This window comes from Paracidovorax avenae ATCC 19860 (assembly GCF_000176855.2).
In the GTDB taxonomy this organism is placed as follows: Bacteria; Pseudomonadota; Gammaproteobacteria; order Burkholderiales; family Burkholderiaceae_C; genus Paracidovorax; species Paracidovorax avenae.
This window is the reverse complement of the sequence record NC_015138.1, coordinates 281000-338300: the sequence shown is the minus strand read 5'-3', so window position 1 is coordinate 338300 and position 57301 is coordinate 281000. Positions and strand designations below refer to the sequence as shown.

Annotated in this window: 46 protein-coding genes, 2 CRISPR repeat arrays and 1 riboswitch (2 of these 49 cut by a window edge); of the genes, 26 read left to right on the top strand and 20 right to left on the bottom strand. The window is 66.7% G+C overall.

Translation table 11 applies throughout. The features are described from left to right. Window positions 1-811, bottom strand: partial view of a glycolate oxidase subunit GlcE gene (gene glcE, locus ACAV_RS01445; protein WP_041828914.1) — the 5' portion only. The gene continues 314 nt to the left of window position 1, outside the view; the window shows 811 of its 1125 coding nt (coding positions 1-811); its start codon is at window positions 809-811; its stop codon lies beyond the left edge, outside the window. Between the two features lie 259 nt (window positions 812-1070). Between glcE and ACAV_RS01440 the strand changes: the two genes are divergently transcribed. The 8 genes from ACAV_RS01440 (at window position 1071) to ACAV_RS01420 (ending at window position 8582) form a co-directional block, all read left to right on the top strand. Next, window positions 1071-3827 (top strand): type VI secretion system Vgr family protein, encoded by a 2757-nt coding sequence (locus tag ACAV_RS01440; protein ID WP_013592806.1) that lies wholly within the window; start codon window positions 1071-1073, stop codon window positions 3825-3827. 45 nt (window positions 3828-3872) lie between these two features. Next, on the top strand, window positions 3873-4214 hold the full coding sequence (locus ACAV_RS01435; protein ID WP_013592805.1) for a PAAR domain-containing protein: 342 nt from the start codon (window positions 3873-3875) through the stop codon (window positions 4212-4214). 68 nt (window positions 4215-4282) lie between these two features. Next, on the top strand, window positions 4283-5260 hold the full coding sequence (locus ACAV_RS23945; protein WP_013592804.1) for a pesticin C-terminus-like muramidase: 978 nt from the start codon (window positions 4283-4285) through the stop codon (window positions 5258-5260). Window positions 5261-5403: 143 nt separating this feature from the next. Beyond that, entirely contained in the window at window positions 5404-5997 is a 594-nt protein-coding gene (locus tag ACAV_RS24420) for a hypothetical protein (RefSeq protein ID WP_157768707.1), read from the top strand. Between the two features lie 238 nt (window positions 5998-6235). Beyond that, complete coding sequence (locus ACAV_RS24415; protein WP_157768706.1) at window positions 6236-6829, top strand: hypothetical protein; 594 nt, start codon at window positions 6236-6238, stop codon at window positions 6827-6829. Window positions 6830-6859: 30 nt separating this feature from the next. Next, window positions 6860-7588 carry a hypothetical protein gene (locus ACAV_RS01430; protein WP_013592801.1) on the top strand — a complete coding sequence of 243 codons (729 nt, stop codon included), beginning with the start codon at window positions 6860-6862 and terminating at the stop codon, window positions 7586-7588. A gap of 17 nt (window positions 7589-7605) precedes the next feature. Further along, entirely contained in the window at window positions 7606-8208 is a 603-nt protein-coding gene (locus ACAV_RS01425; protein ID WP_013592800.1) for a DUF4123 domain-containing protein, read from the top strand. Next, window positions 8205-8582: a hypothetical protein gene (locus ACAV_RS01420; RefSeq protein WP_013592799.1), complete on the top strand. Its 378-nt coding sequence runs from the start codon at window positions 8205-8207 to the stop codon at window positions 8580-8582. The genes ACAV_RS01425 and ACAV_RS01420 overlap by 4 nt, the downstream gene beginning before the upstream one ends. 23 nt (window positions 8583-8605) lie before the next feature. Here the strand turns inward: ACAV_RS01420 and ACAV_RS01415 are convergent, their stop codons facing one another. The 4 genes from ACAV_RS01415 to ACAV_RS01400 all read right to left on the bottom strand — a co-directional run bounded on the left by ACAV_RS01415 (window position 8606) and on the right by ACAV_RS01400 (window position 12698). Further along, window positions 8606-9589: an SMP-30/gluconolactonase/LRE family protein gene (locus ACAV_RS01415; protein WP_013592798.1), complete on the bottom strand. Its 984-nt coding sequence runs from the start codon at window positions 9587-9589 to the stop codon at window positions 8606-8608. Window positions 9590-10092: 503 nt separating this feature from the next. After that, the gene (locus ACAV_RS01410) at window positions 10093-11529 is read right to left on the bottom strand and encodes an ammonium transporter (protein WP_013592797.1); all 1437 of its coding nucleotides are present in this window, start codon (window positions 11527-11529) and stop codon (window positions 10093-10095) included. A 52-nt stretch (window positions 11530-11581) separates the two neighbouring features. Beyond that, the gene (gene glnK, locus ACAV_RS01405; RefSeq protein ID WP_011793419.1) at window positions 11582-11920 is read right to left on the bottom strand and encodes a P-II family nitrogen regulator; all 339 of its coding nucleotides are present in this window, start codon (window positions 11918-11920) and stop codon (window positions 11582-11584) included. A 52-nt stretch (window positions 11921-11972) separates the two neighbouring features. Next, window positions 11973-12698 (bottom strand): TorF family putative porin, encoded by a 726-nt coding sequence (locus ACAV_RS01400; RefSeq protein WP_013592796.1) that lies wholly within the window; start codon window positions 12696-12698, stop codon window positions 11973-11975. 245 nt (window positions 12699-12943) lie between these two features. Here ACAV_RS01400 and ACAV_RS01395 point away from each other — a divergent pair, with 245 nt between their 5' ends. Further along, complete coding sequence (locus ACAV_RS01395; RefSeq protein WP_013592795.1) at window positions 12944-14497, top strand: YifB family Mg chelatase-like AAA ATPase; 1554 nt, start codon at window positions 12944-12946, stop codon at window positions 14495-14497. Between the two features lie 29 nt (window positions 14498-14526). Here ACAV_RS01395 and ACAV_RS01390 read toward each other — a convergent pair whose 3' ends face one another. Both ACAV_RS01390 and ACAV_RS01385 read right to left on the bottom strand, forming a co-directional pair. Next, the gene (locus tag ACAV_RS01390; RefSeq protein WP_013592794.1) at window positions 14527-15915 is read right to left on the bottom strand and encodes a sigma-54-dependent transcriptional regulator; all 1389 of its coding nucleotides are present in this window, start codon (window positions 15913-15915) and stop codon (window positions 14527-14529) included. Window positions 15916-15945: 30 nt separating this feature from the next. Beyond that, entirely contained in the window at window positions 15946-17769 is a 1824-nt protein-coding gene (locus ACAV_RS01385; RefSeq protein WP_013592793.1) for a sensor histidine kinase, read from the bottom strand. 302 nt (window positions 17770-18071) lie between these two features. On the opposite strand from ACAV_RS01385, the gene ACAV_RS01380 reads away from it, so the two are divergent. From ACAV_RS01380 to ACAV_RS01370, 3 genes are all read left to right on the top strand, one after another. After that, the gene (locus ACAV_RS01380) at window positions 18072-19058 is read left to right on the top strand and encodes a tripartite tricarboxylate transporter substrate binding protein BugE (RefSeq protein ID WP_013592792.1); all 987 of its coding nucleotides are present in this window, start codon (window positions 18072-18074) and stop codon (window positions 19056-19058) included. 264 nt (window positions 19059-19322) lie between these two features. Then, entirely contained in the window at window positions 19323-21095 is a 1773-nt protein-coding gene (locus tag ACAV_RS01375) for a methyl-accepting chemotaxis protein (protein WP_013592791.1), read from the top strand. A gap of 103 nt (window positions 21096-21198) precedes the next feature. After that, window positions 21199-21777: a GNAT family N-acetyltransferase gene (locus ACAV_RS01370; RefSeq protein ID WP_013592790.1), complete on the top strand. Its 579-nt coding sequence runs from the start codon at window positions 21199-21201 to the stop codon at window positions 21775-21777. Window positions 21778-21792: 15 nt separating this feature from the next. On the opposite strand, the gene ACAV_RS01365 is transcribed toward ACAV_RS01370, so the two are convergent. Then, the gene (locus tag ACAV_RS01365; RefSeq protein ID WP_013592789.1) at window positions 21793-22572 is read right to left on the bottom strand and encodes an SDR family NAD(P)-dependent oxidoreductase; all 780 of its coding nucleotides are present in this window, start codon (window positions 22570-22572) and stop codon (window positions 21793-21795) included. Window positions 22573-22692: 120 nt separating this feature from the next. Here ACAV_RS01365 and ACAV_RS01360 point away from each other — a divergent pair, with 120 nt between their 5' ends. Both ACAV_RS01360 and ACAV_RS01355 read left to right on the top strand, forming a co-directional pair. Next, a complete protein-coding gene (locus tag ACAV_RS01360) occupies window positions 22693-23634 on the top strand; it encodes a LysR family transcriptional regulator (RefSeq protein ID WP_013592788.1) in 942 nt (313 codons plus the stop codon). Window positions 23635-23898: 264 nt separating this feature from the next. Beyond that, window positions 23899-24672 carry a ferredoxin--NADP reductase gene (locus ACAV_RS01355; RefSeq protein WP_011793411.1) on the top strand — a complete coding sequence of 258 codons (774 nt, stop codon included), beginning with the start codon at window positions 23899-23901 and terminating at the stop codon, window positions 24670-24672. A 95-nt stretch (window positions 24673-24767) separates the two neighbouring features. On the opposite strand, the gene ACAV_RS01350 is transcribed toward ACAV_RS01355, so the two are convergent. Continuing rightward, window positions 24768-25574, bottom strand: a complete 807-nt coding sequence (locus tag ACAV_RS01350; RefSeq protein ID WP_013592787.1) for an outer membrane lipoprotein — start codon at window positions 25572-25574, stop codon at window positions 24768-24770. Between the two features lie 172 nt (window positions 25575-25746). Between ACAV_RS01350 and ACAV_RS01345 the strand changes: the two genes are divergently transcribed. Next, the gene (locus ACAV_RS01345; protein WP_013592786.1) at window positions 25747-26703 is read left to right on the top strand and encodes a DUF72 domain-containing protein; all 957 of its coding nucleotides are present in this window, start codon (window positions 25747-25749) and stop codon (window positions 26701-26703) included. On the opposite strand, the gene ACAV_RS01340 is transcribed toward ACAV_RS01345, so the two are convergent. Beyond that, window positions 26700-27683 (bottom strand): YihY/virulence factor BrkB family protein, encoded by a 984-nt coding sequence (locus ACAV_RS01340; protein ID WP_013592785.1) that lies wholly within the window; start codon window positions 27681-27683, stop codon window positions 26700-26702. The genes ACAV_RS01345 and ACAV_RS01340 overlap by 4 nt on opposite strands. A gap of 224 nt (window positions 27684-27907) precedes the next feature. Here ACAV_RS01340 and ACAV_RS01335 point away from each other — a divergent pair, with 224 nt between their 5' ends. Next, window positions 27908-29395, top strand: coding sequence for a GGDEF domain-containing protein (locus ACAV_RS01335; protein WP_013592784.1), 1488 nt, complete (start codon window positions 27908-27910; stop codon window positions 29393-29395). 18 nt (window positions 29396-29413) lie between these two features. Here ACAV_RS01335 and ACAV_RS01330 read toward each other — a convergent pair whose 3' ends face one another. Further along, the gene (locus ACAV_RS01330) at window positions 29414-31687 is read right to left on the bottom strand and encodes a phosphocholine-specific phospholipase C (protein ID WP_013592783.1); all 2274 of its coding nucleotides are present in this window, start codon (window positions 31685-31687) and stop codon (window positions 29414-29416) included. A 110-nt stretch (window positions 31688-31797) separates the two neighbouring features. Continuing rightward, window positions 31798-31974: a hypothetical protein gene (locus ACAV_RS24865; RefSeq protein ID WP_013592782.1), complete on the bottom strand. Its 177-nt coding sequence runs from the start codon at window positions 31972-31974 to the stop codon at window positions 31798-31800. 170 nt (window positions 31975-32144) lie between these two features. After that, a CRISPR array of direct repeats spans window positions 32145-32906; the repeat unit is 36 nt; unit sequence GTTCCGGCCAGTGCGCATATCCCAGTGATCTAGACT. Window positions 32907-32977: 71 nt separating this feature from the next. On the opposite strand from ACAV_RS24865, the gene ACAV_RS23940 reads away from it, so the two are divergent. Both ACAV_RS23940 and ACAV_RS01315 read left to right on the top strand, forming a co-directional pair. Then, window positions 32978-33786 (top strand): IS5 family transposase gene (locus ACAV_RS23940; protein ID WP_167539399.1). Its coding sequence is split into 2 segments (ribosomal slippage): window positions 32978-33308 and window positions 33308-33786, totalling 810 coding nucleotides; the frame shifts between segments, so codons are not numbered across the junction. A gap of 178 nt (window positions 33787-33964) precedes the next feature. Beyond that, a complete protein-coding gene (locus tag ACAV_RS01315; RefSeq protein ID WP_013592780.1) occupies window positions 33965-34777 on the top strand; it encodes an IS5 family transposase in 813 nt (270 codons plus the stop codon). A 42-nt stretch (window positions 34778-34819) separates the two neighbouring features. Next, window positions 34820-37958: direct repeats of the CRISPR family, unit length 36 nt; unit sequence GTTCCGGCCAGTGCGCATATCCCAGTGATCTAGACT. Window positions 37959-38029: 71 nt separating this feature from the next. Here ACAV_RS01315 and cas2 read toward each other — a convergent pair. The 5 genes from cas2 to ACAV_RS01290 form a co-directional block, all read right to left on the bottom strand. Continuing rightward, on the bottom strand, window positions 38030-38356 hold the full coding sequence (cas2, locus tag ACAV_RS01310) for a CRISPR-associated endonuclease Cas2 (protein ID WP_013592779.1): 327 nt from the start codon (window positions 38354-38356) through the stop codon (window positions 38030-38032). Window positions 38357-38388: 32 nt separating this feature from the next. Beyond that, window positions 38389-39318: a type II CRISPR-associated endonuclease Cas1 gene (gene cas1, locus ACAV_RS01305; RefSeq protein ID WP_013592778.1), complete on the bottom strand. Its 930-nt coding sequence runs from the start codon at window positions 39316-39318 to the stop codon at window positions 38389-38391. A gap of 6 nt (window positions 39319-39324) precedes the next feature. Beyond that, a complete protein-coding gene (gene cas9 / locus ACAV_RS01300; RefSeq protein WP_013592777.1) occupies window positions 39325-42462 on the bottom strand; it encodes a type II CRISPR RNA-guided endonuclease Cas9 in 3138 nt (1045 codons plus the stop codon). A gap of 178 nt (window positions 42463-42640) precedes the next feature. Then, window positions 42641-45364, bottom strand: coding sequence for a methionine synthase (gene metH / locus ACAV_RS01295; protein WP_013592776.1), 2724 nt, complete (start codon window positions 45362-45364; stop codon window positions 42641-42643). Between the two features lie 29 nt (window positions 45365-45393). Next, window positions 45394-45508: riboswitch (S-adenosyl-L-homocysteine riboswitch) on the bottom strand. A 45-nt stretch (window positions 45509-45553) separates the two neighbouring features. After that, window positions 45554-46321 (bottom strand): hypothetical protein, encoded by a 768-nt coding sequence (locus ACAV_RS01290; RefSeq protein WP_013592775.1) that lies wholly within the window; start codon window positions 46319-46321, stop codon window positions 45554-45556. A 247-nt stretch (window positions 46322-46568) separates the two neighbouring features. Between ACAV_RS01290 and ACAV_RS01285 the strand changes: the two genes are divergently transcribed. The 7 genes from ACAV_RS01285 to ACAV_RS01255 all read left to right on the top strand — a co-directional run bounded on the left by ACAV_RS01285 (window position 46569) and on the right by ACAV_RS01255 (window position 52279). Further along, window positions 46569-47336, top strand: a complete 768-nt coding sequence (locus ACAV_RS01285; protein ID WP_013592774.1) for a FadR/GntR family transcriptional regulator — start codon at window positions 46569-46571, stop codon at window positions 47334-47336. Beyond that, window positions 47333-48157, top strand: coding sequence for a transporter substrate-binding domain-containing protein (locus tag ACAV_RS01280; RefSeq protein WP_013592773.1), 825 nt, complete (start codon window positions 47333-47335; stop codon window positions 48155-48157). Before ACAV_RS01285 ends, ACAV_RS01280 begins: the two co-directional genes overlap by 4 nt. 55 nt (window positions 48158-48212) lie before the next feature. Beyond that, a complete protein-coding gene (locus tag ACAV_RS01275; RefSeq protein WP_013592772.1) occupies window positions 48213-48938 on the top strand; it encodes an amino acid ABC transporter permease in 726 nt (241 codons plus the stop codon). Next, the gene (locus ACAV_RS01270; protein WP_013592771.1) at window positions 48935-49588 is read left to right on the top strand and encodes an amino acid ABC transporter permease; all 654 of its coding nucleotides are present in this window, start codon (window positions 48935-48937) and stop codon (window positions 49586-49588) included. The genes ACAV_RS01275 and ACAV_RS01270 overlap by 4 nt, the downstream gene beginning before the upstream one ends. After that, entirely contained in the window at window positions 49575-50312 is a 738-nt protein-coding gene (locus ACAV_RS01265) for an amino acid ABC transporter ATP-binding protein (RefSeq protein WP_013592770.1), read from the top strand. The genes ACAV_RS01270 and ACAV_RS01265 overlap by 14 nt, the downstream gene beginning before the upstream one ends. After that, the gene (locus ACAV_RS01260; protein ID WP_013592769.1) at window positions 50309-50824 is read left to right on the top strand and encodes an ureidoglycolate lyase; all 516 of its coding nucleotides are present in this window, start codon (window positions 50309-50311) and stop codon (window positions 50822-50824) included. The genes ACAV_RS01265 and ACAV_RS01260 overlap by 4 nt, the downstream gene beginning before the upstream one ends. A 96-nt stretch (window positions 50825-50920) precedes the next feature. After that, on the top strand, window positions 50921-52279 hold the full coding sequence (locus ACAV_RS01255) for an OmpP1/FadL family transporter (RefSeq protein ID WP_013592768.1): 1359 nt from the start codon (window positions 50921-50923) through the stop codon (window positions 52277-52279). Between the two features lie 20 nt (window positions 52280-52299). Here ACAV_RS01255 and ACAV_RS01250 read toward each other — a convergent pair whose 3' ends face one another. Then, the gene (locus ACAV_RS01250; RefSeq protein WP_013592767.1) at window positions 52300-53688 is read right to left on the bottom strand and encodes an aminotransferase class V-fold PLP-dependent enzyme; all 1389 of its coding nucleotides are present in this window, start codon (window positions 53686-53688) and stop codon (window positions 52300-52302) included. Further along, complete coding sequence (locus ACAV_RS01245; RefSeq protein WP_013592766.1) at window positions 53688-54605, bottom strand: amino acid ABC transporter substrate-binding protein; 918 nt, start codon at window positions 54603-54605, stop codon at window positions 53688-53690. The genes ACAV_RS01250 and ACAV_RS01245 overlap by 1 nt, the downstream gene beginning before the upstream one ends. 160 nt (window positions 54606-54765) lie before the next feature. On the opposite strand from ACAV_RS01245, the gene ACAV_RS01240 reads away from it, so the two are divergent. After that, a complete protein-coding gene (locus tag ACAV_RS01240) occupies window positions 54766-55695 on the top strand; it encodes a LysR family transcriptional regulator (RefSeq protein ID WP_013592765.1) in 930 nt (309 codons plus the stop codon). Window positions 55696-55992: 297 nt separating this feature from the next. Here the strand turns inward: ACAV_RS01240 and ACAV_RS23935 are convergent, their stop codons facing one another. Beyond that, window positions 55993-57301, bottom strand: partial view of a pentapeptide repeat-containing protein gene (locus tag ACAV_RS23935; protein WP_013592764.1) — the 3' end only. It continues 1511 nt past the right edge of the window; the window shows 1309 of its 2820 coding nt (coding positions 1512-2820); its start codon lies off the right edge, out of view; the stop codon is at window positions 55993-55995.

The window sequence follows — 57301 nt, the reverse complement described above, 5'->3', positions numbered from 1 at the left end:
AGAGCGCGGCGCCCGCGGGCCGGCCGGCGAACCACGGCAGCGCCTGTTCGCGGCAGGCGCCCCACTGCGCGGCCGCCTCCTGCGGCGATTGCAGCTGCCCGCCCAGGGCGCGGCAGGCGGACTCCACGGCCGCCACGGCACCCCGCAGCCGCAAGTGCAGCACGCCGCCCGCGGCGCCGGACAGGCCGGCCTCCCAGCGGCTGGCATTCAACGGCAGCGGCTGGCCACCCCATTCCTGCAGCCGCCGCAGCGCCTCGACCTGAGGCAGCTCGAAGCACAGCGTGGCCTCCGCGGGCGGCACGGGCAGCACCTTGAGGCTCACTTCGGTCACGACGCCCAGCGTGCCCCAGGCCCCGGCCATCAGCCGCGACACGTCGTAGCCCGCCACGTTCTTCATGACCTGCCCGCCAAAGCGCAGGCATTCGGCGCGGCCGTTGACGATCTCCGCTCCGAGCACGAAATCGCGCACGGCCCCGGTGCTCGCGCGGGCCGGGCCCGACAGCCCTGCCGCGACCATGCCCCCCACGGTGGCGCCCTCGCCGAAATGCGGCGGCTCGAACGGCAGGCACTGCCCCCGGCTGGCCAGCAGTGCCTCCAGCTCGGCGAGGGGGGTGCCGGCGCGCACCGTCACCACCAGCTCGCTCGGCTCATAGTCCACCACGCCCGTGCAGGCACGCGTGTCGAGCAGTTCGCCGTCCAGCGGCATGCCGCCATGGAAATCCTTGGTGCCGCCCCCCCGGATGCGCAAGGGACGGCCTGCGCGCGCACTGTCGCGCACGCGTTCGATGATCTGGCGAAGGGCGGAATCCATGGCTGCATCGTAGCGGCAGCCCCGGGCCGGGGCGCCTGGCGCCGGCGTGAATTTTTTGAATGCGGCGCGTGAAGCCTGGAGAGGCACGAAAAGGCCCATGCCGGCACCCTCGCATAACGGCTTATTTGCACCGCCATAACGTCCGACATTCGGACACAAAACAAATTTCGGGAAGCCCTTCCCTGCCCTGGAAGCGCTTCCTATCATCGCGCCCGTTTTGAACTCTACCGTTCGGCCGCAAGGGCTGAACCCGATCACAATGACACGCCGCGTCACCATCCGGACGCCCCTGGGAGAGCAACTGCAGTTCCGGCAGCTGCGGGGCAGCGAGGAGCTGAGCCAGCTTTTCTCCTTCGACATCGACCTGCGCTCGGAGAGCCGGAACATCGATCCCAAGGCACTGCTCGGCAAAACGGCGACGGTGGAGATCGAAACGCAGGGCGGCGGGCGCCGATACCTCGATGGACTGGTCACCCGCTTCGGCATGCAAGGGCAGGACCACCGCTTCTATTCGTACCACCTGCGCCTGCAGCCCTGGCTGTGGGTGGCCACGCGGCGGCAGGATTTCAGAATCTTCCAGTTCAAGACCGTTCCGCAGATCGTCCAGGAGGTGCTGGGCCGGTACGGCTACCCGATGCAGTTCAAGCTCACGCGGGCTTATCGCAGCTGGGACTACTGCGTGCAATACGGCGAGAGCGACTTCGACTTCGTCTCGCGGCTGCTCGAGCATGAGGGCGCTTACTACTACTTCCAGCACGCGAGCGGCCAGCACACCCTGGTGATCGCCGACGACATCGTAGGTTGCCACGAACCCTTGCCGGGCGCGGCAACCATTCCGTTCCACCCGCCGGAGAAGTCGGCCACGGCCGACCGAGAGAATATCCATGCCTGGGTGCTCAGCGAGGAAATCAAGTCGGGCCGGTACTACAACGACGACTACGACTTCAAGAAGCCGAGGTCGGACCTCTCCAACATGCGCCAGCAGCCGCCGGGCCACGCGCACGATGCTTACGAGATCTACGAATGGCCGGGTGGCTACGTGCAGCACGGCGACGGCGAGCAGTACGCCCGCGTGCGCCTGCAGGAAGGGCTGACGGGCCACAGCACCGTCAAGGGCGAGTCCCGCCACCGCAGCATCGCACCTGGCTATACCTTCACGCTGGAAAACTACCCGCGCGGTGACCAGAACCGCCAGTACCTCATCACCGGCGTCACCTACCACCTGCACGAGAACCCGGGCACGTCCTCGGTCAACAGCGCCAAGCCGGGAGAAGCGCTCAAGAGCAACGAAGAGCAGGGCTCCTTCCAGAAATTCAGCCTCACGGCCCAGCCCACGAGCCTGCCCTATACCCCGGCAAGAAAAACACCCAAGCCACGCACGACAGGCCCGCAGACCGCCGTGGTCGTGGGGCCGGCAGGAGAGGAAATCTGGACCGACGAATACGGCCGCATCAAGGTGCAGTTCCACTGGGACCGGCTGGGTGCGATGGACGAGCATTCCAGCTGCTGGGTGCGCGTGGCGACCAGTTGGGCCGGCTCAGGCTTCGGGGCAGTATCCATCCCCCGCATAGGGCACGAAGTGGTGATCGATTTCGTGAACGGCGATCCGGACTATCCGATCGTCATAGGCAGCGTCTACAACGCGGCGAACATGCCACCCTGGGCACTACCGGGCAATGCCACGCAGTCCGGTATCAAGACACGATCGAGCAAGGGCGGCGCGACCGGCGACGGCATGAAGAACGGCGCCGGCGATGCCAACGCGATCCGCTTCGAGGACAGGAAGGGCGCGGAGCAGCTATGGCTGCATGCGCAGAAGGACCAGCTCATCGAGGTCGAGAACGATGAAGCGCACTGGGTCGGCAATGACCGGGCCAAGACGATCGACCGGGACGAGACGAACACCATCCACCGGGACCGCACCGAGACGGTGGACCGCAACGAGAAGATCACGGTGCACGGCTGGCGCACCGAGGAAGTGGATGGCGACGAGACCATCACCATTCACTCCAACCGCACCGAAACGGTGGACCGGGACGAATCCATCACCATCCACCGCAACCGCCGCGAACGGGTCGATCTGGACGAAACGGTATCGATCGGCGTGGACCGCATGGAGGACGTCGGCCGCAACGAGCAGGTCTCCATTGGCGCCAACCGGGCCAAGACCATCGGCAACAACGAGAAAGACCGGATCGGCAGGAACTGGTCCCTGCGCGTGGGCAAGACCAAGACCGAAACCATCGGCCGGATGTCGCTGCAGAACGTGGGCATGGCGCGCATGGACAACGTCGGCCTGGGCTACAGCCTCAACGTGGGCGTGGCGATGAACACGCTGGTCGGCCTGCAGCAGAGCACCCAGGTGGGCAGGACCAAGCGCCTCGACGTGGGTGACACCTACACCCAGGACATCGGCAAGGCCTGGAACCTGCAGGTCGGCCGCACCCAGACAGTGAACGTGGGCGAGCGCCAGGAAACCCGCGCCGGCAAGGTGCTCTTCGCCCAGGCCGGCGAGCACCTGGAACTGGCCTGCGGCGCGGCGAAGATCGTGCTGCGCAGCGACGGCGGCATCTACCTGCAGGGAACGCACATCGAAATGCAGGCCAGCGCCGCGATCAACGCGGACGCCGGGCTCATCGACCTCAACTGCGGCAGCAGCCAGCCCGCGCCCGAAACGCCTCCGCCCGCCAGCGATGCACCCGGCGACGCCGCGCAACAGGCCGCCGACACCGCGGAGAGCCAGGCGGAGTCCGCCGCGAGCGCCGCCATGGGCGGCGGCGCCGCGGGCCTGCAAAGCGCCCTCGGCGCACTCCAGCAGGCCAAGGGACTGCTCGACACCGCCAAGGCCCTGAAGAACGGCGACCTGGGCGCGATCGCCGGGTTGGCCGGGCTGGCCGGAGGCATCGCCGGCCTGGGCGGGGCGGGTGGCAGTGGCGGCAGGGTGGCCAGCGCCCCTGCCGGTTCCGCCGGCCCTGCGGCCATGGGCAAAACGCCGGGCTGGAGCGCCAAGCCCTGACCGACCCCGCACCCAGATACCGACAGAAAAAGCGATCGACCCGCCATGGCCCAACCCGCTGCCCGCATGCACGACGACGTCGCCCACCAGCGCGGCGCCGGCCCCATCCTGGAAGGCGCCCCCACCGTCCGCATCGGGGGGCAACCCGCCGCCCGCATGGGCGACCGGGTGCGCCACAACAGAGGCATCGAACCCATCACCGAAGGCGAGCCCTCCGTGCGGCTGGCCGGGCGCCCCGCCGCCCGCGTCGGCGATGAAGTCGCCTGCCACGGCGTGATCGCCCAGGGCTGCCCCACGGTGCGCATCGGCCGCGACAAGGACGAAGCCTGCATGCAGGCCGCCGCCGACGAGGGCGCAGCCTTCGTCGTGCCGGCGCATGGACCGTGACGTGAAGCCGTCGCGCGGCCCGAGCCCGCCCGGCCCCATTCCATCGACACCGAAAGACTCTGAAACCCATGGCACTCAAGGAAGAAGACCTTCCCGACTACGACAAGGACGCCCTCTCGCGCGAACGTGCGCTGCGCAAGACGGCCGAGGAATGCCGCCAGGAACAGGAGAAGGCCAAGGCGGAATTGCCCGGGTTAAAAAAGGAACGACAGAAATTGGACCGCAAGGCGGAGGGGTATGCGGAAGAGGCGCGGAGGCTGGATCAGGAGATCAAGGAGAAGGAGGGGAAGCTGAAACGGAAATGTCTCACGGGGAATATTCCCTGTCTGCCAGCAGATGAAACAAGAAAAGGGGCACTCAATCTGGAGATTGCAAAAATCATAAACGCATCTCTAGGAACAAAAATAGACCTGGCGCCAATCGCCAAATGGGAAGGCGTCTATCTTAAATCCTATGTACCGTGGTGGCCGGTCAACGAACCTGATGGCGGACCTTCGATGACGAAAAGAGAGGGGAACACTAGACTGCAAGGAAAAATGAAAAACGGAGACCCAAACAACGCCGGCGTGACAATTGCCAAAGGGATAGATTTCGGAGGTCAAGATTATAATGTATATAAAAAAGAATTGGAGAAATTCAACAAAAGAAATAACATTATTGCAGAGGAAGATTTTGACAAATTATCCGAGAAAATAAAACCATATTTTGGCAAGATAGGTGGAGAAGCATGCGCGCTTGCCCGAAAAAACTCTTTGGAAATCACACAGAAAGAAGCTGATTTATTGAATCTACGTGCTGGCGAAGAAGCCACCAGAAGAGCAATAGAACTCTTTGAGAAAAAGAATCCAGAAGGCTCCCCAAGATTTATAGATTTGACAACTGAACAACAGACTGCCTTACTCTCCAATGTCTACCAAACTTGGGGCATCCATCCAAAAATGAAGCAGGCAATTTTGGAAGGCGATCGGGAAAAAATACCTAGCAGCAGGCGAGAACGTGACTACTTATATGCATCCATGCCTGCAAAAAATTCCGGCGACCAATAGATTAGATATATTTCATGAAACAAACCTCCTACCCAAAAAGATTATTCATGATTTCCCTCTTGTCGCTTATCGGCTTACAAAACGCATTTCCCAGTGCGTCCGACATCGCCCAACCCTCGCGCAAGCGATTTAAGAGGCCAGTCATGGAAATCTCTGGCTGGTGGAAAGTTGTCAGGCACGAGGCTGGCATGAACCGGCCTCTCCCCCCTGACTGGCCCGGCATATACAAACACAACAAAGCCTATCTCCCGGTTGGCAAAATAATTCACATACAGCCCACTGGAATATCCACCATGATCCTCAAGGGGCCAGACGGCATGCCTAACGGCCCATCGGGTGAAGGCTTTATATATACGATATTTCCACCGTTCGGCGATGACTACTGTGCCATAAGAGATGACGGCGAAGGGTGGAAACAGTTTTGCGACATATACAGAGAAAGGGGAGTGCCAGTCCAACAAAGAATGATAATTCTTGATATAGATTTCAACGATCGATTGGCAAGAAAATGGCCCAAAGTGGAACCTTATTTATTTGATGTCGTGCCTGAAGCCATCATGCCGACCGCACTGGATTCCATATCAATTTCTCGGGATAAAAAAGAACTCTACCTGATGCTGCTCCGCCCAGAAAACAGACCGAAAAATGGAGAAAAGGAATACGAAGGCTTCGAATATGCAACAATATTGAGGAGGATTCCCGCACCATCCGGCTTAACCTTACCAAGGTCCGACTGATTATTTCAATATCACAGCGAGGGGAAACCAATGCACTTCATTTCCAACGACAACCTTGCGACTTGCCATTATTTCGAGATAACCATTGATCAACAAGCATACGTATCCATCCATCAAAATACCGTTCTGGATAAAAATATTCACCATTCTTCTTATATCTCTAATTAGCCCGCAGGCCGCATTTCCCAGCGCACCCAACATTGCCCAACCCTCGCGCAAGCGATTTAAGAGACCAATTATGGAAATCTCTGGCTGGTGGCAAGTGGTCAGGCACGAGGCTGACATGAATCGGCCTCTCCCCCTTGATTGGCCCGGCATATACAAACACAACAAAGCTTATCTCCCGATTGGAAAAATAATTCACATACAGCCCACTGGAATATCTACCGTGATCTTCAAGGGACCAGACGGCATGCCCAACGGCCCATCGGGCGAGGGTTTTATCTATACGATATTCCCACCGTTCGGCGATGACTACTGTGCCATAAGGGAAAACGGCGAAGGGTGGAAAAGTTTTTGCGATCTATACAGGGAAAGGGGAATGCCGGCCCAACAAAGAATGATAATTTTGAATATAGATTATAGTAATGAATTAGCAAAAAGATGGCCCAAAGTGGAGCCCTATTTATTTGATGTCTCGCCCGAAGCCATCATGCCGACCGCGCTGGATACCATATCTATTTCTCGCGACAAAAAAGAAATATATCTCATGCTATTCAGCCAGGAAAACAGGCCAGAAAAAGGAGAAACACGATATGAAAGCCTCGAATACGCCACGGTGCTCAGGAAAATTCCTGCACCATCCGGCCTGACCTTGCCAAAGTCCGACTAATTATTTCAATATCACTGCAAGGGGAAACGAATGAACTTCACCTCCAACCACAACCTTGCGACTTGCTATGTGAAAGCCATTTCACTCATTGGATTCCTTGCAATGCAAACCGCTAACGCCGAGCCCAGCCGGCCAAAAACAACCAAAGAACCAAGACAAGTCACTTCCTGCGGCATCACCTTCAACCTTCCCCGCCATCTGAAAATCACAGCACCCCAAAGAACCGTCAACACGGATGGGATCGAAGAATGTGAATTCCAAGTGGAATACGCCAAACACCCTGCCTTCGAGGGGTTCTGCAGAAAGGGAGACATCCGCTACCCAGACTCGGAGAAAAATGAATGCGAGTGGCGCCCCATGGACGGGCCAGCCAGTAAGATTCTGGTGGTCAAGACAAACTTCAACAAAGACAAGAAGACGGCCGGGGCCTTCACCTATAAAGAAAACAAGTGGGAAATCGCTGAAGGCGATTACTACTACTCAGATGAAGTGCAACTCGGAAACCATTATGGCCATATGTCTCTTGCTGCCGCCGCGAACTCCAGAGGTTTTTGGCAGAGATGGGGTGAATCCGTGGGGTATCAGCTCATCGAATACTGCTGCACCATTGGCACGGAACTGGTCTTGATCCAACTCTCCAGCGACATCGCCGTGTACATGGCGCCTCCGCCCCGCGACACGGAAAACGGCGATGAATGCGAAATCTTCTGCCGCAGCGTACGTCCGGCAGAGCCCCGGCAGCGCGCTGCTGCCCGCTGACCGAATCACACCCAGCCATGGCCTCTCCCAGTCTCCCGCGCTTCATCGCCCACCTGCGCAGCGACGCTGCCAACCTTTACGCCTTGATCGACTCCGCCCGCGACCACTCTCTGGTGCAGCAAATGCGGCAGGCGAACATCGAACACCACTGCCTGTTTTCCGGCGTGAAGGCGCTCACGCTGGCGCGCGTGGCGCCCTACCTGGTGCCGATGGCCGCGCTGGCGCCGCATCTGGAGCGGCTCGTGCCCTATGCCTGGGGCGGGGCCTGGAGCATGGTCGTGCGTGGCACGGCCGGCGTGGAGGCCACGCGCATCCAGCTCAAGAAAAGCAGCCTGGTGCGGCTGCCGGACGGTCAGTCGGCCTACTTCCGCTTCTATGACGCGCGGGTGTTCGACCGCTTCATGCGCATCGGCACCGAGGGGCAGCTGCGCTGGATCCTGGGCGACCGTCTGGACGGGCTGACCTGGGTGAGCGGCGGGGACGCGGCACGCACGCGCACCGTCCGCCATGGCCCTGCGCGCAAGGGGCTGTGGGGTCTGGTGCCGGCCACGGTTCCTCTGCGGGTGACGGAGCACCATTGGGCCGGAACGGCCGGCCCGCAGGAAGGAGTCCGCCCATGACGGTGATGGCATTCACCCCGGAGCAGATGGAGCAGGCCACCCTGGAAGAGACACAGCGCTGGATCGTGCAGGTGGCGCGGCGCTGGTTCCGGCTGGAGGCGCAGGAGTTTCCGGACGAGGAAGCGCTCACGCCCGAGCAGGTCACAGCCTGTCTCTACATGGTGCACCGGGCCGGGCGCCTGGCCGGGCTGGAGGACGGCGCAGCCCTGATCCTGATCGGGTTCGACGCGCTGCGTGCCATGCACTGCGGCATCGACGGCAACCTGGGCGAGATGATCGACTTCTGCGTACGCATGGCCCGGGGAGGCAACGTGGCCCTGGCGCATGCCAACATCGAACGCGCACTGGCCCTGGCCCGGCCGGCGCCTCCGTAAGGCCACGCTCGCCCGGGCGCCGGTCAATCCATCCCCACCGGCAGCGCCGCCTCCTCGTACCATGCCACCGGCTGGCCCGGCGCCGGCGCCGGCCGGCCGGCGCGCAGCAGGAAGCCCGTCCATGGCAGCCGGGTGACTTCCTCCTCGGGGCGCCCCTTGCGGGCCGAGGTGGCGAACAGCTCGCGGCCACCCACCCCGCCCAGGCAGGGCATGGTGGGGCACACGACGGGCACCGGCACCTCGGCCACGATCTCGCCGGAGGGGGCCAGCCGCAGCAGCCGGCCGCCTTCGTACATGGCCGTCCAGTAGTGGCCCTCGGCATCCACCACGGCCCCGTCGGGCCGGCCGGCGTAGCCGGGATCGCCGGGGCGCCACTGCGCCGGCTTGGGCGGGAACGAATGGAACACGCGCGGGCTGCCCTGGGGTTCGCCGTGCGCGTCGCACTCCCAGGCGCTGACCGTGTGGGCCGGGGTATCGGCCCAGTAGAGCCGGCGGCCATCCGGCGACCAGGCCAGGCCGTTGGCGGTCATCACCCCATCCAGCATGCGGCGCACCACGGGCGCGCTGGCGCTGCCGCGGCCGTCGATGCAGTAGAGCGCGCCCACTGCCTCCCGCGGCTGCCCGGCCGGCGGCTCGTGCAGCGTTCCCACCCAGAAACGGCCCAGGGCGTCGCATTTGCCGTCGTTGGCGCGTTGCGTCGCCGGGTCGTAGGGCAGCGTGGCCACCGGTACCAGGGCGCCACCCCATTCGCGCGCCCGGTAGATGCCGTCGCGCAGCGCGATCACCAGGCCGCTGGCCACCCCCGCGGTGCGCGCGGGGGCGATGCAACCCGGCTCGCTGGGCATGGCCCACCGGTCGATGCGGCCGGTGTCGGGCTCCCAGCGGGCCAGCGCGCAGCCGGCGATATCGACCCAGTAGAGGCGGGTTTCCAGCGGATGCCAGAACGGCGACTCGCCGAGCGCGTCGGGCTCCAGGCTGCCCGTGCGCCAGTCCATGTCCAGGTGCATGCGGTGTCCTCTTTCGTCAGGGAGCCCTTCGGCGGCGCGACCGCCGCAGCCGCCTTACCGGGCCCCGGCACCGATTATTCGGCCATGGCGCCGCACGGCCAAAAAAAAGCCCGCCTTGCGGGCGGGCCGAATGTCCAAAAGGAGCAACTCGATCGTTCGTTGTCGTCCGGCCCGGGTGACGCCACCAGTCGCCGCCCCGGTCCAGATACCTGGCACCGTACCCTTTTTCAGCATCCAAAGGAACGGCGCACAAACCCTGATTCCTCCTCCGCACGGCCTGACCGATCCGGTGGCCGCGGAGCAGGCCCCGCCAGCGGACGCCGTGGAACTGGCTTTGCCAGGCCACCGGCGTCGTCCCCCTGCCCGCCGCGCTCACGCGGCGAGAGCGGGGGCTGAGTGCCGCGGCTCCAAGCCTGCCTGCGCAGGCTTGGACGTGCACGAAGGGCAGTTGCCTCCGGCGGCAGCACGGAGCGGCGAAAGCCGCTCAGGGGGTGTACCGAATCTCAGCGGTTGTAGGCAGTTTCGCCATGCGAGGTGATGTCCAGGCCCTCGCGCTCGGCTTCCTCGCTGACGCGCAGCCCCACCAGCAGGTCGGCGATCTTGTAGGAGATGAAGGCCACCACGCCGGACCAGACCAGCGTGATCACCACGCTCTTGACCTGGATCCACACCTGCCCGCCCATCGAGAACGTGTCGGGCGTCAGGCCACCCGTGCCGCCCAGGCCCTGGGAAGCGAACACGCCCGTCAGGATGGCGCCCAGGATGCCCCCCACGCCGTGCACGCCGAACACGTCGAACGCGTCGTCGGCACCCAGCATCTTCTTGAGGCCACCCACGCCCCAGAGGCAGACCACGCCGGCGATCAGGCCGAGCACGATGGCGCCCATCGGGCCCACGAAACCGGCGGCCGGCGTGACGGCCACGAGGCCGGCCACGGCGCCCGAAGCGGCGCCCAGCATGGAAGCCTTGCCCTTGTGCAGGGATTCACCGGCCAGCCAGCTCAGGGTGGCGGCGCCCGTGGCGAGCACGGTGTTCACGAAGGCCAGGCCCGCAGCGCCGTTGGCGGCACCGGCGGAGCCGGCGTTGAAGCCGAACCAGCCCACCCACAGCAGAGATGCGCCCACCATGGTCAGCGTCAGGCTGTGGGGCGTGAGCGCCTCCTTGCCGAAGCCGATGCGCTTGCCCACCATGTAGGCGCCCACCAGGCCCGCGATACCGGCGTTGATGTGCACCACGGTGCCGCCGGCGAAGTCCAGCGCGCCGTCCTTGCCCAGCAGGCCGCCGCCCCACACCATGTGGGCCATCGGGATGTAGCTGAACGTGAACCACAGCACCGAGAAGATCAGCACGGCAGAGAATTTGATGCGCTCGGCGAACGAGCCCACGATCAGCGCGACGGTGATCGCGGCAAAGGTGGCCTGGAACGACACGAACACGTACTCGGGGATCGTTGGCAGCATGGCCGAGAGGGTGTCCGGCGCGATGCCCTTCAGGAAGATCTTGTCGAACGTGCCGAAGAACGTGCCTTCGCCGCCGAACGCCAGGCTGTAGCCGTAGATGGCCCAGAGCACGGAGATCAGCGAGAAGATCACGAACACCTGCACCAGGACCGACAGCATGTTCTTGGAGCGGGCGAGGCCGCCGTAGAACAGGGCCAGGCCCGGAATGGTCATGAGGATCACCAGCAGCGTGGAGGTCAGCATCCAGGCGGTGTCGCCGGAGTCGAGCTTCGGAGCAGGGGCCGCGGGAGCGGCTTCGGAGGCCGCGGCGGCAGCCGGCGCGGCAGCGGGTGCTGCAGCAGCGGCCGGCGCGGGGGCGGCATCGGGAGCCGATGCGGTGACGGCGGCCGGCTCGGAGGCGGCAGGGGCCTGTGCCAGCGCGGCGGAGCCGGCAGCCAGCAGGCCCATTCCCAGCAGGAAGGAAGCAAGCAGTTTTTTCATGGTTGTGTCTCTCGGAATGCGTTGATCCGTTGGCTGTGCGCTCGGGCCGCCGTCAGAGGGCTTCCTTGCCGGTCTCGCCGGTGCGGATGCGGACGACCTGCTCCAGGTGCCCCACGAAGATCTTCCCGTCACCGATCTTGCCGGTGCGGGCGGCGCCCTCGATCGCCTCGATGACCCGCTCCACGAGATCGTCCGCGACGGCGGCCTCGATCTTCACCTTGGGCAGGAAGTCCACCACGTACTCGGCACCGCGGTAGAGCTCGGTGTGGCCTTTCTGGCGCCCGAAGCCCTTGACCTCGGTCACCGTGATGCCCTGCACGCCGATGTCCGAGAGGGCCTCGCGCACCTCGTCGAGCTTGAAGGGTTTGATGATGGCTGTCACCATTTTCATGTTCGGATCTCCGTAGTGGGGGCCTCGAGACCCCCGTTGTGGGTATGGTCGGTCAAAGGGTTTTCGTGAGCGTGACGATGAGCCGGTTCTTGTTCACCGGCCCGAAGAAGTTCTTCTTGTTGGCGCCGGCCACCGCGGCCGACAGCGAGAGGCCGGAACCGAAATCGTAGGCACCGCCCACGCTGTAGTCCACATAGTTGGGCACGCCCAGGTCCTTGATGTCGCTGGCGAAGCGCGTGTAGCCCACCGCCGCCTTGAAGGTGGTGTTCGGAGCGACCTCCTGCGCGAAGGCGACGTTCAGGTAGCCGGTGTTGCGGCCGCGGTTGCCGGAGGTCTTGGCGCCGGCCCAGCCGAAATAGTCCTTGGAGACCGTGTGCGAGTACTTGGCCGTCACCGGGCCATAGGTGGCGGCACCATAGAGTTCGGTCGTGTTGCCGTTGGTGTTGCCGGGATACACATAGGTCAGGGCGCCCACGTCCAGGTCCATGCCCCCGGCCTTGAATTTATAGCCGCCATAAAAATCCATTTCGATGGAATTGCCGGGCAGCCAGTCCACGCTGGAGTTCCAGTTGCCCAGGTAGAAGCCGCTTTCACCGAACGTGTAGTCGAAGCCGCCCTGGATGGCGGGCTTGACGGCCTTCACCTTGCTCGTGTCCTGGTCCTGTCCACGGAACTTGTAGTTGGTGGTCAGGCTCACATTGCCGGTCAACTGGGCACTGGCCCAGACGGGGGCGACGGCCAGGAGGGCGATGCTCAGGGACTTCAGGACGCGGGTCATGGGGGCTCCTTCGGAAAAAGCCAGTGGTGGATTGCGTGTTCGACAGACGCAAAGCATGGACCGTGCCATGTCCCCCCGCCGTAGCGCTCCAGGCGCTCCGAATGGGTGCGCCCAGGCGTCCCCCTGCGTCGTGGATGGTTACAACCCTGACGGTTTTGCAGCATGGCGCACCCGAATGGTGCGTACCATGCGCCCCCGACGCGCCGGCACCCGGCAGCGCACCCAAGTGGGGAGGGGAAAAGTTCATGAGTCTTGCCTTGGTGCAGAGCCGCGCGCTGCTGGGCCTGCAGGCCGCGGCCGTTACGGTGGAAGTGCATCTGGCCAACGGCCTGCCCAGCTTCACGCTCGTGGGCCTCGCGGACGTGGAAGTGAAGGAGGCGCGCGAGCGCGTGCGCTCGGCACTGCAGAACGCGGGGCTGGAATTCCCCCACAACAAGAAGATCACCGTCAACCTGGCCCCGGCCGACCTGCCCAAGGACTCCGGCCGCTTCGACCTGCCGATCGCCCTGGGCATCCTGGCCGCCAGCGGCCAGATCGACGGCACGCTGCTGGCCGGCCATGAGTTCGCGGGCGAGCTGTCGCTGTCCGGCGAACTCCGCCCGGTGCGGGGCGCGCTCGCCACCAGCCTCGCCCTGCGGTCCGCCGGCGGCCGCGCCCGCATGGTGCTGCCGCCCGGCAGCGCCGAAGAGGCGGCCCTGGTGCCCGGCACCGAGGTATACCGGGCCCGGCACCTGCTGGACGTGGTGGCGCGGTTCCTTCCGCCCCAGGCCGCGGCCAGCGCCGGCCCCGGCACCGAAAGCGCCACCGAAGACGGCTGGTGCCGGGTGGAGGGCATGCCGCCGATGGCCGCGGCGCCCGCCGACGACCTTGCCGACGTGAAGGGCCAGGCCGCCGCCCGGCGCGCGCTGGAGATCGCCGCCGCAGGCGGCCATGGCCTGCTCATGGTGGGCCCGCCGGGTTCGGGCAAGTCGATGCTGGCACACCGGTTCGCGGGCCTGCTGCCGGCGATGTCGGTGGACGAGGCGCTGGAAAGCGCCGCGGTGGCCAGCCTGGCCGGGCGCTTCACGCCGACCGCATGGGGAGCCCGGCCGACGGCTGCGCCACACCACTCCTGCAGTGCAGTGGCCCTGGTGGGAGGCGGTTCACCACCGCGCCCCGGAGAGATATCGATCGCCCACCACGGAGTGCTCTTCCTGGACGAATTCCCCGAATACGCCCGCAGCGCCCTGGAAGCGCTGCGCGAGCCGCTGGAGACGGGCCGCATCACGATCGCACGGGCCGCACGCCGTGCGGATTTCCCGGCGCGCTTCCAGCTCGTCGCGGCGATGAACCCCTGCCCCTGCGGCTACCTGGGCTCCGGCCAGCGCGCCTGCCGCTGCACGCCCGACCAGATCGACCGCTACCAGGGCAAGCTGAGCGGCCCGCTGCTGGACCGCATCGACCTGCATGTGGAGGTGCCCGCCCTTCCCCCTGACCAGCTGCTGGCCGCCGCGCCCGGCGAACCATCGGCCAGCGTGCGCGAGCGCGTCGCCGCCGCGCGCGGGCGCGCCCTGGCCCGGCAGGGCAAGCCCAACCAGGCCCTGCAGGGGCGCGAGATCGATGTGCAGGCCAGCCTGCAGGACGATGCCGCCCGGTTCCTGCAATCGGCCGCCGCCCGGCTGGGGTGGTCGGCGCGCAGCACCCACCGCACGCTCAAGGTGGCCCGCACCATCGCCGACCTGGCGGGCGAGGCATCCGTCGGGCCCGCGCACGTGGCCGAGGCGGTGCAGTACCGGCGCGTGCTGCGCCAGGCAGCGTGACCGGCAGCCCCGGCCATGGCCGCTGCGGCCTACCGTTCGCCGTCGCGCGGCGCGACGCCCGCGCTGCCCGCATTACCGGTCGCCAGCCCGTGGCGCTGCAGCTTGTCGTACACCGTCTTGCGGGGCATCTGGAGCAGTTCGGCCGCGCGGGCCACGTTGCCCTGCGTCAGGGCCAGGGTGTCGCGCAGCAGCTTGCGCTCGAAGGCCTCCACCCGGGCCGCGAGGGACGGCGCGGATTCCCCCCCCGCATCGAGCGGCTGCACGGGCAGGCCCAGGCACAGGCGCTCGGCGGCGTTGCGCAGCTCGCGCACGTTGCCGGGCCAGTCGTGGGCCAGCCAGCCCGCGAGGTCGCGGTCGCTCCAGGCGGGCACCGGGCGGCCGTGGCGCAGTGCTGCCTGCGCGAGGAAGTGGGCCATGAGCAGCGGGATGTCCTGCGGCCGGTCGCGCAGCGGCGGAATGTCGATGGCGACCACGTGCAGGCGGTAGTACAGGTCGGCGCGGAACTGCCCACGCTCGGCGAGCTGCTTCAGGTCCGCCTTGGCGGCGGCCACGAAGCGCGCGGTGACGGGCACCGGCTGGTTGCTGCCCAGGCGTTCGATCTCGCGCTCCTGCAGCACGCGCAGCAGGCGCAACTGCAGCGAGGGCGGCATGGACTCGATCTCGTCGAGCAGCAGCGTGCCCCCGTTGGCGTATTCGATCTTGCCGATGCGCCTTCGCGTGGCACCCGTGAACGCGCCCGGCTCGTGGCCGAAGAGTTCGCTCTCGATGATGGTCTCCGGCAGGGCCCCGCAGTTGATGGCCACGAACGGACCGCTGCGGCCACTGGCCGCATGCAGGGCCCGGGCCACCACCTCCTTGCCGGCGCCGGTCTCTCCGTGGAGCAGCACGTCCACCTCCAGCGGGGCGAGCGCCGACACCAGCCGGCGCACCTCCGCCATGCCGGCGGACTGGCCCACCAGCCCGGCGAGCGCGTCGGCCCCGCCACGCGCGCGCAGCCGCTGCAGTTCGTCGGACAGCGCGCGCCGCTCCAGCGCCCGGCGCACCGTGAGCAGCAGGCGCTCGGAAGAGAACGGCTTTTCGATGAAATCGTAGGCGCCGTCGCGCATGGCCTCCACCGCCATCGCCACGTCGCCGTGGCCGGTGACCAGCACCACGGGCAGGTCGGCATCCCGCTGGCGCAGCAGGCGCAACAGCTCCATGCCGTCCAGGCCCGGCATGCGGATGTCGGTCACCACGACGGCGGGCGGGTCCTGGCCGAAGGCGTCGAGCGCGGCCTGCCCCTGGGGGAAGGCGCGCACCGGGATGTGGGCCAGTTCGAGGGCCTGGCCATAGGCGCGGCGCACCATGGCGTCGTCCTCGATCAGATAGACGGGGCGGGTGGCCCCGGCTGGTGCGGCCGGAAGGGGCGCGTCGGTCATCGGCGGAAAGGTCATTGGAACGGAAGGGATTCAGGCGTCGGGCCGGGCGAGCGGAAGGGTGACGGTGAACCCGGCGCCGCCACCCTCGGGAACGTCTTCCACGGTGAGGGTGCCGCCCATGCCTTCCACGATGATGCGCGAAACCGCGAGCCCCAGCCCGAGCCCCTCGCCCGCCTTGGTCGTGAAGAACGGCTCGAAGAGCCTGCCGCGGGCCTCGGGCGCGATGCCGCCCCCCGTATCGGACACGCGCAGGCGCACCCATCCGTCTTCGGCGGCCGGGGCGAAGCGCACTTCGCGCACCGGACGGTCCTGCACCGCGTCGAGGCCGTTGCGCAGCAGGTTCACCAGCACCTGCTCCAGCCGCGTGGGGTCCGCCCTCACGCACAGCCCGGTGTCGAACGGCTGCACGTCGATGCGCGCCTGCACCGCCGTGCAGCGCTGCGCCAGCAGCAGCAGCGCATGGTCCAGCGCATCGCGCACGCGGCAGGGCTGCAGCACGGGCGCTTCCTTGCGCACGAAACTCTTGAGCTGGCGAACGATCCGGCCCATGCGGGCGGCGAGCTGGCCGATGAGCTGCAGGTTCTCGGCCACGTCCTCGCGGCGGCCCTGGCGGTCGAGCGCGATGGCGTTGTCCGAGAGCGTCTGGAGCGCGGCCAGGGGCTGGTTCAGTTCATGGCTCATGCCGGCCGCCATCTGGCCGAGCACCGCCAGCTTGCCCGCCTGCACGGCCGCATCGCGCGTGCCGCGCAGGATCTGCTCCGCCTGCTGCAGGTCGCTCACCCGTTCCTGCAGCGCCGTGTTGGCAGCGGTCAGGTCGGCGGTACGCTGCGCGATCTGCGATGCGAGCATGTCGTGCGCGGCCTGCAGGCGGGCGGCGCTCGCACGGCGCTCTGCCTGCCCCTGCTGGTCCAGCCGCTGGTAGAAGAGCATGCCCAGCAGCAGCGCGGCGCACAGCCCGCCGGCCAGCCCCGCCACCAGGGCTTCCTGGCGCACCGGGTACTGGTCCGCCAGCAGCAGCATCTGCCAGCCCAGGGGCCCGACGCTGCGTGCGGCCACGCTGAAGTCGCGCTCCAGTCCGCCGCGCCGCAGGCGCACCGGTGCGCTGCCGTCAGGCCAGGCACCCAGGCCGTGGTCGATGGGCCTCAGGGCATGGCTGCCATACTGCTGGGCATCCTGCAGCCGGGCCAGCACCTGGGGCCCGAGGGGCGCGAGCGTGCGGTAGCGCCACTGCGCCTCGGTGCTCACGAATACGACGCCGTCGCGATCGGCCAGCAGGACGGTGTCGCCGCCTGCGGCCAGCGAGGCTTCGAAGGCATCGAGCGAAACCTTCACGGCCACGACGCCCCGGGCGGGCGCGGTGGCCGGCAGGGGCGCGGCGATGAAATAGCCGGGCTTGCCGGTGGTCGCGCCCACACCGTAGAAGCGCCCGGTCTGTCCCTGCATTGCCGCCTCGAAATACGGGCGGAACCGGTAGTTCTGCCCCACGAAGCTGCTCGGCAGGCGCCAGTTGCTGGACGCCACCGTGTGGCCGCCGGCATCCATCAGGTAGGCCGCTTCCACGTCGGCCAGGCCGGCCGCCTGCCCCAGGAAGGCATTGGCGGCCCCCGGGGAAGCCAGGTTGGAATGGTCCAGCGCGCGCCCCAGGCCACTGTCCAGGGCCAGCAGGGCAGGCAGCGCCTCGTTGCGGTGCAGCAGGGACTCCAGGCTCTGGGCCGCGAAATCGAGCCGCTGCGCCGCCGCCTGCCGCTGCCGCGAAAGCTGTGCATCGAGCGTGGCGCGGTACACCAGCGCGCCGACGCACACGCAGGCCAGCACCGCGAGGCCGGGGATCAGGAGGGAACGGTCGGGTTTCAAGCGGAGGACAGCGGTTGGGCCCGCATTGTGGTGGGTGGCAGCAGCCGGCTTCCCAGGGCTACCCCCGTTGACAAGGCGCCGTGTGCGGAAACCCGCACAACCCGGCGAGCCACGTGCGGAAAACCGCCACGCAGCCCCTGCGCAGGCGGCCTCCGGCGAGGCCGCCACCAACGCCCATTCCCAGCACGGGCGCGCCCTGGCGGCCCATCCGCACCGGCCGGCCACGGCATGGCACGCAAGCTGCAAAAGACATTCCGCAACCGGCAGACCCACAACATCCAACCTCCCAGGAGACATCCGAAATGAAGCATTCCCCATCCCCCCTGCGCCGCGCCCTGCTCGCCGCCACGGCCCTCGCCGCCTGCGCCGCGGCCCCCGCCATGGCCCAGGACTATCCGACCAAGCCCGTGCGCCTGATCGTTCCGTTCGCCCCCGGCGGCACGACCGACATCGTGGCGCGCGTGGTGTCGCAATCGCTGGGCACGACGCTGGGCCAGCCGGTGGTGGTGGACAACAAGGCCGGCGCGGGCGGCGTGGTCGGCGCGACGGAAATCGCCCGCGCCGCGCCGGACGGCTACACGCTCGGCGTGGCGACGGTGTCGTCGGTCGCCTCCGCCCCCGCCATCAATCCCGCCGTGAAATACAACCCGCTGACCGACTTCACGTCGATCGTCAACATGGCCGCCACGCCCAACGTGCTGGCCGTACACCCGAGCTTCCCGGCCAAGGATTTCAAGGCGTTCATGGCCGAGGTGAAGGCCCATCCGGGCAAGTACTCCTTCGCCACCTCGGGCACGGGCGGCATCGGCCACCTGCAGATGGAGCTGTTCAAGTCGCTGTCCGGCCTGGGCCTGGAGCACATCGGCTACAAGGGCGCGGGCCCGGCGCTCAACGACGCCGTGGCCGGCCAGGTGCCGATGATCTTCGACAACCTGCCCTCCGCGCTGCCGTTCATCAAGGAAAAGCGGCTCATCGCTATCGCGGTGGCGGCGCCCCAGCGCCTGCCCTCGATGCCCGACGTGCCCACCTTCAAGGAAGTCGGCTTCGAGCCCGTGAACCGGATGGCGTTCTACGGCATCCATGGGCCGAAGAACCTGCCGCGCGAAGTGGTGGACAAGATCTCGCAGGCCGTGAAGAAGACCCTGGAAGACCCGGCCGTGCGCCAGCGCATCGAGGACACGGGCTCGCTCGTGGTCGGCAACACGCCGGAGGAATTCACGGCGCAGACCAGGGCCGAGTACGAGCTCTACAAGGGCGTGGTGGCCAAGCAGCAGCTGAAGCTGAACTGAGGACCGCAACGGCCCGTCGGCCGGACGGCGGGCTTCACCGGCCCGCTCGGCCCCACGGGCCACTTTTTTTCTCCTGTCGCGTTCAAGGCCCGGCACGCACTGCCGATAAATGGCCACGCCTGCGCGCGCAGCGGCCGAGGGGCCGCACGCGCGCAGCCGCACTGCCCCCGCCCACGCTGCGCCTCCCATGGCGCGGCGGCCGTGAGCGGGCACGGCACCCCTGCGGCGCCGGCGGCCTTCCCGCATCGAACTCCAGGAACTCCCATGCGAAACCTCCCCATCGGCGCACGCCTCGGCGCCGGCTTTGCCATGGTGCTCGGCCTCATGGCCCTGATGACCGTCTTCGGCCTCTGGCGGCTGCAGACCGTCGCCCAAGCCACGCACGACATGACCCAGCAGCCGCTCGCCAACGAGCGCATGATCAGCGACTGGTACCGCTACGTGGACAGCGCCGCACGCCGTACCACGGCCATCGTCAAGAGCACCGACCCGTCGCTGGCGGGCTTCTTCGCCGACGACTCGGCCATGACCACGCGCGAGGCCGCCCGGCTCGTCGAGAAGATCGAGCCGCTGCTCGACAGCCCCGCCGAGAAGGCCGTGTGGGCGGACATCGGCCGGGCCCGCGCGGCCTACCTGGCCTCGCGCGACCAGGCCGTGAAGGCCAAGGCCGCGGGCCAGGCCGAGGAGGCCGAGCGCCTGCTCACCCAGGTCTACCTGCCGGCCACGAAGGAATACGTGGCGCTCATCCAGAAGCTGCTGGACCTGCAGCGCGCCGACATCGACGCCACGGCCGCGCGCATCCAGGACATCCATGCCCAGAGTCGCCTGCTGCTGACCATGCTGGGCCTGCTCGCGCTCGCGCTGGGCGCGGCCTGCGCAGTGTGGCTCACGCGCGGCATCGTGCGGCCGCTGTCGGAGGCGGTGCGCGTGGCGCGCGCCGTGGCGGCCAGCGACCTGACCAGCCGCGTCACCGTCACGTCGTCGGACGAAACGGGCCAGCTGCTGCAGGCTTTGAAGGACATGAACGAAAGCCTCGCGCAGGTGGTGGGCCGCGTGCGCTCGGGCACGGACAGCATCGCCACCGCATCGAGCGAGATCGACGCGGGCAATCAGGATCTGTCGTCGCGCACGGAAGAGCAGGCCAGCTCCCTGCAGCAGACCGCCGCCGCCATGGAGGAACTCACCAGCACCGTGCGGCAGAACGCCGACAACGCCCGCCAGGCCAGCCAGCTCGCCTCCTCCGCGGCCGGCACCGCCACCCGCGGCGGCCAGGTGGTGGCGGGCGTCGTGGGCACGATGGGCGCCATCCACGAGAGCAGCCGCAAGATCGCCGACATCATCGGCGTGATCGACGGCATCGCCTTCCAGACCAACATCCTGGCGCTCAATGCCGCCGTGGAAGCCGCGCGTGCGGGCGAGCAGGGCCGGGGCTTCGCCGTCGTGGCCGGCGAGGTGCGTGCCCTGGCGGGCCGCAGCGCCGCCGCCGCGAAGGACATCAAGGCGCTGATCGGCGACTCGGTCTCCCGCGTGGACGAAGGCTCCAGCCAGGTGGCCGAGGCCGGCCGCACCATGGACGAGATCGTGCAGAACGTGCAGCGCGTGAACGACCTCGTCGCCGAGATCAGCGCCGCGAGCGAGGAGCAGAGCCGGGGCATCGACCAGGTGCACCAGGCCGTCTCGCAGATGGACCAGGTGACCCAGCAGAACGCGGCGCTGGTGGAAGAGGCCGCGGCCGCCACGGGTTCGCTGAAGGCCCAGACGGGCCAGCTCTCGCAGGCGGTGAGCGTGTTCCGGATTCCTGCGGGCACGCAGGCCGCCACCGCGGCACCGGCGGCACCCGTGGCCCGGCCGGTGCGACCGGCTGCGGCCGCAACGCCTTCCCGCGCCATTCCCGCCGCGATGCCTCCCGCGGCAGCACCCCGCCCTGCCACAGCAGCAGCCCGCGCCCCGGCCGCTGCGCCCGCGCTGCCGCGCGCCGCGGCACCCGCACCTTCCCCGGCCGCACGCGGCGGCGGCGACGACTGGGAAACCTTCTGATCCGGCGAGCGGCAGCGCCATATCGCTGCCATCCGGCTCACCCGCACAGGGTGCCAGGGAATTGCCCCGCACTCCCGTCCTGCCGGCCTACCATCGCGCCGGCATGGACCTCTCCCTGACCTCTTCGCCACTCCAGACCCCGAGACTCGATCTGCGGGCCTTCCACGCAGCAGACTTTCCCGCCTACGCCGCCTACCATGGCGATCCGCAGGTCTACCGGTTCCTGTACATGGCCGCCCCGCAGGGAGACCGACTGCACAAGCAGTTCGCCGAAGTTCTCTCCGAGCCCTTCGCCGGCGAGGGCGACACCTGGCGCCAGGCCGTCGTGCGCCGGGAGGATGGTGTGCTCGTGGGCGAATTCCTGCTGAAGATCGCCAGCACCGCGGCGCTGCAGTTGGAAGTGGGCTACATCTTCAATCCGCACCATGCCGGACGGGGCTACGCGACGGAAGCCGTGGCCGCCCTGCTGGAACACGGCTTCGAACACATCGGCGCCCACCGTATCTTCGCGCGCCTGGATGCCCGCAATACCGGCTCCGCCCGCGTCGCGGAGCGCCTGGGCATGCGCCGCGAGGCCCATCTCGTGCAGAACGACCGTTTCGAGGGCGAGTGGGGCGACGAGTTCATCTACGCCCTGCTGCGCGCGGAATGGAAGGCCCGGCACGGCGTGCCGAGGCCCTGACCCACGTCCGGGGGTTCAGACGAACATGCCGCCCGACGCCTCGATGCGCTGCGCGTTCACCCAGCCCGTGCCCGGCTGCAGCAGCGCCGCGATCACACCGCCGATGTCGTCGGGCAGGCCCACGCGGCCCAGCGCCGTCTGGCCGGCGATGAAGGTGTTGAGCTGCGCGTCGTCGCGCACCGCGCCGCCCCCGAAATCCGTCTCGATCGCGCCGGGCGCCACCACGTTCACGGCGATGCCGCGCGCGCCCAGCTCCTTGGCCATGTAGCGGGTCAGCACCTCCACCCCGCCCTTCATCGCCGCATAGGCGGCATAGCCCGGCAACGCGAACCGCGCGAGGCCCGACGACACGTTCAGGATGCGCCCGCCGTCGTTCATCAGCGGCAGCAGCTTCTGCGTGAGGAAGAACGTCCCTTTGAGGTGGATGGCCACCATCTGGTCGAACTGTTCCTCGGTCGTCTCCATGAAACTGGCATATGCGCCCGAGCCCGCGTTGTTCACCAGGAAATCGAAACGCTCGCGCTGCCAGTGCTGCGCGAGCACGCCGCGCACCTGGCCTGCGAACGCCTCGAACGTGGAACTGGCCGCCACATCCAGCGGCAGCGCCACCGCGCGGCGGCCCAGCGCCTCGATCTCGGCGACCACGGCCTGCGCCTCGGCCGCCTGGCTGCGGTAGGTGAGGATCACGTCGGTACCGGATCGCGCCACATGCAGCGCGGCATTGCGGCCCAGGCCCCGGCTGCCGCCGGTGATGAGGGCGATGGTGGAAGACGGAGCGGATGCAGTGGCAGCCATGGCGGAATCCTTTCGGTGGATCAGGTGAAGGAATGAAAAAGCGATGGGCCGGAGTCTATTGAGCGATGCCATAGCCATAAATCACGCAGAATCGATCACATCGTTCATCCACCAAGAACAATGAACCCCTTTGATCGCATGCACACCTTCGTCCGCGTGGCCGAACTCGCCAGCTTCACGCAGGCGGCCGAGGTCCTGGGCATCCCCAAGGCCAGCGCCTCCACCGCCGTGCAGCAACTGGAAACCCAGCTCGGCACGCGCCTGCTGCACCGCACCACGCGGCGCGTTCAGCTCACGCAGGACGGGCAGGCTTACTACGAGCGCTGCAAGGACCTGCTGGCCGACGTGGACGAACTGCAGTCCATGTTCCAGAACGCCGACGGTGGCGGCCTGCGCGGGCGCGTGCGCATCGACATGTCCACCGGCATGGCGCGCAACGTGGTCGTGCCGCGCCTGCCCGAGTTGCTGGCCCGCCATCCGGGCCTGGAGGTGGAACTGAGCAGCACCGAACGCCGCGTGGATGTGGTGCGCGAGGGCTTTGACTGCGTGCTGCGCACCGGCGCGGTGGTGGATGCCAGCCTGGTGGCCCGCCCGCTGGGGCCGGCGCGGCTGGTCAACTGTGCCAGCCCGGCCTACCTGCGCGTCCACGGCACGCCCCAAACGCTGGACGACCTGGGCGACCACCGGCTGGTCCACTTCGTGAACACCCTCGGCGCCCGCTCCGGCGGCTTTGAGGCCGTGGTGGACGGCACGCTGGCGGCCATTCCCATGCAGGGCGCACTCACGGTGAACAACGCCGAGGCCTACATCGCCGGCTGCCTGGCGGGCCTGGGAATCATCCAGGTGCCGCGCCTGGGGGTGGTGGACCTGCTGGCGCAGGGCGCACTGGTGGAGGTGCTGCCGCAGCACGCGGCACCGCCGATGCCGCTCACGCTGATGTACGCCAACCGGCGGAACCTGCCACGGCGCGTGCGGGCGGTGATGGACTGGCTGGCAGAAGTGGTGGGGGAGCACCTGAAGCAGGATGCGACGGCGGCGCACCAGAGTACAGCGCCACGGTGAGGTCGGGCATCCATCAGCCCCAACTTCTCGCCACAGGGTGCCCCGGACCGCTGCCTGGCAGGTTTTCCGAGTGACGATAGACGGGATTCGCGCACATGTCCTGGGGCCTGAGCCCACCCACCCGCCGTGTTTGTCCGACAATGTAGGGGTTTGCCCACCCGGCAGGGGGCAGCCAGGGCGCGCCTGCAGACGCCCATACGAGCCACCGGCCCTGCCTTCGAAGGCCACGCGCCCCTTGTCGTTTTCACTTTCCGCCATCCATCCATGAGCGCATTCAACGAAGAGCGAGTCCTCTCCGTCCACCACTGGACCGACCGCCTGTTCTCCTTCACGACCACCCGCGACACGTCGCTGCGGTTCTCCAACGGCCACTTCACCATGATCGGCCTCAAGGTGGACGGCAAGCCGCTGCTGCGGGCCTACAGCATCGCGAGCGCCAATTACGAGGAGCACCTGGAGTTCCTCTCCATCAAGGTGCCGGACGGCCCGCTCACCTCGCGCCTGCAGAACATCCAGGTGGGCGACAGCATCGTCGTCGGCCGCAAGCCCACGGGCACGCTGCTGATCGACTACCTGCTGCCGGCCAAGCGCCTGTACCTCATCTCCACCGGCACCGGCCTCGCGCCGTTCCTGTCGGTGATCCGCGACCCGGACACCTACGAGAAGTTCGAGGAAGTGGTGCTGGTGCACGGCGTGCGCCAGGTGAACGAGCTGGCCTACCACGACTTCATCACGCAGGAGCTGCCGAAGCACGAGTTCCTGGGCGAAATGGTGGCCAAGCAGCTGAAGTACTACCCCACCGTGACGCGCGAGCCGTTCCGCAATCAGGGCCGCATCAACGACCTGATCGAGAACGGCAAGCTCTTCACCGACCTGGGCGTGCCGCCGCTGGATCCGCTGGTGGACCGGGTCATGCTCTGCGGCAGCCCGGAAATGCTGGCCTCGCTCAAGGCCATCCTGGAAAAGCGCGACTTCGAAGAGGGCAACACCACCAAGCCCGGCGACTTCGTGATCGAGCGCGCCTTCGTCGAGAAGTGACACTGCGGCAGCAGAAAGCACGACGGGCGGCCTGAAAGCCGCCCGTTCGCACAATCGCGGAGAACTGGCCGGAACATGCCGGCCAGCCCCCGAGGTCAGTAACCGTTGTCGGCCACGCGCACCGAATGCGGTGCCTGGGCGGAGTAGCCGCCGCCATAGCCGCTGCCGTACTGGCCGTTGTCCACGCGGAAGCTGCGGCCTTCCACCCGCACCGCCGTGCCCTCGGCCACCGGCTGCGAGCGCGTGAAGGTGCGCACCGAGCCGTCGTCCATGCGAACGCGGATCTGGTAGGCCGTGGTGGTACGGGTGCGCTGCTCCACCGTGTGGCCCAGGTAGCCACCGCCCACGGCGCCGAGCACCGTGGCCGCCGTGCGGCCCGAGCCCTTGCCCACCTGATTGCCCAGCACGCCGCCGATCACGCCGCCGGCCACGGCACCGATGCCGGTGGCGGGGGCGGCCTGCTGGAAGGCCTGGACGGACTCGACACGGCCGCAGGTCATGCAGGCCGGAGCCGCGGCACGCTGCATGGCCACCTGCTGCTGGCCTTGCGGGGCGCCGCTATATGCAGGTTGCGGCGCATAGCTGGGGGAAGGCGCACGCTGCGCGAACTGCTGGGCCGGAGCCTGGGCCACGGCGGAGGGACGTCCTTGACCCCCCTGGACTGCGGCGGGGTTGATGGACGGATTGGCTGCTGCCGCGGACTGCGCGTCCGGAGCGAGGGCAGCGGCAGGCTGCACTGCGGAGGCGACATCCGGAGCGCGGTCGCGGTTCTGGACCACCAGCGTGGCGCCCAGGGCCAGCACGCTGACTCCCAGCGCGCCGATCGCAGCCCAGAGCCACTTCGCCGAGCCGCCGGCCACCGGGCCCGCAGCGGAAGAATTGGGACGGACAACGAGACTCATACGATTTCCCTTTCTATGGGTGTTGTGCTGGCAGATTACCCGCGGCGGTGCTTCACATACCGCCGCGCTCTGTAAACACCGTAAGAAGCTGTAGAGCCGCCCGGCGGCGTCCGACACGGCCTGCCGAAGCCCTCCCGCCACCCCCATGACCGGCGCTGCGCACAGTGGCCCCATGGCACCCCGGGCGGCACCGGCCGCACAGATCCGCATCGGCGTTTCCGGATGGCGCTACGCCCCATGGCGCGGCTCCTTCTACCCAAACGACCTGGCCCAGGCCCGGGAGCTGGCGTTCGCCTCCCGGCAGTTCCCCGCGATCGAGTTGAACGGCTCCTTCTATGCCCTGCAGCGCCCTTCCAGCTACGCAGCGTGGTCGCGGGATACGCCGGAAGGCTTCGTCTTCACCGTGAAGGCGCCGCGGTTCATCACCCACATCCTGCGGTTGCGCTCGCCGCGCGCGGCCATCGCGAACTTCCTGGCGTCCGGCCTGCTCTCGCTCGGCCCCCGGCTCGGCCCCATCCTGTGGCAGCTGCCGCCCAGCCTGCCCTTCGATGCCGGCCTGCTGGAGGAATTCCTGGCGCTGCTGCCCCGCGACACCCGGCAGGGCCTGGAACTGGCCCGCGAGCGCGAACCGCGCATGCACGGCAGGGAGTGGCTGGAGGCGGAAGCGCCACGTTGGCGCATGCGCCATGCGCTGGAGGTGCGCCATTCCAGCTTCGCCACGCCCGAATGCATCGCCCTGCTGCGCCGCCATGGCGTGGCGCTGGTGGTGGCCGACACAGGCGGCCGCTGGCCGGAACTGGGCGACATCACCGCCGATTTCATGTACCTGCGCCTGCACGGCGCCGAAGCGCTGTACGCCAGCGGTTACAGCGATGACAGGATCGCCGCATGGGCCCGCCGCGTCCGGGCCTGGAACCGGGGCGCGGCACCGCGCGATGTCGAACTCGCCGGCCCTGCCGCAAGGGCGCCCGCATCGCCCCCGGGCGGCCGGGACGTGTTCTGCTTCTTCGACAACACGGCGAAGCTCCATGCGCCCCGCAATGCGCTGGAACTGGCGCGGGTCCTGCGCCTTTCCCCGGACACGCTGCGGCCGGCGGGGCGCCGGGCCCCGGGGCCCGGCCTCTGTTAGCGCGCGCCGGCCGCCGCGGCGGGCGCCGGTGGCTTCGGGGAGGCGGGGACCTCCTGGGCATGGGCAGCGTCCACACGCTGCCCGACGTGCTCGGCCCGGGCTTCCTGCAGGGCACGGGCGCAACTGGCGGAGAACAGCAGCACCGCCGACGAGAAATAGATCCACATGAGGAGCACGACGAGCGAGCCCGCGGCCCCGTAGGCCGACACCACGGCTGCCGTGGCCAGGTAGAGCGCCAGCAACTGCTTGCCCACGGTGAACAGGATCGCCCCCACCACGGCGCCGAACACCAGGCAGGCCATCGGCGGTTTGGGCCCGGTCCCGATGCGCATCAGCCCCACGAACAACAGCACCGCGATGCCGAAGGCGACCAACTCGTTGACCAACTGCAGGAGGGGCCCGGAGGCGAAGGGCAGGCGCGCGCTCGCCCAGTTGGCCACCACGTGGATCACCGTGGAGACGACCAGGGAAATCAGCAGCAGGAAGCCGATGGCCAGCACGTATGCCAGGCCGCGCAGCCGCAGCGAGGCCATGCGCCACCAGGCCTTGTTGTTGTCGGCCACGGGGGGATGGCCGGACGTCCAGAGCCGCTCCAGGGCGGACTGCAGTTCCACGAACACCCCGGTCGCGCCCGACAGCAGCAGCACGAAGCCTGCGATGGATGCGAGCCGCCCCTCGGATGGCTCCCGGGCGCTGGAGAGCGCGAGCTTCACGACCTCCGCGCCGCGCTCGCCCATGACGGACTGCACCTGGGCGATGAGGTTGGTTTCCAGGTAGGACTTGTCGATCCACCAGCCCAGCACCCCCACCAGCAACAGCAGCAAGGGCGCCAGGCTCAGCATGCCGTAGAACGACATGGCCGCGCTCATCCGCAGGCCGTCGGCGTCGAGCCAGAGATTGACGGCCCGCACGAGCGGCATGATGGGCTGGATGAGGCGCTTGGCGCCCTCCAGGCAGCGGGTGAGGAACGGGGACGGCATGCAGCCATTGCAACGCATCGTCGAGCCGCCGGGTGTCGGAGCACTTCGCCATTGCATACCTGCATGGAGGCACGGGATACCCGCAGGCCATTGCACGGATGGGCCGAAGGCAGGCATCATGGGGCGCAGGGGAATAGAGAAAAGAGATCAGGCAGGGCACCACCGGCGGGCGCCGCCCTGCCCATGGAACACGATTGTCCGCGCCTTGCAGAAAAAGAGCACGCATGAAGAGGGATTTCCTGCCATCCGCATCGTCGGGCCGTTTCCTGGCCCTGCTCGCGCTGACGCTGATCGCCGCACAGTTGGTGGCCTTCGTGTTCCTGCATTTTTCCAACCGGCGGATCGCCATGAACAGCGTGGATGCCGCCCTGGAGGCGGGCGCGCAGACCTTCGAATACACGGCCGCGATGCGGCGCGAGTCACGGCGGGTGGCCTCGGAGCTGATCTCCCGGGACTACGGCCTGCAGAACATCATCTTCAACGAGACCAACCGGGACACGGTGGAATCGGCGCTCTACAACCAGCTGGCGCGGACCGGCGCCGAACTGATCGTGCTCACGGACCTGGACGGCACGCTGCGGGCGCGCTCGTCCGTCTCCGGATTCCTGCGCGAGCGGGATGCGGCGCTGGACCACCGGCTGGAAATGCTGGTGGGAAGCGTCCGCGAAGCGAGCCGCAACATGCGCACCATGGAGGGGGAAGACGGCAAGCCGGTACTGCACAACTGGGTCAAGGTGACCGTGCGGGCCCCCGTGCCGGTGGCGCATATCTACCTGGCCTTCCGGATCACGCCCGCCGGCGCCCAGCAATTCGCGCGCATGACGCAGCTGCAGATGGCCTTCGTCTCCCATGACGAAAACGGCCGCTACACCGTCTATGCGAGCACCCTGCCCGAATCCATCTCCATGGACCCCATCGGCCAGAACGGCAGGGACCCGGCGCCCTTCTCCGCCAGCGATGCCGACGGTGCCGGCTACCGCGTCAAGGTCATCACGCTGGACGATTCCGGCCCGCAGCCTGTCAGCGCCGTGGTGGCCAAGCCGTTCGCACCGGTCATGTCGCCGTTTCTCAAGCTGGAGGTGCTGTACGCCGTGAGCGTGCTGATGAGCGCGCTGGTGTCCATCATCGCGGTCAAGGTGGTCGCCAGCCGCGTGGTGACGCCGCTGGAAGACGTGGCGCAGAAGGATGCGCTCACCGGGCTCGCCAACCGCCGCACCTTCGAGGCCCGGCTGCAGCGCGCCGAGCAGGACCTGCAGAGGTCGGGCACAGGCTTTTCCGTCATGCTGATGGACCTCGACAAGTTCAAGTTCGTCAACGACACGTACGGGCATGACGCGGGCGACGTGGTGCTCAAGGAAGCCGCGTCCCGCATCCAGAAGATCATCCGCGCGTCCGATACGCTGGCCCGGCTGGGCGGCGACGAGTTCGCGATCCTCGTGCGCACCGACGACCCGCAGACGCTGTCCCACATCGCCACGGCCATCGTGGAGGTGGTGCGCCAGCCCATCCCCCTGAAGCCCGGCCTGGCGGCCGAGGTGGGCACCAGCATCGGCATCGCCTTCGCCCCGGGGCACTCGCGGCACGGCGCCGAGGTGGTGCATTGCGCCGACCAGGCGATGTACACCGCCAAGCGGCGCGGGGGCGGGTTCGCCATGGCGGAGAAGGCGCAGGCGGCGAGAGAGGCATCGCCGGACATGGCGTCGCAGCGTTGACCGCCCCGCGCGCCGGCCTCAGGCCCCCTGCCCCATCGCCGGGTCGGATACGGAATCCCGGCCCGTCTCGACGCGGCCCGCGAAGCGCCGCGCGAAGGCCGGGGCCGTGCTGCAGCGCACGGTGAAGTCGTACCAGTTGCCGCTGTCGCCCAGGGCCCAGGCCAGTTCCTCCACCGCGCCCGGCTGCACGGTGCGCGTCCAGGGGCCGTCCGTGCGGTAGGCGCGGGCCTCTGCGGTGAAGCCGATGGCCGCGGTGCCGCGGTTGTAGAGCTTCACGCGCACCTGCGGCGGGTCGCACAGTTCGTAGCAGACCTGCACCTCGGGCATGCCGGCGGCAGCCTGCTGCGCGAGGTCGCCCGCGAAGGCGCGGTGGAAGCCGTTGGGCCCCAGCACCCACAGGTCGTAGGCGCCGCCGTCGGCGGCCACGTTCCAGACGCCGTTCAGCGTCTTGCCGGCCTCGACCACGTAGCGGCGCGGGATCGCGTCCAGGTGCTTCTTGTCATAGACATGGAACACCGCGGCGGGGCTGCCGGCCCTGGCCGTGTTGGCGAACAGCAGCGTCACCGTGCCCGCGCCGGCATTCGCCTGGGCCGTGGCGTGCAGTTCGTAGGGCAGCGCGCGCGAAGGCCGCACGCCCGTGGCCTGCACCGGCAGGGCCGTGCCCGTGGCCGCGGCGGGCTGGGGCAGCTTGGGGGCCTGCACCTGCGCGGCGATGCGTGCGTCCACGGCCGTCTTGCTGGTGCGGCCGGCCAGCGTGGGCAGGGTCTCGGTGTTCGGGTTGACGAAGTTGAAGCAGCTGGTCAGGTCGCCGCACACCGCGCGGCGGTAGGCGCTGATCTGCGGCTCGGCCACGCCGAAGCGCTTTTCCAGGAACATGAGGGTGGAGGTGTGGTCGAACACCTGCGAGTTCACCCAGCCGCCGCGGCTCCAGGGCGAGACGATCCACATCGGCACGCGCGGGCCGGGGCCGTAGGGCTTGCCGTCGGCCGGCGGCTGGCTGGAGGTGGCCGGCTGGAAGTCGTGGTATTCCACGGCCACGTCGGCGGCAGACAGCGTGCAGGCGCCGGCCAGGCTGCCGTCGGCGTTGCGCGAAGGCACGGCGGGCGACGGCAGGTGGTCGAAGAAGCCGTCGTTCTCGTCGTAGTTGATGAGCAGTACCGTCTTGCTCCACACCTCCGGGTTGGCGGTGAGGGCGTCCAGCACCTCCTGCACGTACCAGCCGCCCTGCGCGGGGCTGGAGGGGCCGGGGTGCTCGCTGTAGACCGAGGGCGCGATGATCCACGACACGGCCGGCAGCCGGCCCTTGCCGATGTCGTCGCGGAAGGTCTCCAGGAAACCCTGCGGCATGGTGTTGCCGAAGCCCTTGGCCAGCGGGCTCAGTGCGTCGTCGATGGCCGGGTCGTAGTTGGGGCCGGCCAGGCCCTGCGGCTGGGTGATGTCGGTCTTGGCCACGTAGAGCGGCTTGCGGTCCGCGGGCATCTTCTCGATCTCGGCGCGCCAGTGGCGAAAGCCCATCATCTCGTTGCAGCCGAAGTTGTCGATCAGGCTCTGGTAAACCTTCCACGACACGCCCGCCTTCTGCAGCCGGTCGGCGTAGGTGGTCCAGGTCCAGCCTTCGGTGGAGGCGCCGACGTCGTTGCCCCCGTTGAACTGGTTGTTCAGGCCCGCCACGCGCACGCGGGAGCCGTCGACCGGGCTGATGCCATTGGGGCCGTTGGTGCCCGTCCAGTAGAAGAGCCGGTTGGCGATGGTGCCGGTGTGCATGCCGCAGTGGTAGTGGTCGCACAGCGTGAAGGCATCGGCCAGCGCGCGCTGGAACGACACCTCGGCCGTCTCGTAGTAGCCCATCGAGAGGGGCAGTTTCGCATCGGGCCAGCGCGACATGCGCCCATGGTCCCAGGCCGCCTGCGAATCCACCCAGGTGTGCGGCGTGCTGCCGGCGCGCTGGGCATTGCCCTGGGCCTCGTCCAGCCGGAACGGCACGTAGGTGCTGGGCGGCGTGGTCTTCGTATAGGCCTGGTAGAAGACGTTGCGGCCGTATTGCGAGGGCACGGCAAAGCGGTCGCCGAAACCGCGCACGCCCTTGAAGGTGCCGAAATAGCTGTCGAAGGAACGGTTTTCCATCATCAGCAGCACCACGTGCTGCACATCCTGGATGGTGCCGGTGGCGTTGTTCGCCTCGATGGCGAGCGCGCGCCGGATGGCGGGCGGAAACGCGGACAGCGTGGCGGCGGCCGCTCCGGTGCCGAGCACGCCGGAGAGGAACTTGCGTTTGGAGGAATCGACGGTCATGTTGGAGGAGTGTTTGTTGTCCGAAGAAAGGCGCGGCAAGCGCACAGCATGCGCGCGGCGGTGCGGCGAGCGCGGGGCAGGAGGGGTGCCCCAGCGCCCGCGGGCCCGGCTCAGGGCTTGGGCGCGCAGTGCGTGTCGGGGTTGCCGCAGTGGGCGACGAAGCTGTTCGCGGAATCGGAGCCGGAGCCGCCGCAGCCGGCCAGCAGCAGGCCGAACGCGAGCGTGCAGGCGGCCAGCAGGGAGCGGCCGAGGAAGGACGGCACGGTGGGCCGTGGATGCGAGGTCATGGCGTGGGGGGAGGAATGGAGAGGGTTGGCATTCTTCTCGCCGACTATTGCGCGGGAGTGACGTTTGGGTAACACGGCGGTTACGGGCCAGAGCAGTACCGGTGAACACAGCCAGCGCGCACATCCCGGTGATTTAGACTGCACGAGCCTCCGGCCCTTGCGCTGGTACAGTTCCGGCCAGTGCGCATATCCCAGTGATCTAGACTCGACTTCTTTACTGCCTGAGAAACCATAGAGTTCCGGCCAGTGTGCATATCCCAGTGATCTAGACTTCACCCCTCCGAGCACTTGCCAGTAACCTCGTTCCGGCCAGTGCGCATATCCCAGTGATCTAGACTCTCGCTGCTCCTCTGGGCTGTAAAACCGCTGTTCCGGCCAGTGCGCATATCCCAGTGATCTAGACTCGATGGCGTGGGCAATGGCGGCAGCGGCGCGTTCCGGCCAGTGCGCATATCCCAGTGATCTAGACTGCGCTGTCATTGAGTCCCCGCGCACGCGAAGTTCCGGCCAGTGCGCATATCCCAGTGATCTAGACTCTCGCTGCTCCTCTGGGCTGTAAAACCGCTGTTCCGGCCAGTGCGCATATCCCAGTGATCTAGACTACCATTCGCCCGCCTGCACTGAGGAAATAAGTTCCGGCCAGTGCGCATATCCCAGTGATCTAGACTGACCCCAGCGCTGCCCCTTCGCGAGCTTCGGTTCCGGCCAGTGCGCATATCCCAGTGATCTAGACTCTGGCTACGAAAACGATGCGATTGAAACCGGTTCCGGCCAGTGCGCATATCCCAGTGATCTAGACTTTTGTATGACAGAAAAACTTTTTGTATGAGTTCCGGCCAGTGCGCATATCCCAGTGATCTAGACTAACGTACCACTTTGCCTAGATACTCGCCGTCGTTCCGGCCAGTGCGCATATCCCAGTGATCTAGACTGCGCTGTCATTGAGAGCGGCTAACACGACCTGTTCATAGCCCAGCGCGAAGCAGCTATGCTTGGCGCCCTCATGGCAAGAAGACCCGTCAGCAAAGAACTGTGGCGACAGCTGCAGCCGCTCATCCCGGCCTTCGTGCCCTCGGCCAAAGGCGGGGCGCGCAAGCGCACCGTCAGCGATGAAGCCGCACTCAATGGCATCCTATTCGTGCTGCACACCGGCATCGCCTGGGAGGACCTGCCGCAGGAACTCGGTTTTGGCAGTGGCATGACGTGCTGGCGGCGGCTGCGCGACTGGAACGCTGCCGGGGTGTGGGAGAAGCTGCACCACGCCATGCTGGTGCGCCTGCGCGAGCACGACCAGATCGATTGGAGCCGGGCAAGCATCGATGGCTCGTCGGTACCAAGCCCCCGGGGGGCCAGGAAACAGGGCCCAACCCCACGGACAGAGGCAAACTCGGCTCCAAGCGGCACATCGTCGTAGACGCGCGGGGCATTCCGCTGGTGGTGCTGGTCAGTGGTGCGAATCGGCACGATTCGATGATGTTCGAGAAATGCATCGATGCTCTGCCAGCCGTCAGGGGACTGCAGGGCAAGCCGCGTCGCAGGCCATCGAAGCTGCACGCCGACAAGGGCTACGACTATGAGCGCTGCCGTGTCTTCCTGAGACAGCGGGGCATCGCCAGCCGGATTGCCAGACGAGGCATCGAAAGCAGCGAGCGGCTGGGTCGGCATCGGTGGGTGGTGGAGAGAACGCACGGATGGTTTGCAGGCTTCGGCAAGCTGCGCATCCGATTCGAGAGGCGGCTGGACATCCACGAAGCGCTATTGAAACTGGCGGCAGCGATCATCTGCGCGCGCTTCGTGGATCGGTGGTGTTAGCCGCTCTGAGTCCCCGCGCACGCGAAGTTCCGGCCAGTGCGCATATCCCAGTGATCTAGACTCGCGCTGGTCTCCGGGCGCGTAGTAGCGTTGTTCCGGCCAGTGCGCATATCCCAGTGATCTAGAGCGTGTTATGAACTTTGCTCCCTGAGCGCGGAGCCGAGGGTAGAGTTTGCAGATGCCCCGCAAGCCCTACCCGACGGACGTGAGCGATGAAGAATGGAGCTTCGCTGCGCCGTACCTGACCCTGATGGACCCGCATGCGCCTCAGCGTGGACACGACCTGCGCGAAGTCTTCAACGCCCTGCGCTGGCTGGTGCGCGCGGGAGCACCTTGGCGGATGCTGCCCAACGATCTGCCACCCTGGGAGGCGGTCTACCAGCAGAGCCGCCGGTGGCTGGATGCGGGTTGCTTCGAGGCGATGGTCTCGGATTTGCGCTCCATCATCCGCGTGGCACAGGGGCGCCAGGGCCAGCCCAGCGCCATGGTGATGGACGGGCGCACACTGCAATCGAGCTGCGAGAGCGGGCCGCGCGCGGGCTACGACGGCTACAAACGCAAGCGCGGCAGCAAAGTGCATATGGCCGTGGACACGCTGGGTCATCTGCTGGCGGTGCATGTCACGCCGGCAGACGAACAGGAGCGTGCGCAGGTGCAGCGCCTGTGCGAAGACGTACAGCAGGCTACGGGCCACACGGTACAACTGGCTTGGGCCGACCAGGGCTACACGGGTGAAGCGGCATCCAAGGCGGCGCAGGACAGCGGAATTGACCTGCAGATCGTGAAGCTGCCCGAGGCGAAGAAGGGCTTTGTGCTGCTGCCGCGCCGCTGGGTGGTGGAGAGAAGCTTCGGCTGGCTGGCAAGGTTTCGCAGGCTCTCCCGGGACTACGAGCGGCTACCCGAAGTGCTCGGCGGGATGCATTTCCTGGTGTTTGCGGTGCTCATGTTGCCCGCCGCCGCGCGGGTGCTGGCTGCGGCGGGAAGTTCATAACACGCTCTAGACTCTGTATCTTGCCGGCATCCAATGCGTATCCGTTCCGGCCAGTGCGCATATCCCAGTGATCTAGACTGGACCAGTCGGGGCGCGGTCCGTGCCACCAGTTCCGGCCAGTGCGCATATCCCAGTGATCTAGACTTCACCCACGACAAGCAGCCCGACACCCCCGGTTCCGGCCAGTGCGCATATCCCAGTGATCTAGACTTCGTGAAGCCGGTTTCCTTCACGTACTCGAGTTCCGGCCAGTGCGCATATCCCAGTGATCTAGACTATGCTGTCTGTCGCATTGCCGCATGCGTGCGTTCCGGCCAGTGCGCATATCCCAGTGATCTAGACTGGCAATGCGCCCGATGCGGCCAGCACCAGGGTTCCGGCCAGTGCGCATATCCCAGTGATCTAGACTCGAAGCGCCCGGGGTCGGCCGCCGCCCGGGTTCCGGCCAGTGCGCATATCCCAGTGATCTAGACTTCGGGCGCGCTACACCGGCAGGGCGTGACGGTTCCGGCCAGTGCGCCTATCCCAGTGATCTAGACTCAACTTCCTGCAGCTCGGCCTACGGCCTTTGTTCCGGCCAGTGCGCATATCCCAGTGATCTAGACTACCCCGCCGTGGGCGTATCCGATCTGCCGGGTTCCGGCCAGTGCGCATATCCCAGTGATCTAGACTCGGCGCGGTCCGCGGCCTGCACGCTGGTGAGTTCCGGCCAGTGCGCATATCCCAGTGATCTAGACTGCGGCTTCGGATCGACAGGCGCAAATTAGGTTCCGGCCAGTGCGCATATCCCAGTGATCTAGACTACGCGGCGCAACAGGAGTATGAGAAATGCAGTTCCGGCCAGTGCGCATATCCCAGTGATCTAGACTAGCATGTTGATGCCCTTGGAACAGGTCGCAGTTCCGGCCAGTGCGCATATCCCAGTGATCTAGACTAAGAAACTTGCGTCTGTGGCAACCGTTTCGGTTCCGGCCAGTGCGCATATCCCAGTGATCTAGACTTGTCAATAAACCAATAGCCGCATCCCTCTTGTTCCGGCCAGTGCGCATATCCCAGTGATCTAGACTCCGATGATCAGCGACGAGCATGCGCGCAATGTTCCGGCCAGTGCGCATATCCCAGTGATCTAGACTAGCGCCGATCAGTGCGGCGATTGCCAGGGTGTTCCGGCCAGTGCGCATATCCCAGTGATCTAGACTTTTCGCGGTACTGCATCGCCGTGGCGCGGGGTTCCGGCCAGTGCGCATATCCCAGTGATCTAGACTAGCGCAGGCCGCCACAGCCAGAACCATGCTGTTCCGGCCAGTGCGCATATCCCAGTGATCTAGACTTCAGGTCTTGGCCGATGGCCTGCCCGACCTGTTCCGGCCAGTGCGCATATCCCAGTGATCTAGACTCTCGGCGGTGGCAACGAAGCTGGCGATTGCGTTCCGGCCAGTGCGCATATCCCAGTGATCTAGACTCGCAGCACACGCACTCCAATTGGCACTGCAGTTCCGGCCAGTGCGCATATCCCAGTGATCTAGACTGTCGGGCGTGCTGCAAAACGTGCATCCCGACGTTCCGGCCAGTGCGCATATCCCAGTGATCTAGACTGCGCAAATTACGCAAGTCTCTATGCGGGGCGTTCCGGCCAGTGCGCATATCCCAGTGATCTAGACTCGCGCCATGCCTTGGAAAAATAGTGATCCTGTTCCGGCCAGTGCGCATATCCCAGTGATCTAGACTGGCTCAGGTCATAGACCTGACGACACTGCAGTTCCGGCCAGTGCGCATATCCCAGTGATCTAGACTCATGAGAGTTAAGGAATGGTTGCTGAGCCAGTTCCGGCCAGTGCGCATATCCCAGTGATCTAGACTGCCCGGCTTGTGATCCCCTTCTACGATGAGGTTCCGGCCAGTGCGCATATCCCAGTGATCTAGACTGTGATGCATCGTTTGACCGCCGACGCTGGAGTTCCGGCCAGTGCGCATATCCCAGTGATCTAGACTGAGGTGTACCGGCGGGTGGCGGCCACGGGCGTTCCGGCCAGTGCGCATATCCCAGTGATCTAGACTTTCGCAGACCATTCAGGAAGTTTTCGGGAAGTTCCGGCCAGTGCGCATATCCCAGTGATCTAGACTCAAGCAGACGCTGGAGACGATCACCGCCATGTTCCGGCCAGTGCGCATATCCCAGTGATCTAGACTTGGATTTGCATCGGACATGCAGACCAGCAGGTTCCGGCCAGTGCGCATATCCCAGTGATCTAGACTCAGATCCGCCCGCGTGACCACCCGGCCACAGTTCCGGCCAGTGCGCATATCCCAGTGATCTAGACTGCAAAAGAACTGAACTATGTCACCAGTCTTGTTCCGGCCAGTGCGCATATCCCAGTGATCTAGACTTGGTCGGCGCGACAAGGCGTGGCGGTCGGCGTTCCGGCCAGTGCGCATATCCCAGTGATCTAGACTCGGTACTCGCGGCGTTGAAACCCAGTTCGTGTTCCGGCCAGTGCGCATATCCCAGTGATCTAGACTGCCGGTGGTGTACGCCTCCGCCGCGCGAGTGTTCCGGCCAGTGCGCATATCCCAGTGATCTAGACTGCGATCGGCGCCTGGGTGCTGGACCAGGCCGTTCCGGCCAGTGCGCATATCCCAGTGATCTAGACTCGCAGGAACCGCATCCGCCGGTACCGACGAGTTCCGGCCAGTGCGCATATCCCAGTGATCTAGACTGCGCGCTGTGGTTGATCGTGTGGTCAATCCTGTTCCGGCCAGTGCGCATATCCCAGTGATCTAGACTGCCCACTGCCAAGGCTTTTGCAGCCATTTCGTTCCGGCCAGTGCGCATATCCCAGTGATCTAGACTAATCGCCGATGGATGCACGCGAGCATCCGAGTTCCGGCCAGTGCGCATATCCCAGTGATCTAGACTCGCGCCGTTACGCTCGATAGACCACCGGCAGTTCCGGCCAGTGCGCATATCCCAGTGATCTAGACTCCAGCGACATGACAGCCACGGTGACCTTGGGTTCCGGCCAGTGCGCATATCCCAGTGATCTAGACTACATGTTGGAGCATGGTCCACTTTGCCAGCGTTCCGGCCAGTGCGCATATCCCAGTGATCTAGACTACCTGCTGGCGGAAATCGCGTGCTGCCTCAGTTCCGGCCAGTGCGCATATCCCAGTGATCTAGACTCTGATCGCGATAACCCCTTGATTCGTCAAGGGGTTTTTCGCTTCTGCGGTCCAGGAAAACATGGCGTCTGGCTAGAAAAGATCGAACTGATCGGGTGCTTTTTGCGCAGGCTGGCGGCTGCGCCCGTGGAAGGAGATGGCGCGCTCGTATTGCTTGTCGGTGAACTGGAAGATATGCACTTTGCCGCCCGCCGGCAAGGCCTGCTCCACTTGGCGGCAGAGCGTGTCCACCTGGGCCTGGCTGGTGCAAAAGCGAAGGTAGACGCTGAACTGGCTCATCTGGAAGCCCACGTCCAGCAAGGCATTGCGAAAGCCCGTGGCGGCTTTACGCTCGGCCTTGGTGATCACTGGCAAGTCGAACATCACCACCATCCACATGAGTCGGTACCCCGTCAGCATGGTTGCAATCCTGTCTGTCCGTCGGCATGCATTCAATCGGGATCGAAGCTGCCTGCGAGCGACAGAGGCAGTCCGGGCAGAGGCAGGTCGAGCCGGAGCCGTTCACCCAGATAGACCTGGGCCAGCGACGTCGCCATGCGCTGCATGCACACCATGACGGGCGTCACGCCCTGCAGGGTCTGCATGTCGTCGTACAGCACACGCACCAGGGCGCGCTTGGTTTCAGGCGTGACATGGGCTTCTCCCGCCCTGTGCAATTGCCAGACCTTGAGGTCCACCACCGGCCGGAAAGGCTCCATCAAGTCATCCACCAGCCGCATGGGGTTGGCATCGTTGCTGTGGTGCAGGCCCAGGCTGGGGTGCAGGCCGGCCGCCACCACGGCGCGGGCGGTGGCGGAGCGCAGCAAGGTGTAGCCGTAGTTGAGCAGCGCATTCAGGCCGTCGCCATCCTGGTCACGCCGGAAGTCCGCACCGAACAGCAGGCTCCAGTAGCGCCTGGCTCCCTGCCCTTCGATGTTCTCGGGGTCGCCGCTGCGCACTTTGCCCACCAGAGCCAGCAGCGGGGCCGTGGCGGCACCTGCGGCTTCCAGCGCGGCGGCCTGTTGTTCCAGCTTGGCCTTCACCACTGTCGCCCATAGGCGCTTGAGCAGCGGCAGCCCGGCGGCCAGTTGCGCTTCGATGCGCTTGGCCTGCACATGGTGGCCGTCGATGGGCAGCAGCATGCCGACCGCGTTGTGGTTGGCTCCACAGAGCACAAAGGGCGCCCCACGTTCGGCCAGGGCCACCAGCAGGTTGTTGGTGTAGCTCAGGCCGTGGGCGTTGGCGATGACCGCGGCGATGTCATCCAGGGGGATCTGGCCCAGTTCCTTGCGCTCGCCCTCTGTGTCGCGCACGACGAGAAAGCCCCGATGCACGAAGAGATGCCGCCGGTCGTCCGCGATTTCAACGATGCGGCCGACCATAGTGTGTCAGCCCTTGAACCCCGGATCACGCAACTCGCCGATGGGGGAGATGGTGACTTGGCGGGCCTTGGTTTTCTGGAATGAGCCCGCGATTTTGGACGTATAGGCAAATGCCTCGTTCTTATCGCTGTTTCGCGCATCCACATTCGCCTCATGTACCGGTGCCATGAATACCTGTCCATTGTTGCCGTTGATTTTCACGATGCGCATGACACGCTCTTGCTCATCCACCTCCAACCGCACGCTATCGCCAATCACCAGCCGCATGGCCAACGCCTGCCCATTCTGGCCTTGGGTCGAATGCCGCAACTGCCGCAGGCCGCCTTCCCGCACGATGCGATACGCATCGAAGGTGGAGATCACCTGCCCTTCCCATTTGCCCTTGTCGTTTACGGTGATCTCGAGGCAGTAGTTGCTGCCGCCCACATAGCCCTTGTAGGGCAGCGGCCTGCCTTCGGCATCGACGCCATGGCGCTGGGGCTGGCTGGGTTCGGTGATGCGGATCAGGCGGCTGATCTCTCGCCCCGCGCTGCCATCGGCCTTGCGGCGCTGCTTGATGGTGCCGTCGCGCAGAATGCCATAGCTGGTCTCTTCCATCATGGCGCCCTCGAAGCCGTGGTCGGGCTTGTGGCTGACCCAGATGTGGCGCACGGCGCGCTCCACATGGGCGCGGTAGGTGGGCCAGGGCAGCGGCATGTCTTCGACCAGGCGTGTCAAACCATCTTCACGCGCCTGCGCGTTGGCCTGGGCGAAGCGCTGCATCATGCGCTGGTCAGTAACGCCGATCACGCAGGCATCCACTGCATGGTGGCGGTGGTCGTTGCGGTTCTTCTCGCCGTCCAGGCCCAGCACGTCGTTCAGGCCGAACTTGCCACGCAGCAGTGCCGTCATCTGGCCCGGGATCACGCGCGTGGCACTGCCGGGGCACACCAGCCGCAGGTATTCAGCGGCCACGCGCGAGAGGTAGCGCGTGTCATTGAGCGCGCGGGCCAGAAAGTCCTTGTCTTCGCCCAGCCAGCGTTCGTAGCCGTCGGGTGCGAAGCGGTGGCGCTTGCGCTGGGGCATGCGCTCCGCGCGCTGCAGGATGCCGTCATAGCTCCAGCCGTGGGCCTCGAAGTCGGTGCGGGCATCCCACGGTGTGCGGTTGCGCTTGATGCGGTTGGCTTCCCGCAGCGCCACCGTCCGGTTGTTCAGGCTGTCGTCCAGGGTCATCGAGAATGGCAGGATGTGTTCGATCTCCACGCGCTCGCCCAGCAGCATGCTCGCGCTGATCTGAACGCCGCTGTAGGGGCAGCGGCGGTCGGCCGCATCGTGGCTCAGCTCTTCCCACAGGATCCATTTCTGGATGTCCAGCGTGCGCACGCGCTCTTCGCTGATGCCCAGCACCTCGGCGATGGAGCGGCGGATGCGCGCATTGCGCTTCTGGTTGTCCGCCTGCCGCTGCTGCGCTTCCAGCTTCTGTTCGCGGCTTTGCTTGAGATCGCGGGCCAGCTCGATCACCACTTCGGTCGGCCGGCCATAGCGGCACATCAGCGCATTGACCACCACGCGCACCTGGTTCAGTCCGATATGAACGGTGGGGTTGGCGATCTTGCCGTAGCGCTCTTCGTCGTTGCGTGGGTTCTCCTTGGCAAACGCTACATGCCGCTGCAAGGCGCGGCCGTAGTAGGGCAGTTGCTTGAAGGCGAAGACGGGCTTGATCTCCCCGGTGGAGGCGATGGTGCGCTCGCCGATGCGTTCCACTTCGTCCGCATCGTGCTCGAAGCTGAAGCCCAGATCGCTATGGTGCGCAAAGCCTGCCGCCTGCACGGCCTTGTCGTAGGTGATGACGTCGCGCTGCAGCTCCGGCACGATGCGCGCAAGCGCCGTCCGTCCCAGGCTGCCGTAGCCTTCCGGCAGGCCGGCATTGGCGATGGCCTGCGCCCGCGCCTCGTCCACGCCCGTGTGTTCCTGCAGCCAGGCGATCAGGCGCGGCTCGCTTTCCTCGGTCATCAGCTGCGTAACGATCTCGTCCTGCAGCGCGGTGTCGAACCCGGCCCACAGCGGGCCGAACAAGTCCTTCTTACCCAGCGCCGCAGTCGTGGCATTGCCCTTGAGGCCATCGCGCTTGGCATCTTCCAGGTTGAAGAGGGCCGAAAAGCCCAGCGCCTTGCGCATGGCGGTGAAGGTCACCTTGGCCTGCCTTTCCAGCAGCGCCACGATCTGGTCGCGCTGCGCCAGGGTCAGCGCCTCTTCGCGCAACTCGTCATGCAGCACGCGCAGATGATTCACTTCCTGGTAGATGCGGAAGCGCTGCGTGCTCGGCAGCGCCAGCAGGGCGCGCGGCTCCTCGGGCACCAGTGTGCAGCGGCCGGGCTGCACGGGCCGCAGTTTGCGCTGGTGCAGCAGGATGTCGCGCAGTTCGGCGCGTGCGGCCTCGTTGAACAGTGCAGGGGCAAAGGTCGCCTGCGCGGCCCACAGCGCATCGAATTCCTGCGCCACCATGGCGCGATCGACATACAGGTCGTAGCGCTTGTCGATGCGCTTCTTACCCTCGTCGGTGGTGAAAGGCGTTTCGCGGTAGCGGGCGCGCACGCCCTGGCCTTTCACGCCCTCGGGCTTGCGCTCCATGCGCACCTTCCAGAACCACTCGCCCACCGTGCGGCAGCCGGATTCGTGCATCTGCGCCCGCAACGTGCCGATGGCTTGCTTGAGCGCGCCGCTGTCGCTGTCCTTGCGGTCGGTCTTGCGGTTGCTCTGGAAGCCCCGGCGCTGGTTCAGGTGGAACAGGGCCCGGCCGAATTCTTCCGGCTTGAGTGCGGACTCCAGCCCTCGGGCGCGCAGCCCATAGGGATTCAGCTTTTCCAGTGCCTTGCGGGCTGCCTCGTCCTGCGGGAAGAAGCCATGCCGTTCCAGCGCCGCCAGCATGCGGGCCTTGCGCTTGAGGAGCCGGTCGCGCCGCCTTCGCATGGCGCGTGCCGCGCGGCGGGTGACGGCGAGGGACGAGCCGTCCTTCGGGTTGCGGCCATCGCTGAAGATGCGCGAGCCGGCCCTGATGACGGCCGAAGGCTCACCCGGCGCGCTCAGACGAAGCACGGCCCAGCCCAGCGACGTGGAGCCCAGGTCCAATGCCAGGCGATAGGCCAGCGGTTTTTCTTTCTGCATGTGTTCCCCCTCTGCTCTGCAGTTTGCCGTTTGTAGCGGATTCGGGTAAATTCGCAAACACTCAGATCACTGGGATATGCGCTCTGGACGCTAACAAGCTGAAAGATGCACCAAATGGAAGGCCCCGCATGCGGGGCCTTCGTCTTTTCCGGGGCAGGCGTCTGGATGCGCCTCAGGATCAGAGATTCGGCGCCAGCAGCCGCTCCAGCACCTTCTCGTCCATGCCACGCCGCTCGGCCATGTCGTGCAGCTGGTCCTCGCCGATCTTGCCGACGTTGAAGTACGTGCTCTCGGGGTGGCCGATGTAGAAGCCGCTCACGCTGGCGGCGGGGGTCATGGCCAGGCTTTCCGTCAGGCCCATGCCGATCTCTTCGCACTGCAGCACGCGGAACAGGTCCTGCTTGGCGCTGTGGTCCGGGCAGGCCGGGTAGCCGGGCGCGGGGCGGATGCCCTGGTACTTCTCGGCGATCATGTCGTCGTTGCTCAAGGCCTCGCCAGCGGCGTAACCCCAGAGATCGGTGCGCACGCGCTGGTGCAGGCATTCGGCGAAGGCTTCGGCCAGGCGGTCGGCCAGGCTCTTGAGCATGATGGCGGAGTAGTCGTCCAGCGCGTCGATGAAGGCCTGTTCCTTCTTCTCCACGCCCAGGCCGGCCGTCACGGCGAAGAGGCCGGCGTAGTCGGCGATGCCGCTCTCCTTGGGCGCGACGAAGTCGGCCAGGCACCGGCTGGGGCGCATCACCCCGTCGATCACCTGCTTTTCGGTCTGCTGGCGCAGGCCGTACCAGGTCATGGCGACCTCGGTGCGCGTCTCGTCGGTGTAGAACTCGATGTCGTCGCCCACGCTGTTGGCGGGGTAGAGGGCCAGCACGCCGCTCGCGCTGAGCCAGCGGCCTTCGATCAGCTTTTTCAGCATGGCCTGCCCGTCGGCGAAGACGCGGCGGGCCTGCTCGCCCACCACCTCGTCGTCGAGGATGGCGGGGTACGGGCCGGCCAGGTCCCAGGTCTGGAAGAAGGGGCCCCAGTCGATGTACTTTGCCAGCTCGGTCAGGTCGAAATTCTTGAACACGCGGCGGCCCAGCAGGCGCGGCTGCGGGGGCTGGTAGGTGCTGAAGTTGACGGGCGTGCGGTTGGCGCGCGCCTTGGCCAGCGGCCACAGGGGCGTCTGCTTCCTGTTGGCGTGCTGCTGGCGCACCTTGTCGTAGTCGGCGTTCAGCTCTTCGACATAGCTCTGCGCGCCGTCGCCCAGCAGGCTCTGCGCCACGCTCACGCTGCGCGAGGCGTCGGGCACATAGACGACGGGGCCTTCGTAGTGCGGCGCGATCTTGACGGCGGTGTGCACGCGCGAGCAGGTGGCGCCGCCGATCAGCAGCGGGATCTTCCTGACGCGGAAGTGCTCGTCCTTCTGCATCTCGCCGGCAACGTACTGCATCTCTTCGAGGCTGGGCGTGATGAGGCCCGACAGGCCCACGATGTCCGCGCCCTCGACCTTGGCCTTGGCCAGGATCTCGTGGCACGGGACCATGACCCCCATGTTCACGACCTCGAAGTTGTTGCACTGCAGGACCACGGTGACGATGTTCTTGCCGATGTCGTGCACGTCGCCCTTCACGGTGGCGATGACGATCTTGCCCTTGCTGCGCACGTCGCGGCCGGCCAGTTCGTCCTGGCGCTTTTCTTCCTCGATGTAGGGGATCAGGTGCGCCACGGCGGACTTCATCACGCGCGCGCTCTTGACCACCTGGGGCAGGAACATCTTGCCGGCACCGAACAGGTCGCCCACGATGTTCATGCCGTCCATGAGCGGGCCTTCGATCACGTGCAGCGGGCGGCCGCCCCTGGCCAGGATCTCCTGGTAGGCCTCTTCCGTGTCTTCCACGATGAAGTCGGTGATGCCGTGCACGAGCGCATGGGCGAGCCGCTCGCGCACCGGGTGGTTGCGCCATTCGAGCTTCTTGCTCTCGTCCTTGGCGCCGCTCTTGGCGGTCTCGGCGATCTCGACCAGGCGCTCGCCCGCGTCGGGTCGGCGGTTGAGCACCACGTCCTCCACGCGCTCGCGCAAGGTGGGCTCCAGGTCGTCATAGACGCCCACCATGCCGGCGTTGACGATGCCCATGTCCATGCCCGCCTTGATCGCGTGGTAGAGGAACACGGTGTGGATGGCCTCGCGCACCGGGTCGTTGCCGCGGAAGCTGAAGGAGACGTTGGAGACGCCGCCCGACACCTTGGCGCCCGGCAGGTTCTGCTTGATCCAGCGCGTGGCCTCGATGAAATCCACCGCGTAGTTGTTGTGCTCCTCGATGCCCGTGGCCACCGCGAAGATGTTGGGGTCGAAGATGATGTCCTCGGGCGGGAATCCCACTTCATCGACCAGCACGCGGTAGGCGCGTTCGCAGATCTCGATCTTGCGCGCGTAGGTGTCGGCCTGGCCGACTTCGTCGAACGCCATGACCACGGCGGCGGCGCCGTAGCGCTTGACCAGCCGCGCCTCGTGCTTGAACTTCTCCACGCCCTCTTTCATGCTGATGGAGTTGACGATGCCCTTGCCCTGGATGCAGCGCAGCCCGGCCTCGATCACCTCCCACTTGGAGCTGTCCACCATGATGGGCACGCGGGCGATGTCGGGCTCGGAGGCGATGAGCTGCAGGAAGCGCACCATGGCGGCCTTGCTGTCGAGCATGGCCTCGTCCATGTTGATGTCGATGACCTGGGCGCCGTTTTCCACCTGCTGGCGCGCCACGGCCAGGGCCTCTTCGTACTGGCCGTTGAGGATCATGCGCGCGAAGGCCTTGGAGCCCGTCACGTTGGTGCGCTCGCCGATGTTGACGAACAGCGTGCCCTCGCCGATGGAGACCGGCTCCAGGCCGGACAGCTTCATGGGAGGAAGGGAATGGGGGGCGGACATGGGGCTCACCTGCGCGGACGGTGGGAAAGGACAGGTGAGCGTCGTTGGCATCGATTCTTCGGCACAGGCTCCGAGCCTGACGGCGCACCCGCGGCGGTCATGACCGACGCCGGCGGACGGGCCGCTGCAACGCTCCTCGGAGGGCGGGCGGATTTTAAACGGGGACGGCGTCGGGCCGCCGGGTAGGTCCTACCGCACGGGCAGGAACTGCAGGAAGGTGCCGCCCACCAGGTTCTGCACGTAGCTGATGGCGGCGCGGCGGTACTTCTCGGCCACCACGGCGGCCAGCAGGTCGAGCCGGGCGATGATCTTGCCGAACTCGCGCTCGAAGCTCACGTTGCGCACGCCCGGGCCGATCTCGTCAGCCAGCAGCAGCGGCCGGCCGTCGGGGCCCTGGCGCTGGGCGATGAGCCAGACGGCGATTTCCACGTTGCGCGCGGCGTTGTAGAGGTGCTGCGCGTCCAGTCCGTCGATCAGGAAGAAGCGGGTCTTGCCGCCGTGGGCGGTGACGATCATGTCGGCCGTGGCGTGGATGACCGCGGCCACGCGGTCGCCCGCGAACTCGGGGCTGAGCGAGTAGGCCAGCGCGGCGATGTCGCGGCGCCCCTGCAGCGGCGCCCAGGGCTGGCGCTGCTCGATGGCGTCGCGCACGCGCTGGCCGGCCAGGATGCGGCCCGGCAGCTGGTCCGGCGCCTGGCCCTTGCGCCACTCGGCCGGATTGCGGCGGTAGAGCTTGTCCATCAGCAGGTAGAGGCTGTCCAGGTTGGCGCGCATGCCCAGCGTGGCCATGCGGTTCACGTCCGACTGCGCCAGTTCGGCGGGCTCGACGTCGGCAGCCTGCACCTCGCCGCGCTCGGTGTGGGCGGGCGTTCCACAGCCGGCCAGCAGCGCGCCGGCCAGCGCGCAGCCCTGCCCCAGCAGGCAGCGGCGGGAAAGAGGGAAGTCGGCCTTCGTCATCACCTTCGGATTATGGGCAGGCGCCGGGCGCCTTCTGCCCGGCGCCGTGCTGCAGCGCACCAAATGCAGGCGCCGCCGGACGGGGCGCGGCGCAGCGGACATCGTCCTTCTGCGAAAGGTGGCCCTTCCATCCGGTAATTCCGAAGGCCCTGCAACGATTTCATGCTCCTGTTTTTGAGTCTGGCACGCAAATCGCTTTGATGGGGGCACTGGTCTGACCTGTCAGGCCACCGAACCACCGGAGCCCATGCACCGCATCCCCTCTTCCGTCGCGCAGACGCTGCAGCAGCAGATCCTGAGCGGCCACTATGCCAGCGGCAGCCCGCTGCCCGCGCAGCGCGAACTGGCGCAGCGCCTGGGCATCAGCCGGGCCTCGCTGCGCGAGGCGCTGTCGGTGCTGGAGACGCTGGGGCTGGTGGACATCCTGCCCGGCCGGGGCGTGATGGTGCGGGGCCCGCATGCCAGCGGCGAGCGCACGCACCGTGCCTTCGCCACGCCCGAGATGGGCACCCTCTCGCCACGACAGCTGATCGAGCTGCGGCTCGTGCTGGAGCCCGGATGGACGGCCCTGGCCGCCGGCCGTGCCGACGCGGGCGCGCACCACCAGCTGCAGTGGCTGCAACAGCAGCAGTCCGGCGCGCTGCGGCGCAACGACCTGCTGAGCGCCGCCGAGGCGGACCTGCATTTCCACCTGCTGCTGGCGCAGCTGTCGGGCAACCCCGGCCTGGTCGCCATGGCGCGGCAGCTGGAGCCGGCCATCGCCCACAGCCTGCGCCTGCCGTTCGCCCGCACCGGCGCCGACGACGAGCCGGCCCGCGAACACGACGCGATCGTGCAGGCGTTGCGCGCGGGCGATGCCGCGGCCAGCGCCCAGGCCATGCACGCCCACCTGCTGTCGGCGGCACGCCGCGGCGGCATCGACATGGATGCGCCGGAGCCGCCCGCGGCCGGCACGCCGGTTTCCTTTCGCCTCGTCCCCCCCTCCCCCCCGTTCCCCGAAGGAGTTTTCCAATGATCCGCACCGCCACTTCCCCCTCGACCGCCCGCCGCGGCGCCCTCCGCGCCCTGCTGGCCGCCACCGCCTTCGCGGCCGCAGCCCTGGGCGGCGCGGCGCCTGCCCATGCCGACGTGTTGGCCAACATCCAGAAGGCCGGCGTGGTCCGCGTGGCCATCCCGCAGGACTTCCCGCCCTTCGGCTCGCTGGGCACCGACCTGAAGCTGCAGGGCTACGACATCGACATGGCGAACCTGGTGGCCAAGGAGCTGGGCGTGAAGGTGGAGCTGGTGCCCGTCACCAGCACCAACCGCATCCCTTACCTGACCACCGGCAAGGCCGACCTGGTGATCTCCAGCCTGGGCAAGAACGCCGAGCGCGCCAAGGTGATCGACTTCACCCAGGCCTACGCGCCCTTCCCCAAGAGCGTCTATGGCCCCAAGGAGGCCGTCATCAAGGGCCCGGCCGACCTGGCGGGCAAGACCATCGGCGTGACGCGCGGCTCCACCGAAGACCTGTCGCTCACCAAGCTGGCGCCGGCCTCGGCCACCATCAAGCGCTACGAAGACAACAACGCCACGGCGCAGAGCTACCTGACCGGTCAGGTGCAGCTGGTGACGCTGGGCAACATCGTCGCCAACGCCGTGAACGAGCGCACCAAGCTGCGCCAGCTGGACGCCAAGTTCGCCGTGGAGGACACGCCCTGCTACGTGGGCGTCGCCAAGGGCGAGGACGCGCTGCTGCAGAAGGTGGACGCGATCATCACCAAAGCCAAGTCCGACGGCCGCCTGAACGACATGTCGCAGCGCTGGATGAAGATGCCGCTGCCCGCCACGCTGTAAGCGGCCGGAGCACACCGTCCGCACAGGGCCACGTTGACCGGAAGAGACCTCCTCCATGGCATATGCATTCGACTTCGGCGCCGTCTTCGACTACAGCGGCCAGCTGGCGCAGGGCGCCGCCTTCACGCTGGGGCTGACGGCGGCCGGCGCCGTGCTGGGCGGCGCGATCGGCGTGGCCGGCGGCGTGTGCCGCGCCTGGCGCATCGCGCCGCTGAACTGGCTGTTCAAGCTGTACGTGGAGGCCATCCGCAACACGCCCTTCCTGGTGCAGCTGATGTTCGTGTTCTTCGGCCTGCCGTCGCTGGGCCTGCAACTCAATGAATGGCAGGCCTGCCTGCTGACCACCGTGGTCAACCTGGGCGCCTACCTCACCGAGATCGTGCGGGCCGGCATCCAGGAAACGCCGCGTGGCCAGCTGGAGGCCGCCAGCGCGCTCGGCATGGGCCGCTGGGCCTGCTTCCGGCACGTGGTGCTGCGGCCCGCGCTGCAGAAGGTGTGGCCCGCGCTCAGCAGCCAGATCGTCATCGTGATGCTGGGCACCTCGGTGGTGTCGCAGATCGCGGCGCAGGACCTGACCTTCGCCGCCAATTTCATCCAGTCGCGCAATTTCCGCGCGTTCGAGACTTACATCGTGGTGACGGCGCTCTACTTCGCGCTGGCCCTGCTGCTGCGCCAGGCGCTGGCCTGGATCGGGCAGCACGTCATCGTGGCGCGCCGCACGCCGGCCGCCGCCCCGTCCACGCCCCGCCCCGCCGCCGCGCCGGCCGGAGACGCCGCATGATCGCCGACATTCCCCTGCTGCCCATCCTGCTCAAGCTGGCCGAAGGCCTCTGGGCCACCCTGCTGCTGTCGCTCATGGCCTTCGCGCTGGGCGGCGCGGCGGGCCTGGCCGTGCTGTTCGCCCGCGTGGGCCGCCACCCCGGCCTGCAGCGCGTGAGCCGCACCTACATCCAGGTCTTCCAGAACACGCCGCTGCTCATGCAGATGTTCCTGGTGTTCTTCGGCGCGTCCATGGCGGGCTTCGACGTATCGCCCTGGACGGCCGCCGCCATCGGCCTCACGCTCTACACCAGCGCCTACCTGGCGGAGGTCTGGCGCGGCTGCGTGCAGGCCATACCCCGCGGGCAGTGGGAGGCCTCGTCGAGCCTCGCCATGGGCTATTTCCAGCAGATGCGCCACGTGGTGCTGCCGCAGGCCGTGCGCCTGGCCATCGCGCCCACCGTGGGCTTCTCGGTGCAGATCGTCAAGGGCACGGCGGTGGCCTCGATCATCGGTTTCGAGGATCTCACCAAGCTCGGCTCCATGCTGGCCAACGCCACTTTCCAGCCCTTCCTCATCTACGGGCTCGTCGCCGCCGGCTACTTCCTGCTGTGCTGGCCGCTGTCCGCCTGTGCATCCCACCTGGAGAAGAAACTCTATGCCGCTCGTTGACGTCTGCGCCGTACACAAGTACTACGGCGACAACCATGTGCTCAAGGGCGTGGACCTGCGTGTCGAAAGCGGCCAGGTCGTCGCCATCATCGGCCGCAGCGGCTCGGGCAAGAGCACGCTGCTGCGCTCCATCAACGGGCTGGAATCGATCAACGACGGCCAGATCGTCGTCGATGACGCCGTGCTCAAGGGATCGCAGGCCACGCCCGCGCAGCTTCGCGCGCTGCGCCTGAACGTGGGCATGGTGTTCCAGCAGTTCAACCTGTTCCCCCACCTCACGGCGGGCGAGAACGTGGCGCTTTCGCCCGTGGTGGTCAAGGGCACGAAGAAGGCCGAGGCCCGGCAACTGGCCCGCGAGATGCTCGCCAAGGTGGGCCTGGCCGAGAAATACGACGCCTACCCCGACCAGTTGAGCGGCGGCCAGCAGCAGCGCGTGGCCATCGCCCGCGCCCTGGCCATGCAGCCCAAGGTGCTGCTGTGCGACGAGATCACCTCCGCGCTGGACCCGGAACTGGTCAACGAAGTGCTGGCCGTGGTCAAGCAGCTGGCCACCGAGGGCATGACGCTCATCATGGTCACCCACGAGATGCGCTTCGCCCGCGACGTGGGCGACCAGCTGGTGTTCATGCACCAGGGCCGCGTGCACGAATGCGGGCCCGCCAGGGAGTTGTTCGCCCAGCCGGGCACGCCGGAACTGGCCGGCTTCATCGGCGCGGTGCAATGAGCGGGGGGGTGGTGCTGCCGGTGCAGCCCCTCACCGCCGTAGCCTTCGCGCCCTACGGCCAGGTGATCGCGCTGGGCGGCAGCGGCACCCGGCAGATCCCCATCAACGACGGCCGCTGCATGCGCCACCACGACCTGGCCCGGCCCTTCGCCGCCGGACCGGGCGCCGTGGCCTTCAGCCTGTTCGATGCCGCCGCGACCGCGCTGCCCGCGCGGCTTACGCTGATGGAACGGCACCGGCTGGGCAGCCAGTCCTTCGCGCCCTTCGGCGCCGCGCTGCAGCTGGTGGCCGTGGTGGCCGATGCGGCCATTGCTCCCGAGGCGCTGGGCCCGGAGCACCTGCGCGCCTTTGTCACCGACGGCCAGCAGGGGTTGCAACTGGCCCCCGGCGTGTGGCACCACCCGCTGCTGTCGCTGCAGGCCGGCCCCTGGCTGGTGGCCGACCGCATCGCGGCAGAAGTGGATTGCGACGTGGTGCGCATCGACGGCTGGGGAGTGCACTGCAGCGGGTAATGCGGCACGCGACTAACGATATGCGGCTTTTTTCGTGGCCGCCGGGCGATCGACTCTTCAGTATGCAGGCTTCCATCTTCAGCCGTCCCGCCTGCCATGCCCACCGCATCGAAGCACCGCCCTTCCACGAAGCACCGCCCTTCCGTCATCTCGCTCCGCACTTCCTCGCGTAGCCTTGCCTGCGGCAGCCTGCACACCGCGGCACTGCTGATCTCCATCGCTGGCCCTACCTGGCTGTGGCCCATTGCCGCCCATGCCACCAATGGCTACTTCTCCCACGGCTACGGCGCCAAGGGACTGGGCCAGGCGGGCGTGGGCATCGCCTGGGGGCAGGACGCGCTGGCAGCGGCCACCAATCCCGCCAACACCGCCCTGGTGGGCGACCGCGTGGATGCCGGCGCCAGCGTGTTCCTGCCGCGCCGCAGCGCCCGCATCGTCGGCAATGCCTTCGGCCCCGACGAAAGCTACGGCGGCAACGGCCGGAAAACCTTCCTCATTCCCGAATTCGGCATCACCCGCCAGCTCTCGGACCAGTGGGGCGTGGGCATCGCGGCCTACGGCAACGGCGGCATGAACACCGATTACGACCGCAACCCCTACGGCCGCTTCGGCGCCCAGGGCCGGGCGGGGGTGAACCTGGAACAGCTCTTCATCACCCCCTCGGTCGGGTGGAGGCCAACCCCCCAGCACAGCTTCGGCGTGGGCCTGAACGTGGCCTACCAGCGCTTCTCGGCCAAGGGCATCGGCATCTTCTCGGGTTTTTCGTCCGCGCCGCAGCAGGTGAGCGACCAGGGCACCGACAGCAGCCTGGGCGCCGGCCTGCGCCTGGGCTGGACGGGCACCGTGGCCCCGGGCGTCACGCTGGGCGCCACCTGGGCCTCGAAGATTCGCGGCAAGTTCGATGACTACCGCGGCCTCTTCGCCGATGGCGGCCGCTTCGACGTGCCCGAGAACTACGGCATCGGCATCGCCTGGCGCCCGAACGGCGCCTGGACGCTGGGCGCCGACCTGCAGCGCATCCGCTACAGCCGGGTCGCCGCCGTGGGCAATCCCCTGGCACCGCTGCTGCGTGGCGTGCCGCTGGGCGCGGCCGGCGGGCCCGGCTTCGGCTGGCGCGACGTCAACGTGGTCAAGCTGGCCGTGGCCTACCAGGTGTCGCCCGCGCTCACGCTGCGCGGCGGCATCAGCCACGCCACGCAGCCGGTGCCGTCCAGCGAGACCTTCCTGAATGTGCTGGCGCCCGGCGTGGTGCAGGACCACCTGACCCTGGGCGCCACCTGGAAGACCGCCAGCGGCTTGGAAGTGACCGGCTACGCCGCCCATGCCTTCGGCAGGACGGTGCGCGGCAATGGCTCCATCCCGCCCGGCAGCCCGCCGGCCGGCTTCGGCGGCGGGAATGCCGACGTGCGGCTGAAGGAGACGCTGTTCGGCGTGTCCGTCGGGTGGATTTTCTGAAGGCGGCCCGGGCGGTCGGCTCAGGCCGTGGCGGCAACCGCCTGCGCCCGGTGCGCCCCGTGCACCCGCACGATGTCCTCCGTCACCCGCAGGAACGCATCCACGTCCTGCGCCGTATTGCAGTGCAGCGGCGACACGCGCACTGCGCCCTTCAGCCCGAAGGATTCGAGCATGCGCCGCGAATACAGGCTCGCCACGCTGCGCTCATAGACCGTCACGCCCCGCAGTCCGTATTCGTGCACGGCCTGGGTGCAGTCCACGCCGTCGATGCCGATGGCGATGATGAGGTCGCGCAGGGTGAGGTCCGGGTGGTCCAGGAACACCTGCACGCCGGGCATGCCGCGCAGGCCGCGGTGGGTTGTGCCATCACCGTCCAGCAGGCGCGCCAGCAGGGCGCGTTCGTGCAGCATGATGCGCTCGATGCCGGCCGCGAACAGGGCCCGGCGCGGCGGCTCGCCGGCATCCGCGCCCGCGTCCAGGGCTGCGGCCAGTTCCGGCAGTTCCTTCAGGGCCTGGCAGCCCAGCCAGCAGACGTAGTCGGCGATCTCGGTCACCACGGCGAACTGCCAGGGCGAGGAGCTGCCCAGGTCCCAGAAACCCTCCGGCTTGGCCGAGAGCTTGTGGTGCGGCAGCGCGGCGGCACGATCCGACAGCCAGGCCAGGCCCGAGCCGCGGCAACCGAAGAACTTGTAGGGCGCGAGGTTGATGCCGTCCACCGGCGTCTTCTGCAGGTCGATCAGGCCATGCGGCGCATGCTGCACGGCATCCACCACGATGTAGAGGTCGGGCTTGGCGGCGCGGGCCGCGGCCACGATGCGCTCCAGGTCGAGCTTGGCGCCCGAGATGTTGGAGGCGTAGATCACGTTCAGCAGCGTCGTGCCTTCGTCCACCAGCCGCACGATGGCGTCCACGTCCACCCCGCCCGTGGCCGGGTTGCTGGGCGCCACGCGCAACTCGCGGCCGGTCTCGCGCGCATAGCGCTCCATGGCGTCGTAGGACGAGGGGTGCTCCAGCACCGTGGTGACCATGTTGGTGCCCGGCACGTTGAGCGCGATGGCGCGCACCATCTCGAACATGGCGCCAGAAGCGGTGAGCGCGGCATGCACGCTGCCGCCCTCGGCGTTCAGCATCATGCGCAGGTCGTCGGTGCCGGTGGCCTGGATGGCCTGCAGCTCGCGCGCCACGGGGTGGATGCGCTCGGTGTTGTCGGGTACGGCATCGATCTGCGCGAAGCGCTCCACCGCCGCCTTCAGGCGGAAGGAGCCGCCCGCGTTGTCGAAATACAGCCGCGGGCGGCCCGCATGGTCGTGGTCCACCTGCAGGAAGCGGCCACGCACCTCGCGCATCACGGCCTCGGGGAACAGCAGGCCCTGCGGGTAGCGGGCCGAAATCGCGTCGTGGCCGGCCATCACACGCCCTTCTTGCTGGGATTGCGGTAGGCCTCGCGCACGGCCTCCGTCATCGGGAAGTTCAGGTTCACGTTGTTGGGCGGGATCGGCTGGGTGAACCAGCGGGCGTAGAGGCGCTCCATATCGCCGCTCTTCATGAGCTGCGTGACGGTCTCGTCCACCAGCGCCTCGAACTGCGGATCGTTCTTGCGGAACATGATGCCGTAGGGCTCCTGGCGCAGCACCACGTCGCGCAGCATGCGGTATTCACCCGGGTTGGGCGAGGAGGCGATCAGCCCGGCCAGTTGCACGTCGTCCAGCACGTAGGCGTCGGCCCGGCCATTGGCCAGCAGCAGGAAGGCGTCGGCCGTGTCCTTGCCGCTCAGCTCGCGCACCTCCAGCGCCTCGGCGCGCTTGTAGGTGCGCAGCAGCTGCACCGAGGTACTGCCGGCCACGGTGGCCACCGTCTTGCCCGCGAGATCCGACAGGGAGTTGATGCCCGAATTCTTTTTCACCGCCACGGTGATGCCCGCCACGAAATGGCTGGGCGCGAACGCCACCATCTGCTGGCGCACCACGGAATTGGTGGTGGTGGCGCAGTCCAGGTCCACCGTGCCGTTCTGCATCAGCGGAATGCGGTTGAGCGAATTGAGCAGCGTGTACTGCACGCGCAGCGCTGGCAGGCCCAGCTTCGCCTTCACCGCATCGACGATCTTCAGGCAGATGTCGTTGGAAAAGCCTACCGGCTCGCTGCCGCCCTTGGGGCTGTACGAGAACGGGATCGAGCTGTCGCGGCTGCCGATGGTGATGACCCCGGTCTGCTTGATGCGTGCCAGCGTGTCGATCTCCTGCGCGCTGGCGGCGGCGCCGTGGGCCAGCAGGCAGGCGCCCAGCAGGGCGGCCAGGGACGAGGACGAGAAAAGGCGGCGGGAAGTCATGGCGGGCACTCCTGGAGGAAGGCGGCGGCGGACGGAGGGAAGCCGCGGGCGGTCAGCGCCACGGCCGGGATGCAGCCCATTGTGAAAGCGGCATCATTTCTCGAAAAGCGATTTTTTGTGCTCGAATCGCATGAACAAAAGCGATGGATCGACACCTGCCATGATGACCTTCAAGCAACTGGAAGCCCTGTACTGGATCGGCCAGCTCGGCGGCTTCGCGCCCGCCGCCCGCAAGCTGCACACCACGCAGTCCGCCATCTCCAAGCGGGTGCACGAACTGGAGCAGATCTTCGATACCGCCCTGTTCGACCGCAGCCAGCGCAGCGCCCGCCTGACGGAAAAAGGCGAGGAGATGTTCATGCTGGCGCGCAAGCTGCTGCGCGAGCGCGATGCGGCGGTGGAGCAATTCGGCAAGCCCGGGGTGATCGAGCGCCGCCTGCGCATCGGCGTGACGGAACTCACGGCCATGACCTGGCTGCCGCGCCTGGTGGGCCTGGTGCGCGCGCACTACCCCAAGGTCACGCTGGAGCCCGACGTGGACGGCAGCGTGCCCCTGCGCGACAAGCTGCTGGCCGACGCGCTGGACCTCATCATCGTGCCCGACGCCTTCGGCGACAGCCGCCTGCCCGCCAAGCCCGTGGGCCAGGTCGAAAGCGCCTGGATGTGCCGCCCCGGCCTCGTGCAGCCCCCCGCCCCCGGGCGCCCCGTGCGCCTGCACGACCTGGCCGCCCACCGCCTGCTGGTGCAGGGCAACGCCTCCGGCACCGGCCGCATCTACGATGGCTGGATGCGCGAGCGCGGCGTGGAGCCCGCGGACACCCTGGTGGTCAGCAACCTGATCGCCCTGGCCGGCCTCACCATCTCCGGCCTGGGCGTGAGCTACCTGCCCCGCCACTGCCTCGCCCCCCTGGTCGCCGCCGGCATGCTGGCCGAGATCGACGTGCAGCCGCCCCTGCCGCCCGTGCCCTACGTGGCGATGGTGCGGGGGGAACAGCGCAGCGCGCTGGTGGCTTCGGTGATCATGCTGGCGCAGTCGTGCTGCGACTTTGCGCGGGTGTTCCAGGTGGGGGCGGATGTGGAGGCGATGTGAGTAGGGGCTGTTGACGGCCAGAGCCGTCGCGGGTGGGATCAAGAAGCAGATATTCGACGTTTGGCATAAGAGGATCGACCCGGCTTGCCAGGGCGACTCCCTCTCGACGGAAGCGTGAGGTGGCTGGTTGCTGAACAACTGTATGCGCGTCTCATTGCTAAGAAGGCCCTGAAGCTCATGAGGAACTACTTCGACTTGCTCGTGCGTGAATCGTCCGGGGGCGATTCACGTCGGTGAAAGCTCCGCATTCTTGCTCGGCGTGAGGAGAGAGGAAGCGTGTCAACTGAGCTAGTGGGATTACGCTTTGTTGCGTCTTCTACGGGAGTGGGGCGACCGAATTTCATGTTCCTGACGGATATCAAAAGAACCCTGAACGTTGTGTTTATCCTCAGACCGCCATCGGATGAGGTTTTCATCATCGGCGCAAATGATTGCGCCATTAATTGAAGAGGCTATAAATTCACTACATTCGTTGAGCGTAGATTCACTTAGCGTTGCCATATTAAAATGACATAGTTTAATAAACGTGCCGCCAAAATCGGCACTACGGAAATCACATTCTTGGAAACTACTGGCATCAAGCATTGCACCCGGCCATGCTGTTGAAGTGAGGTTGGCGCCGTCAAAGTTGGAATTTTTGATGCTCGCGTCATCAAATCGGGACCAAGTAAGAATGGCTTTTGAAAAGTCGGCGTCAGAAATGGATGCTCTCCCGAAGGTTGCGAAATGCACCTTGGATCCTTTCCATATCGTATGGTCCAAGTTTGCTCCATAAAAATCAAACATATCCAAACACTGCCCTGAAAAATCCATAAATGACAGTGCGGAGTACAAAAGGGGCGACTTCGGACCCGAACGTTGAGGGCAGACTCTCCTTAAGAATGTACCGAGACTGGTCTCAGTTGCGAACTGCAGCTTTGCCACTCGACGAAGTGCTAAAGAGCATGCGTTTAGAGCTATAAGGAGTGCCGTGCTTGCATTGGTCTCATATCTTACGCAGGTAGCGTAAGATAGGTTTCCGATTCGCTCAATGGGTAGAAGCCTATTTATGGCTGCTGCCATCAATTCAGAAAGTATTGACTGCCATTCAGATAGATCTATGTCGGTGCGTTGAGCGATTTCGCGTTGTAAGAAGGTTTGGAGATATTCGGTCATGGGCGCTGGCCCCGCCAGCTTTATCCAATAGACGAGCGCGTCACTGATGTCGAAGCCGTCATCAGTATTCTTATTCCGGCGTGCCCGTTCTGTCACGACCCGCTCAAGGCCTCGCACGATTCGAGTGGCGGTAAGATACTCACCAAAGCTCTTATGTGTGAATACAAATGCAGCATCGTCGCCGACGTTTTCACCGCTACGGCGGAAGAAGAATGCAGCTAGAAGTTTTGTGACACCGGCCTGAGCCCCTTCAGTAAACGACTTAAGTAGGGACTCAAGACCACTTTGCTGGCAGTGCAACATAATTTCACGAACAGAAGTTGATCGACCGTCGCTACCATGCCATGCAGCGAGACCGATCTCTTCAAGAACTCTCGCAAACTCATTGAGCTTGAGGTGACTAATAGGGCGGTATGTTCGTGTTTTTTCATAAGCACGCTCATGTACTGCT

Coding starts and splice junctions, on each gene's coding strand:
- metH (WP_013592776.1), bottom strand. CDS start 45,364: ATGTCCGCCCCCCATTCCCTTCCTCCCATGAAGCTGTCCGGCCTGGAG.
- ACAV_RS01255 (WP_013592768.1), top strand. CDS start 50,921: ATGCCCACCGCATCGAAGCACCGCCCTTCCACGAAGCACCGCCCTTCC.
- ACAV_RS01435 (WP_013592805.1), top strand. CDS start 3,873: ATGGCCCAACCCGCTGCCCGCATGCACGACGACGTCGCCCACCAGCGC.
- ACAV_RS01260 (WP_013592769.1), top strand. CDS start 50,309: ATGAGCGGGGGGGTGGTGCTGCCGGTGCAGCCCCTCACCGCCGTAGCC.
- cas2 (WP_013592779.1), bottom strand. CDS start 38,356: ATGCTGACGGGGTACCGACTCATGTGGATGGTGGTGATGTTCGACTTG.
- ACAV_RS01440 (WP_013592806.1), top strand. CDS start 1,071: ATGACACGCCGCGTCACCATCCGGACGCCCCTGGGAGAGCAACTGCAG.
- ACAV_RS24415 (WP_157768706.1), top strand. CDS start 6,236: ATGGAAATCTCTGGCTGGTGGCAAGTGGTCAGGCACGAGGCTGACATG.
- ACAV_RS01390 (WP_013592794.1), bottom strand. CDS start 15,915: ATGACCGACGCGCCCCTTCCGGCCGCACCAGCCGGGGCCACCCGCCCC.
- ACAV_RS01270 (WP_013592771.1), top strand. CDS start 48,935: ATGATCGCCGACATTCCCCTGCTGCCCATCCTGCTCAAGCTGGCCGAA.
- ACAV_RS01330 (WP_013592783.1), bottom strand. CDS start 31,687: ATGACCGTCGATTCCTCCAAACGCAAGTTCCTCTCCGGCGTGCTCGGC.
- ACAV_RS01345 (WP_013592786.1), top strand. CDS start 25,747: ATGGCACCCCGGGCGGCACCGGCCGCACAGATCCGCATCGGCGTTTCC.
- ACAV_RS01265 (WP_013592770.1), top strand. CDS start 49,575: ATGCCGCTCGTTGACGTCTGCGCCGTACACAAGTACTACGGCGACAAC.
- ACAV_RS01315 (WP_013592780.1), top strand. CDS start 33,965: ATGCCCCGCAAGCCCTACCCGACGGACGTGAGCGATGAAGAATGGAGC.
- ACAV_RS01245 (WP_013592766.1), bottom strand. CDS start 54,605: ATGACTTCCCGCCGCCTTTTCTCGTCCTCGTCCCTGGCCGCCCTGCTG.
- ACAV_RS23945 (WP_013592804.1), top strand. CDS start 4,283: ATGGCACTCAAGGAAGAAGACCTTCCCGACTACGACAAGGACGCCCTC.
- ACAV_RS01370 (WP_013592790.1), top strand. CDS start 21,199: ATGGACCTCTCCCTGACCTCTTCGCCACTCCAGACCCCGAGACTCGAT.
- ACAV_RS01365 (WP_013592789.1), bottom strand. CDS start 22,572: ATGGCTGCCACTGCATCCGCTCCGTCTTCCACCATCGCCCTCATCACC.
- ACAV_RS01280 (WP_013592773.1), top strand. CDS start 47,333: ATGATCCGCACCGCCACTTCCCCCTCGACCGCCCGCCGCGGCGCCCTC.
- ACAV_RS01420 (WP_013592799.1), top strand. CDS start 8,205: ATGACGGTGATGGCATTCACCCCGGAGCAGATGGAGCAGGCCACCCTG.
- ACAV_RS01335 (WP_013592784.1), top strand. CDS start 27,908: ATGAAGAGGGATTTCCTGCCATCCGCATCGTCGGGCCGTTTCCTGGCC.
- ACAV_RS24865 (WP_013592782.1), bottom strand. CDS start 31,974: ATGACCTCGCATCCACGGCCCACCGTGCCGTCCTTCCTCGGCCGCTCC.
- ACAV_RS01380 (WP_013592792.1), top strand. CDS start 18,072: ATGAAGCATTCCCCATCCCCCCTGCGCCGCGCCCTGCTCGCCGCCACG.
- ACAV_RS01425 (WP_013592800.1), top strand. CDS start 7,606: ATGGCCTCTCCCAGTCTCCCGCGCTTCATCGCCCACCTGCGCAGCGAC.
- ACAV_RS01275 (WP_013592772.1), top strand. CDS start 48,213: ATGGCATATGCATTCGACTTCGGCGCCGTCTTCGACTACAGCGGCCAG.
- ACAV_RS01290 (WP_013592775.1), bottom strand. CDS start 46,321: ATGACGAAGGCCGACTTCCCTCTTTCCCGCCGCTGCCTGCTGGGGCAG.
- cas1 (WP_013592778.1), bottom strand. CDS start 39,318: ATGGTCGGCCGCATCGTTGAAATCGCGGACGACCGGCGGCATCTCTTC.
- glnK (WP_011793419.1), bottom strand. CDS start 11,920: ATGAAAATGGTGACAGCCATCATCAAACCCTTCAAGCTCGACGAGGTG.
- ACAV_RS01415 (WP_013592798.1), bottom strand. CDS start 9,589: ATGCACCTGGACATGGACTGGCGCACGGGCAGCCTGGAGCCCGACGCG.
- cas9 (WP_013592777.1), bottom strand. CDS start 42,462: ATGCAGAAAGAAAAACCGCTGGCCTATCGCCTGGCATTGGACCTGGGC.
- ACAV_RS01240 (WP_013592765.1), top strand. CDS start 54,766: ATGATGACCTTCAAGCAACTGGAAGCCCTGTACTGGATCGGCCAGCTC.
- ACAV_RS01430 (WP_013592801.1), top strand. CDS start 6,860: ATGAACTTCACCTCCAACCACAACCTTGCGACTTGCTATGTGAAAGCC.
- ACAV_RS01395 (WP_013592795.1), top strand. CDS start 12,944: ATGAGTCTTGCCTTGGTGCAGAGCCGCGCGCTGCTGGGCCTGCAGGCC.
- ACAV_RS01410 (WP_013592797.1), bottom strand. CDS start 11,529: ATGAAAAAACTGCTTGCTTCCTTCCTGCTGGGAATGGGCCTGCTGGCT.
- ACAV_RS01250 (WP_013592767.1), bottom strand. CDS start 53,688: ATGGCCGGCCACGACGCGATTTCGGCCCGCTACCCGCAGGGCCTGCTG.
- ACAV_RS24420 (WP_157768707.1), top strand. CDS start 5,404: ATGGAAATCTCTGGCTGGTGGAAAGTTGTCAGGCACGAGGCTGGCATG.
- ACAV_RS01285 (WP_013592774.1), top strand. CDS start 46,569: ATGCACCGCATCCCCTCTTCCGTCGCGCAGACGCTGCAGCAGCAGATC.
- ACAV_RS01360 (WP_013592788.1), top strand. CDS start 22,693: ATGAACCCCTTTGATCGCATGCACACCTTCGTCCGCGTGGCCGAACTC.
- ACAV_RS01340 (WP_013592785.1), bottom strand. CDS start 27,683: ATGCCGTCCCCGTTCCTCACCCGCTGCCTGGAGGGCGCCAAGCGCCTC.
- ACAV_RS01355 (WP_011793411.1), top strand. CDS start 23,899: ATGAGCGCATTCAACGAAGAGCGAGTCCTCTCCGTCCACCACTGGACC.
- ACAV_RS01350 (WP_013592787.1), bottom strand. CDS start 25,574: ATGAGTCTCGTTGTCCGTCCCAATTCTTCCGCTGCGGGCCCGGTGGCC.
- ACAV_RS01375 (WP_013592791.1), top strand. CDS start 19,323: ATGCGAAACCTCCCCATCGGCGCACGCCTCGGCGCCGGCTTTGCCATG.
- ACAV_RS01400 (WP_013592796.1), bottom strand. CDS start 12,698: ATGACCCGCGTCCTGAAGTCCCTGAGCATCGCCCTCCTGGCCGTCGCC.